43 protein-coding genes (1 of these 43 running past the window's edge) are annotated in these 57671 nt (G+C 45.8%); 38 read left to right on the top strand and 5 right to left on the bottom strand.

What is annotated here, in order from left to right; translation table 11 throughout:
• Together menA and GXO74_05975 are read right to left on the bottom strand one after the other, a co-directional pair.
• Positions 1-24 carry the 5' end (the start) of a 1,4-dihydroxy-2-naphthoate octaprenyltransferase gene (gene menA, locus GXO74_05980; GenBank protein NOZ61211.1) on the bottom strand. It extends 891 nt beyond the left edge of the window, so the window shows 24 of its 915 coding nt (coding positions 1-24); its start codon is at positions 22-24; the stop codon falls past the left edge of the window.
• Positions 25-123: 99 nt separating this feature from the next.
• The gene (locus GXO74_05975) at positions 124-336 is read right to left on the bottom strand and encodes a hypothetical protein (protein ID NOZ61210.1); all 213 of its coding nucleotides are present in this window, start codon (positions 334-336) and stop codon (positions 124-126) included.
• Between the two features lie 271 nt (positions 337-607).
• On the opposite strand from GXO74_05975, the gene GXO74_05970 reads away from it, so the two are divergent.
• A complete protein-coding gene (locus tag GXO74_05970) occupies positions 608-1540 on the top strand; it encodes a YitT family protein (GenBank protein ID NOZ61209.1) in 933 nt (310 codons plus the stop codon).
• 733 nt (positions 1541-2273) lie between these two features.
• Here GXO74_05970 and GXO74_05965 read toward each other — a convergent pair.
• Both GXO74_05965 and GXO74_05960 read right to left on the bottom strand, forming a co-directional pair.
• A complete protein-coding gene (locus GXO74_05965; GenBank protein ID NOZ61208.1) occupies positions 2274-5405 on the bottom strand; it encodes a PorV/PorQ family protein in 3132 nt (1043 codons plus the stop codon).
• Entirely contained in the window at positions 5378-9367 is a 3990-nt protein-coding gene (locus GXO74_05960; GenBank protein ID NOZ61207.1) for a DUF11 domain-containing protein, read from the bottom strand. Before GXO74_05960 ends, GXO74_05965 begins: the two co-directional genes overlap by 28 nt.
• 583 nt (positions 9368-9950) lie before the next feature.
• Between GXO74_05960 and GXO74_05955 the strand changes: the two genes are divergently transcribed.
• The 26 genes from GXO74_05955 to GXO74_05830 all read left to right on the top strand — a co-directional run bounded on the left by GXO74_05955 (position 9951) and on the right by GXO74_05830 (position 36158).
• Positions 9951-10751, top strand: a complete 801-nt coding sequence (locus GXO74_05955; GenBank protein NOZ61206.1) for a CYTH domain-containing protein — start codon at positions 9951-9953, stop codon at positions 10749-10751.
• 121 nt (positions 10752-10872) lie between these two features.
• A complete protein-coding gene (locus tag GXO74_05950) occupies positions 10873-11394 on the top strand; it encodes a DUF177 domain-containing protein (GenBank protein ID NOZ61205.1) in 522 nt (173 codons plus the stop codon).
• Between the two features lie 189 nt (positions 11395-11583).
• Positions 11584-11766, top strand: coding sequence for a 50S ribosomal protein L32 (gene rpmF, locus GXO74_05945; protein NOZ61204.1), 183 nt, complete (start codon positions 11584-11586; stop codon positions 11764-11766).
• Positions 11767-11789: 23 nt separating this feature from the next.
• Positions 11790-12791 (top strand): phosphate acyltransferase PlsX, encoded by a 1002-nt coding sequence (gene plsX, locus GXO74_05940; protein NOZ61203.1) that lies wholly within the window; start codon positions 11790-11792, stop codon positions 12789-12791.
• A gap of 93 nt (positions 12792-12884) precedes the next feature.
• Entirely contained in the window at positions 12885-13853 is a 969-nt protein-coding gene (locus tag GXO74_05935; GenBank protein ID NOZ61202.1) for a ketoacyl-ACP synthase III, read from the top strand.
• 156 nt (positions 13854-14009) lie between these two features.
• Positions 14010-15047 carry a hypothetical protein gene (locus GXO74_05930; protein NOZ61201.1) on the top strand — a complete coding sequence of 346 codons (1038 nt, stop codon included), beginning with the start codon at positions 14010-14012 and terminating at the stop codon, positions 15045-15047.
• Between the two features lie 60 nt (positions 15048-15107).
• Positions 15108-16031, top strand: coding sequence for an ACP S-malonyltransferase (fabD, locus tag GXO74_05925; GenBank protein NOZ61200.1), 924 nt, complete (start codon positions 15108-15110; stop codon positions 16029-16031).
• 29 nt (positions 16032-16060) lie between these two features.
• Entirely contained in the window at positions 16061-16795 is a 735-nt protein-coding gene (gene fabG, locus GXO74_05920) for a 3-oxoacyl-[acyl-carrier-protein] reductase (GenBank protein NOZ61199.1), read from the top strand.
• Between the two features lie 72 nt (positions 16796-16867).
• The gene (gene acpP, locus GXO74_05915) at positions 16868-17104 is read left to right on the top strand and encodes an acyl carrier protein (GenBank protein ID NOZ61198.1); all 237 of its coding nucleotides are present in this window, start codon (positions 16868-16870) and stop codon (positions 17102-17104) included.
• 344 nt (positions 17105-17448) lie between these two features.
• Positions 17449-18696 (top strand): beta-ketoacyl-ACP synthase II, encoded by a 1248-nt coding sequence (gene fabF, locus GXO74_05910; protein ID NOZ61197.1) that lies wholly within the window; start codon positions 17449-17451, stop codon positions 18694-18696.
• Positions 18697-18710: 14 nt separating this feature from the next.
• On the top strand, positions 18711-19472 hold the full coding sequence (rnc, locus tag GXO74_05905) for a ribonuclease III (protein NOZ61196.1): 762 nt from the start codon (positions 18711-18713) through the stop codon (positions 19470-19472).
• 220 nt (positions 19473-19692) lie between these two features.
• A complete protein-coding gene (gene ffh, locus GXO74_05900; GenBank protein NOZ61195.1) occupies positions 19693-21009 on the top strand; it encodes a signal recognition particle protein in 1317 nt (438 codons plus the stop codon).
• A gap of 31 nt (positions 21010-21040) precedes the next feature.
• Complete coding sequence (gene rpsP, locus GXO74_05895; GenBank protein NOZ61194.1) at positions 21041-21757, top strand: 30S ribosomal protein S16; 717 nt, start codon at positions 21041-21043, stop codon at positions 21755-21757.
• Between the two features lie 210 nt (positions 21758-21967).
• A complete protein-coding gene (locus GXO74_05890) occupies positions 21968-22198 on the top strand; it encodes a KH domain-containing protein (protein ID NOZ61193.1) in 231 nt (76 codons plus the stop codon).
• Between the two features lie 58 nt (positions 22199-22256).
• The gene (gene rimM, locus GXO74_05885) at positions 22257-22775 is read left to right on the top strand and encodes a 16S rRNA processing protein RimM (GenBank protein NOZ61192.1); all 519 of its coding nucleotides are present in this window, start codon (positions 22257-22259) and stop codon (positions 22773-22775) included.
• Positions 22776-22781: 6 nt separating this feature from the next.
• Positions 22782-23504 carry a tRNA (guanosine(37)-N1)-methyltransferase TrmD gene (gene trmD / locus GXO74_05880; protein NOZ61191.1) on the top strand — a complete coding sequence of 241 codons (723 nt, stop codon included), beginning with the start codon at positions 22782-22784 and terminating at the stop codon, positions 23502-23504.
• Between the two features lie 19 nt (positions 23505-23523).
• Positions 23524-23865, top strand: coding sequence for a 50S ribosomal protein L19 (gene rplS / locus GXO74_05875; protein ID NOZ61190.1), 342 nt, complete (start codon positions 23524-23526; stop codon positions 23863-23865).
• Between the two features lie 418 nt (positions 23866-24283).
• The gene (locus tag GXO74_05870; protein NOZ61189.1) at positions 24284-25564 is read left to right on the top strand and encodes a SpoIIE family protein phosphatase; all 1281 of its coding nucleotides are present in this window, start codon (positions 24284-24286) and stop codon (positions 25562-25564) included.
• Complete coding sequence (locus GXO74_05865) at positions 25561-25998, top strand: ATP-binding protein (protein ID NOZ61188.1); 438 nt, start codon at positions 25561-25563, stop codon at positions 25996-25998. The genes GXO74_05870 and GXO74_05865 overlap by 4 nt, the downstream gene beginning before the upstream one ends.
• 12 nt (positions 25999-26010) lie before the next feature.
• Entirely contained in the window at positions 26011-26352 is a 342-nt protein-coding gene (locus tag GXO74_05860) for an STAS domain-containing protein (GenBank protein NOZ61187.1), read from the top strand.
• A complete protein-coding gene (locus GXO74_05855; GenBank protein NOZ61186.1) occupies positions 26353-27177 on the top strand; it encodes an ABC transporter permease in 825 nt (274 codons plus the stop codon).
• A gap of 372 nt (positions 27178-27549) precedes the next feature.
• Complete coding sequence (locus GXO74_05850; protein NOZ61185.1) at positions 27550-28356, top strand: ABC transporter ATP-binding protein; 807 nt, start codon at positions 27550-27552, stop codon at positions 28354-28356.
• A 45-nt stretch (positions 28357-28401) separates the two neighbouring features.
• The gene (locus GXO74_05845; protein NOZ61184.1) at positions 28402-29301 is read left to right on the top strand and encodes an MCE family protein; all 900 of its coding nucleotides are present in this window, start codon (positions 28402-28404) and stop codon (positions 29299-29301) included.
• 180 nt (positions 29302-29481) lie between these two features.
• Positions 29482-30084, top strand: coding sequence for a hypothetical protein (locus GXO74_05840; protein ID NOZ61183.1), 603 nt, complete (start codon positions 29482-29484; stop codon positions 30082-30084).
• A gap of 13 nt (positions 30085-30097) precedes the next feature.
• Positions 30098-31852 (top strand): hypothetical protein, encoded by a 1755-nt coding sequence (locus GXO74_05835; protein NOZ61182.1) that lies wholly within the window; start codon positions 30098-30100, stop codon positions 31850-31852.
• Between the two features lie 292 nt (positions 31853-32144).
• Positions 32145-36158: a PAS domain S-box protein gene (locus GXO74_05830; protein ID NOZ61181.1), complete on the top strand. Its 4014-nt coding sequence runs from the start codon at positions 32145-32147 to the stop codon at positions 36156-36158.
• Between the two features lie 70 nt (positions 36159-36228).
• Here the strand turns inward: GXO74_05830 and GXO74_05825 are convergent, their stop codons facing one another.
• A complete protein-coding gene (locus GXO74_05825) occupies positions 36229-37512 on the bottom strand; it encodes a DUF3365 domain-containing protein (protein ID NOZ61180.1) in 1284 nt (427 codons plus the stop codon).
• 552 nt (positions 37513-38064) lie between these two features.
• On the opposite strand from GXO74_05825, the gene GXO74_05820 reads away from it, so the two are divergent.
• The 11 genes from GXO74_05820 to GXO74_05770 all read left to right on the top strand — a co-directional run.
• Complete coding sequence (locus GXO74_05820; GenBank protein ID NOZ61179.1) at positions 38065-40227, top strand: penicillin acylase family protein; 2163 nt, start codon at positions 38065-38067, stop codon at positions 40225-40227.
• A 168-nt stretch (positions 40228-40395) separates the two neighbouring features.
• Positions 40396-40839 carry a nucleotidyltransferase domain-containing protein gene (locus GXO74_05815; GenBank protein ID NOZ61178.1) on the top strand — a complete coding sequence of 148 codons (444 nt, stop codon included), beginning with the start codon at positions 40396-40398 and terminating at the stop codon, positions 40837-40839.
• Positions 40840-41114: 275 nt separating this feature from the next.
• Positions 41115-42170, top strand: coding sequence for a LacI family transcriptional regulator (locus GXO74_05810; protein ID NOZ61177.1), 1056 nt, complete (start codon positions 41115-41117; stop codon positions 42168-42170).
• A gap of 51 nt (positions 42171-42221) precedes the next feature.
• Positions 42222-45029: a TonB-dependent receptor gene (locus GXO74_05805; protein NOZ61176.1), complete on the top strand. Its 2808-nt coding sequence runs from the start codon at positions 42222-42224 to the stop codon at positions 45027-45029.
• 18 nt (positions 45030-45047) lie between these two features.
• The gene (locus tag GXO74_05800) at positions 45048-48578 is read left to right on the top strand and encodes a hypothetical protein (protein NOZ61175.1); all 3531 of its coding nucleotides are present in this window, start codon (positions 45048-45050) and stop codon (positions 48576-48578) included.
• A gap of 62 nt (positions 48579-48640) precedes the next feature.
• Positions 48641-49657, top strand: coding sequence for a PorV/PorQ family protein (locus GXO74_05795; protein NOZ61174.1), 1017 nt, complete (start codon positions 48641-48643; stop codon positions 49655-49657).
• 90 nt (positions 49658-49747) lie between these two features.
• Complete coding sequence (locus GXO74_05790; protein ID NOZ61173.1) at positions 49748-51598, top strand: alpha-amylase; 1851 nt, start codon at positions 49748-49750, stop codon at positions 51596-51598.
• Positions 51598-53304 (top strand): hypothetical protein, encoded by a 1707-nt coding sequence (locus GXO74_05785; protein ID NOZ61172.1) that lies wholly within the window; start codon positions 51598-51600, stop codon positions 53302-53304. Before GXO74_05790 ends, GXO74_05785 begins: the two co-directional genes overlap by 1 nt.
• Positions 53305-53324: 20 nt before the next feature.
• Positions 53325-53978 (top strand): hypothetical protein, encoded by a 654-nt coding sequence (locus GXO74_05780; GenBank protein NOZ61171.1) that lies wholly within the window; start codon positions 53325-53327, stop codon positions 53976-53978.
• A gap of 172 nt (positions 53979-54150) precedes the next feature.
• A complete protein-coding gene (locus GXO74_05775; protein ID NOZ61170.1) occupies positions 54151-56907 on the top strand; it encodes a TonB-dependent receptor in 2757 nt (918 codons plus the stop codon).
• A 24-nt stretch (positions 56908-56931) separates the two neighbouring features.
• Positions 56932-57671 (top strand): hypothetical protein (locus GXO74_05770; GenBank protein NOZ61169.1); only part of this gene is annotated, 740 nt, incomplete at its 3' end.

Raw genomic sequence — 57671 nt, 5'->3', positions numbered from 1 at the left:
CACCCATGTTTTTGGTTTACTCATATTTCTCCTCTCATTTCTCTTTTCGGTGATCAGTTTTTTGTTTATGTTCATTTGTCAAATTCTTTTGCAAAAGTTCAATTAAAATTTTCTTTCGTTACGCTAATTCTGCTTAATAAGCTCATCCATCTGTCTGTCTATCAGCCGACGAATCTGATCATTCAATTTAATTTCCAGACGCAGATGTTGCAGCTCCAATTCCAATTGTTTTTTGCTCAACATTTCTCCAAATTGAAAATCGGAAATTAGCAGATCGTCGTCATTGTTGTCCTTTTCATTTTTTTTCGTATTTTTTCGTCGTCGAAGTCGTGCCATCGTTGTAGCCCCAATAGTTGAAGAACGATAATTTAATATTTTATCAGAAAAAAGCAATTACTTTTTTGCGCTGTTTCCCAATTTTGCCAATGAGAGAATTGATTTTTTCATTTAAATTTTGTATATTGCCGGACAAAAGAACATTTGCTGAAAATTTTTCTTTGTTGATGAGAATATATCGGTTTTTTTTGCCCTTTGAGTCCTAGAGACTTCGAGGCTGAATAATTACAAATTTTGATGGCTCAATCCAAATTTTACTGCAAAGGAGAAAATGTTGAAAGCGTCGACAAAGATTTTGATTCGCGATTATTCTGCCATCACCATCGGCGCATTTATCATGTCGGTCGGCATTGGCGTCTTTCTCGTCGATGCAAAAGTCGTGCCCGGCGGCGTCAGTGGACTGGCGATGACAGTACACTATTTAACTGACTACAAAGTTCCCGTGGGGTTGATGATGTGGTTGTTCAACGTGCCGCTTTTTCTCTGGGGCATCAGGGAATTAGGCGGCAGATTCGGCGTGCGCACTCTGGTTGGTTTTTCGTTGAATTCTTTTTTTATCGATCTGTTGCGCGGCAGTATTCCTGGATTTCGTTTCATTCATCTCCAGAAAGCAGGCGCAATTCAGGATTTGTATCAGCATGATTTTATTCTGGTAGTGCTGTTCGGTGCGATTTTATTAGGAGTCGGTCTGGGTATTATTTTTAAATTTAGGGGCTCAACGGCAGGCTCAGATATTGTAGCGGCGATCATGCAAAAACGTTTAGGCTGGAAACCCGGGCAGGCGATTATGTTTATTGATTTTTTGGTAATTTCCGCCGCCGGAATTGTGCTGCAAGTCAAAGGATTGGCTGTTGTCAAACCAGCGCTTACACTTACACTATATGCATTCATTTTGCTGTTCATTTCCTCGAGATTGATCGATGTGATTATTGAGGGCATGGATTACGCAAAAGCAGCGATTATCATTTCCCCTGAATATGAGAAAATCGGGAAAATCATCATGGAAGACCTGAGCCGTGGCGCCACAGCCTTGAACGGAAGAGGGTTGTACACAAACGCGGAGCGTGAAGTAATTTTGACAGTAGTGACGCGAAAAGAAATTACTCAATTGGTGGATATCGTGAAATCGGTAGATCCCAAAGCGTTTGTGATTGTGAACAACGTGCATGAGGTGCTCGGAGAAGGGTTTCGGCGACGAATCTAAAAAATGAAAGGGCACAGAACGGGTGTTTTTCTGATAGCGACGGAACAAATGAGTTAACAAGCGCCATATTTGAACTACTGAATGAAAAACTTGAACAAAATAGTCATTAAAATGATGATGCCAAAGCCGAAATTCATGAAAGTAAATAACATGTTAAATCGTTTATTCATATCCTCGAAGCGTTTGTCCATATAATGGTACATGTCCTCAAAGCGTTTATCCACGGCTTCAAAGCGCTTATCGATTGCTTCAAAGCGTTTGTCTACAGCTTCGAAGCGCTTATCGATCAATTTAAAGCCTTCTTTCATGGTTTCGGCGAGCAAGCGAATTTCATTTTTTAATTCCAGTAGCTGCCGCTCGTAGCTTTCTTTGGGCACAATGTTTTGCGTCAGTAAGTTCACGTATTGGCGAAGAGATTGTTTATCTTTTACTTCAAATGCCCGCTCTAATTGTTGCTCTAAAAGTTCTGCTAAATCTTCCATGTGATCCTCACGTTATTTGATGAAAATTACATGACTGCTGCTACTGAATATAACATTTTTTTTCTTGATTGTCAACTAATTTGTTGATTTGAGCGAATGGCAATTTATCCCTATCGATTTTACGGTTTTCACCCCTGAGGGGCTTTGGGAATAGCTGAAAAACTGGGAGTTTTATGCTGATGCATTGTTTTGTAGCATTGTGCCTATTAAGGTTGCTAATTTGAAAATTTTGGGTACGGCTTGCGACAAAATTAATTCTCCCCGCTTTGCAATGCCAGTTGCTTTTTGCTTTTAGGAGTGTAAAATTCCATCTCAATACGGCGATTAATCTGCCGTCCTTCCGGCGTTGCGTTGTCGCCGATGAGTGTGATTTGATCGTTGCGGAGGATCAGGACGAAAGGTTCCAGCATCACTTGTTTCGGCATTTGCGGCAGCAGTTGGCGGATATGTTCGTAGCAGCCTGGTTCAAAATCTTCGCGATTATTCAGGAAATTGAGTGTGTCTATTGAATAAGAGAATGGATTGTTTGACCCTTTTCCAATAATACCGTTGATGTCAAGATGCTCGTAAATCAGTCGGTAAAGCTCGGGATTTTGGTATTTTCGCTTTTCCAATTCCGCCAAAAATTTAGCCTGAAAATTGGCAGCCCGTTTTCTGGAAAAAATATTATTGACTGTATTCGGCGGAATGCCACAGGCGTGCCCCACAAAACGAATGCGCGTATTTTTCATCCATTTCAATCGCAACTCGAGTTTGGCAAACAAATCATCCCAGGGAATAATCGGATAGGGGTGTTGATTGTTGAAATCTGCCAATCCTACGACTATGGGCATGTGCGTTTCGAAACCCGTCAAATAGGAGCGTTGCGGTCTTGTTTTGAACTGTCTTCCCAGACTGTCTTTCAAACTTGCAAAATAAGCAATCGGTTGATTCAGCCAATCGGTTTTTCCCTTTTCAGAGTGCGGCCAATCGATTGAATCGACGTCTGCTCTGTAGGGCAAAAAGTCTTTTTTTGCAGGAGAGCGGATGCTCAAATACCCGTCTTCAACGCCAACCTGTGACTTGATTGTGGAACCCCATTTCACCGGCAACGGAATCGCCGGCTCCTCAAAAGTTTTGAAAGGAATCGGCGCAAACAATGTGATGTCCGCTTCGTGCGTGTCCACGTTGTAGGCGGTGATTTTGACGAAGCGCCGTTCTTCGCGAACGTCCTTGTTCCAGGTCGGGCGCTGGTAATGAGTGCGATTCCAGAGACAGAGCGAATCCGGAATTTGCTCTTCGGAAATGCCAAATTGCAGCAGCAGATTTCTGACAGCGTACACTCGTTCGCGCGCTAACTCGAGCGGTTCGCCGGAAGTGTTGTCGCAGAACCCCTCCAATTCAAGGTACAAATCGTGTCGCTTTTTGAGCCGTTCGGCGATAATTTTAAGCGGCGGGTAGAGCCAGTTTTCCGTCGATTGGTAATAAGCCAGCGGCATGGAAGCGGAGTTCGCATCGAAAAAGACTCTCGGCAATAGCGGCAAATTGTGATCCGTTCGCGGCAGCAGATAGGCGTTCACGGTATCGGGCAAATCGAGGCGACCTTTGGGAATCGTGTAAAATTCTGTTTCAAAATGATTGTTCGCCAGATTTACCTCAAGTCCCATTTCTGTTTCCGATTTCAAAATTCTCGCTTCTGCCGAAAAGATAAATTTTCCTTTCTCCGGCGTCAACCAGGGAATGGAAATTTGCAGCGAATCGCCGCGGTTGAGACGATCGATTTTTTTTACTAAAAAAGTATCGAGCTGGGCGCGCGGCGAAATTGTGCTGACGACCAAATTGATATTTTCCGCGTCCAGATGGCCGACGTTGGCGAGGGTGACAGAAATAACGCCTTGGGTATCGCTTTCCGTGATCCACGGACTTGGTTTGAATTGCATTTCTTTAATTTTAATGTCAGGAAAAAGCACATAAAAATGGCGAACACCCTGTTCGGCAACGCGAAAATGATCGTCGCGATCGACGGCGAGCACGGTCCACCAGTAGTCTCCTGCCGGAAGATCGGTTTCGGAATGGGCAATTTGTTTGCCTTTTTCTGAAAAATTTCGCAAAGTATCGATACGGAAAAATTTGGCCGCATGAAAACGCAGTAGTGTTTTCATCTCTTTGATGCTTTCGTCCGAGTGTAGCTGCCAGCGGTAAAGGGCGGACAATTCTGCCGCATTTTCTTGTTTTTCCAGAAGGAAAAGGTAACTCACATCATCGTACAGATCCGGGTCTTTTGATTTTTCCCAGGCAAAAGTAATTTTGTTGACAGCAAAAGTGTCGTTGTGCGCCGGTGTGATCAGGCGAAATGCTTCGGGAGCGACGGGATACGCGGACGCACTGCCGCGGTAGGACGCGGAAAAGAATTCATTTTTTTCTAACCCGGCGAAATCAAACCGCAGCGCACTGTTTTCGCGAACGACCTGCCGCGCTAATTTCGAATTGTTGTCCAGCCTGAAGCTCATTCCCATGCTGAATTTGCTCAGAAAATGATCGTCGAAATGGTAGCCGGCTTGCAAAGAAAAACGATAGGCGAAACTCAATTCTCCGCCGATGTTGAAATAGCCGGATTCGTCTTTTGTCTTCTGATAATCCGAAGAAAGCTGCAACTGCAAACCGTCGTGGGAGCCGATCGCTACAGCGATTCCGAAACGCATGGTTTGCGGTAGCGGAGTGGCGGTATTTTTGAATCTCAGCGATTGACCCCAGTGGCTGAGAGAAATTCCCGCAGAAAGATGTGCGTACTCGAAAAGCGGGTTTCTGAGCTGAAAACGAGGAGAGCGCCACAAAATTCCGGCGTCGGCATTGAACGAAGACGCGCGGAACGTGTAAAGCTCGCTTTGCAGGTATTTTAAATTGACGCCGATGGCAAAATTGTCAGAGAGGAAACTCAGCGGCGTTCCCAGGCCAAAAGATGCCAGCATATCACTGGCCGAGGCCATGGCGCGATTTCGCAGCGTGGAGTCAAATTTTTTCACGCCCAAATAGCGAAGACCGAAGACAAGCTGAGTGCGCCGACTGAGCGGAGACTGGAATCGTTTCCCGGCGTTCAGAGAAAGGTGGTAAATGTCGGCAAACCAGCGGGTGTACGAGCCGCAAAAATGATATTCGCGATAGAATCCAATCGCCGCCGGGTTGGCGTAAAATGATTGAAAATCATCTATTCCGCCGCTCAGACTGGAACCCAGCGCCTGCTGCCGGGAGCCGGGCATCATGTTCAAAAACGTGGCTCCGGAGCGAATCTGGCTGTATCCGGCGACTGCGGCGACGAGCCACAGCGTCAGCCAGATGGCGATTGATGCAGATATTTTTGTCCCGCGCGGTTTCATTTTTACCTGACTATGATTATTTTTTTCCAACAATCCATTTCCTGAGTTCGTAAAGCGATGATGTACACGCCGCTTCCCACGGGTTGTCCGGAAGCTGTGCGGCCGTCCCAGGAAAAAGTATTTTCTCCCTGATGATAAAATTTTTCAGCAATGGTGGAAATGTGATAGCCGCGAATATCGTACAAATCGAGCTCAATGGTCTGGCTCTGGCTGAGATGAAAATGAATTTGCAAAGGCCGTCCCAGATCTGGCTGAAAGACATTCACATCAAAATAATAAGAATGATCGCAATCGATTTCTTTTGTCTCAATATTGGCGACAATCTCTGCTTCGTCTTCGTCGTCTGTTGTGCTGGTGTCGTCCGGCGAGTAGATTCCTGCCACGTTCATAATCGGCATGATCGTTTTGGGCAGCGTCAATTCCAGCGTTGCTTTGAAAGAAGCCACAAATTGCTGCCCCGGTTGCAGCGTGTCAATGAACCAGAACAATTTTTTTTGATGCACCGAGTCCGGCGCCGGTTGAAAATCCGAACCGGTAATCAGTTCCGGCAGCGAGTCAAACAGCGTCACGTGAAAAGCAACGCCCGGGCCATGGTTGAACACTTTGAGTTGATAAGTGAAGCTGTCGCCGGCTTGCACCGTATCGCGGTCTGCTGTTTTTTGAATTTCTAAATTGTAGTGCTCCGGTTTTTCCGGTTTCTCCTCAGCGATGACGATGCGGTGTCTTTTTGTGCGTTCGCCGACAAGATTGGTGTCGTTTTCTGCGCTCACAACGGCGACATTTTGCAGGGAAAAAGGCGTGGAATCCGGCGCGCGATCGATGGCGGCGTCGTACTGAATGAGAATCGTTCCGCCCCCGGCGAGCGAGTCAAAACTCCAGAAAAGAATTCTGCCCTTCGCGGAATCGGGCAGCGGATTGACGTTCGCGACTGAAATATTTTCCGGCAGCGTGTCCGAGACAGCGATGTGATAGGCGGCGCCGTCCCCGATGTTGGAGATTTGAATGGAATAAGTGAAAGATTCCCCAACTTTGACGGTGTCTTTGTCCGCTGATTTTGACAATTCAAGTTTTGGCGAGCCGAATGGTTTTTTTTCTCTTTCGTCCACCGGAATGACCCGCGCCCGCACACGGTAGCCGCGGATTTCTTCTTTGTCAGAGTCAAAAATTCCGGCGACATTGAAAACAGCACTGTCTGCTGTCGCGTACTGAGAATCTAATTTTGCCGTGACGACAAACATTTTCGTCTGCCCAACAGTGATTGAATCGATGAACCAGAAATACATTCGGCCGACGACAGAATCCGGCTGCGGCGCAAAAGCGAGCGGAATGATGGCGCTGGTCATGGAATCGACGAGGGTGATTTCCCGTGCCACGTCAGGTCCCAGATTGCGCAGGGAAATTTCGTAATCGAACTCCTCGTTAATTTTGACGCTGTCTTTGCTGACCTCTTTTTTTAGTTCGAGCTGATACTGTGCGGGTTCATTCGCAACAGCCACAGTCGTGGTAGCGTGGCCGGAATTGTTGCTCAGATCAGAGTCGTTCGACGCGTTCACAAAGGCGAAATTAGTCATTGGAAAAGCGGTGTCGTAATCGGCTGTCGCCAGACGTGTGAAGATCGAAATCCGGATTTTTTCACCGGCTGCCAGTGAATCAAATTGCCAGGTGAGCGGTGAATTTAACGAGTCGAGCTTCGGGCTTGTGCCCAGAACAGTGAGCATCGCCGGCAAAGTGTCGCTGACCGTAATTTGCCGCGCTGTCTCTCGTCCTAAATTTTCCACGGTGAGCAAGTAGCGCAATTGCTCGTCAAAACGAACGGTGTCTTTGTCCGCTGTTTTTGCCAATTGCAAATCGCAGTGAAAGACCGGCGGCGGCGTCCATTTTTTCTGCGCGAAAACGGAAAATGAATCCCGATTGTTAGCGAGATTGGTGTCATTCTCCGCAGCGACTGCGCCAACATTTTTCAGAGAAATGTTTTCAGTCAAATGGGAATCGACTTGCGCGATGAAAGAGATCGTTTTTTCTCCGCGCCCTGTTAGTGAATCAAAATGCCAGAAAAGCAAATTTTCTGCCGTTGAATCAGGATTTTCAGAGAAAATTTTTGGCGAAAGAAAATCCGGCAGCGAATCGACCAGCGTTACTCGCTGGGCGGTGTTTTTCGACAAATTCTGAATTTTGAGAAAATAGCGCAAGGTGTCGCCAGCGAAAAGGGAGTCTTTTGACGCGAGTTTTTCAATCAATAAATCGCAATTGAAAATTTTCTCTTTTGTCCTGTCCCAAAAAATGACCGCTGCGCTGTCGTAATTGTTGACGGAAAATGTGTCGAGCGGAACAGAGACGTTGGCATAATTGACGATTTGAAAGGTCGTGTCGGAAAAACTTTGTCGCGTGCGTGCCTGAAACGTGATTGCGATTTCAGCGTTGATTTCCAGGGAATCAAATTTCCAGAAAAGCAACGAGTTCGCCGCGGAATCCGGCGCAATGGAAAAATCGAGCGGCGCCAGCGTCGGCGGCAGACTGTCGGCGACGGTGATTTTTTTCGCTGTCGCGGGCCCCACATTGCTGATCGACAAGCGAAACGTCGCTGCGTCTCCTTGGCGAATAGTGTCCGCAGAAACTGTTTTGCTGAGGCTCACATCGCAAAATTTCGGCTGTGGCGGCGTGTTCCAATAAATAAAAGTGGAGCATTGCGCCTGATTGTTGGTTTTCAGTGTGTCGTTTGCCGCGTCGGCGCTGGCATGATTTTCAACGGTCGAGTCATGATCAGCGAGAGAGCTGTCAGCTTGCGCGTTTAGCGAAAAAACCGAACTGTCGCCAGCGGCAAGCGCTTCGGTGAACCAGAAAATTTTCTGCCCGGCGACAGAGTCCGGCGCGGGCGAAAACTCAGTTACGGAGATTTCCGCCGGCAGGGAATCGGTCACAATCACCCGAAACGCTGAATCTGGCCCCATGTTTTTGACAATGATGCGATAGCTGAACGGAGAAAATCCTGTCACAGAATCCGCGCTGACAGTTTTGTTGATTGTCAAATCGCAGCGCGGCGCAGGTGTGGGTTTTTTTCGCTTGATGGAAACAGTGTCCGTCGCCTGGTTGTTTGTCAAATCTGTGTCGCCGGGCGCGTCGACAGCGGAAAAATTGACTACTTGGGTGACCGTGTCCGGGATATCTTCCTGAACAACGGCGGTGTAGCTGATTCGTTGCGTCTCATTGGCACTCAAATTAGTAAAATTCCAGTGCACGACCCGGCCCTGGGCAGAATCCGGAGTCGGATTCGCAGCGATGAATTGCAGGAATTCAGGCATGGCGTCGCTGATGTGAATTGTGCCGGCCGTATCGGGACCAGAGTTCGCAATTTGCAGTTCAAATTCAATCTCCTCGCCTGGAAACACGGAATCGTAATTTGCCGATTTCTCGATTGAAATATCAAATTGGGGCGGCTTGTCGCCTTCGTAGGCAAATTGAAAATTGTAAATGTGCACGCTTTCCGGGCTTTGACCATGCATGGGCACATCGGGCGGGTTGAGGAATTGCGGGTATTGATATTGCAAAAAGTAGTAATGCTTCAGATGAATGGTGTAAATTCCCGGCGGGAAATAAAATTTTCCTGCATCGCGAGATGTCAGCGACGGTCGAAAAGAAGTGTCTGGCACAACCTTCTCGATTCCGGCGTTGGGCTCCAATTGCGGGACCAGGGAACTGTCCGACTGTCGAAATTGAACGTAAAAAGATTCGTTCCCCTGTCCTTCTGAATATTCGACGCCGGTGAAAATTCGGTAGAATCCCGGCTGGACGATGCGAATAGTCGCTGCGTCCATCTCTTTTTGGCAGCGATCCACGCAAACGCCAATACTGTCTGGGTTAGTTGGAAGCGTAAAAATATCGCCTGCTGCTTGCACCTGAATCGTTGTCACGTCGTTTTGCTGCGCCCAGGATGCAGTGGAAGCAAATAAAATGATGATGTAGACAAATAAAAATACTTTTTTGTTGACGGACAAAGTTGTTTCCCCGTAGCTCTAACTGTTTATTTCCAAGGTGAAAATTTAAAGTAATTGAAATTTTTATACTTATGGAAATAACAAAATTTGTGCCAAAAGAAAAATATATTTTTAACAATAGATAAAACAAATAATTATCCTATGTTTTAAAAAAATGGGCTTTTGAAACAATATTTAATTTTGTTATATCAGATTGGTAATTAAGTAGATAGCTATTTTATTTTGAAATACTTCGGAAAAGGAGTATTGATTTTTAGGGTAGATTTACAATTGAATTAAATTGTTATGTGTAAAGCATTTTTTAAGACCAAAATTAATAGAGAGTTGAATTGAAATATTACAATTGTTAAAAAAAATTGCATTTCAAAATGTTGTTCCCCGTCCGTTGCAATGTTCGAATGTGTGACAAATATGAAATTGGGGCTTTGCACGGTCGGAACAAATCTGTCGTTGATGCATTACATAAAGTTTATGAGACAAAATCGTCTGAAAAGTGTTTTTTTGCTTGGAAGAGAAAGCGCATTTTGAGCAGGATCACAATTCCGGACAAAAAAATTGAAAAGTAAGCGAAGAAGGCTTTTCTTTGGAAACATCAAATCAGGAAATTGAACTTCGGCTGGTCATTGTCGGCGACGATCAGCGCGGCGTTGCCAAGGAGATAAGCCAGCTCGAGCGCTGGGAAAATTATTCGTTCGCGGACGCGGGAACACGACGAATTCATGACGTCTATTTTGATACGGCAGATGGCGCTCTGGCAAAACAGAATTTTGGTATCAGAATCCGCGCCCTGGATAGCTCCGTTTTTATTACTATTAAAGGAGAGCCGGAATTACTGAAAAATGGCAGCGTGCGCCGTCTGGAAATGGAGCAGCCTTGGAGTGACTCGGCCGGGGAGATGGTGCGCCAATTTTTTCGCGAAAGAAAAATTGTTGCTCCTGTTGATGCCTTGAATTGGCAACAGCAAAATCCGGCGCGCCTTTTTGAACAGATGGGGCTGCAAGTCATTCACGAGCGTTTTAATGATCGTCGTTTGAAAAACATTGTCATCGTTGGCAATCCGAAAGCAATCCTGGTCGAGATGGCGATTGACGAGATGACTTTTCCGCTCGGCGGAAGAAAGTTAAAATTATTCGAAATTGAATTAGAACAAAAAGAAGCGGGGGGCGAGCGGGTTGTTGCAAAATTAAAAAAATATTTTTTGGAAAAATTTCACAATCGCATGTTACTCTGGGCTTACAGCAAGCTGGCGACCGGCATTGCACTGCAGAAATTCATCACCGACAGAGAATTTCAAAAAACAATCGACAGCAAAAATCAATTGCAGCGACGTTCGTATGAGTTGATTGAGCGACATTTTCAAAGTCTGGGCAGGGGAATAAATTGATTCGTCTGAGAGGGACGTTGGCATCAAAATTTCTTAAATTTGAAAAGCAGTAATTTTTGACTTGACAATTTAGGAAATTATTATTAAATTGAAGGAATTTTAAGAGCGTTTGGATTATTAGATGAAGATAGAGATTAATGCGTTAGAAGAGGGAATGAATGAGGTTCATTTTAAGACCTCGATGACGGAGCTCGGCTATGATGAAGATGAAGAAAAAATGGCTTTATTCCCTCATGCGATTTTTGTTGATACAGAAATATATAAAATTTCCGAACATTTTGACGTGAAGTCTCATGTGAAAACAAAGGCGCGCTACGTCTGTGATCGTTGTTTGGAAAAATTTGATCAAATATTGGAAAGTTCGTTTCGGTTTTATGTTGTGCGCAAATTACAAGAAAGCGCCACTGAAGAGAACGATGAATACCGCGTTCTTGATGCACATGAAAATACCATTGATATTACCGAAGATGTGATTGAAAATTTGTTGCTTGAAGTTCCAATGAAGCATGTTTGTAAAGAAAGTTGTCGCGGTTTGTGTCCGACATGCGGGGCGAATTTGAATCTTGGCCAGTGCAGTTGCGAAAGCAAAATTATTGATCCGCGCTGGGAAAAACTTCGTCAACTGTTTGTAAGTGACAAATAAATAAGAGATTATTAAAACGCTCATATCGGCTTTCTCTGTCTTTGCTCTTTGTCATTCCCGATATGAGCGATTTGGTTTTATGTTTATATCCTGTAATCAAAATCAAACAAATGCAAGGTTTAATTACCATTATTAAAGCCGTACCAGGCTTTCTGGATTGCAATTAAAAAATAAGAAGGAAGAACGATTATGGCATTACCTAAGAGAAGACACTCTCAATCAAGACGAGATAAACGACGCACGCATTGGAAATTAACGGCGATGAATGTCGTCGATTGTCCGAACTGCGCGCAGCCGAAATTACCGCATCGCGCTTGCCCCAATTGCGGCTATTATAACGGACGAATGGTCTTTGTGCCTAAAGAAGCATAGCTTAGCGAGGAAAACCAGAAAAGATGAAGATTGCAGTTGACGCTATGGGCGGTGATTTTGCTCCGCGCGCCGTTGTGACGGGCGCGATTTCAGCCGCCAGAACAGACAGAAATCTGGAGATCGTGCTTGTTGGGGATGAGGAGGCAGTAAAGCGTGAGTTGTCTCTTCATTTTCGCACGCAAGAGTTGCCCATTTCGATTCATCACGCGTCCCAGGTCATCGAAATGAAGGACTCGCCGGCTCATGCGCTTCGCAGAAAACGCGACAGTTCAATCAGCGTCGCTATGGAATTACACAAAAAAGGCGAAGTCGCTGCCGTTGTCAGCGCCGGCAACACGGGCGCTGTTTTGGGCGCAGCGCTCATGAAGTTAAAAAAAATTCGCGGCGTTTTGCGTCCGGCGATCGGTTCGATTTTACCCACTGGCAAGGGAAGGAATTTTCTCATCGATGTGGGGACGAATGTGGATTCCAAGCCGCAGCAACTCATGCAATTTGGCGTCATGGGGAGTATCTTTGTTAAAAAACTTTTTAGCGTTGAAAATCCGCGTGTCGGCCTGCTGAACATCGGCGAAGAATCCAGCAAAGGCTCGGATCATGTTCAGAAAACGTACCAACTATTTTTAGACGCGCCGTTTAACTTCATTGGCAATGTCGAAGGTCGGTCTATTTTAAGCGAGACGGTCGATGTGGTGGTATGCGACGGATTTGTCGGAAATATTATTCTGAAATTCGCCGAATCGATCAGTTCGGTTTATACGCGAAGCTTACGGGGGCGAATCGGAAAAAGGCTGCAATACAAATTTGGCGCGTATTTATTGCGGCCGGCTTTTCGGCGGTTAAAAAAAACATTCGATTATGCCGAATATGGCGGCGTGCCATTGCTTGGCGTTAATGGCGTGGTCATTATTGGGCACGGAGGCTCATCTCCCAAGGCGGTGACCAATGCAATTTTTGAGGCGGAAAAAATGGTCAACGAAAATGTCAATGGGGCGATCGAAGCGGAATTAGAAGCTATTAATAAATAGGCGAGTGAATAGCGGTTGAAATTAAAACGCTTTCTCGTCAAGCGAACCAACATTAAGGAGACGGAAGCGAAAGTGGATGAAAAACTTGGTGCAATGATTACCGGCATGGGTATGGCGGTACCCGAGAAAGTTCTTACAAATTTTGATCTTGAGAAAATGGTAGATACCACCGATGAATGGATTCGGACGCGCACCGGAATGGTCGAGAGGCACATTGCCGATGAAAATACGGCGACGTCGGATCTGTGCACAGAAGCGGCGGAAATGGCTCTTAAAGATGCCGGGCTATCGGCAAAAGATATTGACGTCATTATTATCGCCACAGTGACGCCGGATACGATATTTCCCTCGGCGGCTTGTTACGTGCAAAAAAATCTCGGTGCGACAAATGCGGCAGCGTTTGATATCAGCGCGGCATGTTCCGGTTTTTTGTACGGATTAACGGTTGCGGATAGCTTTATTCGCAGCGGACTGTACAAAAATATTTTAGTCATCGGAGCAGAGACGCTGAGTAAAATTACGGATTGGACGGATCGCTCGACGTGTGTCCTTTTCGGCGACGGCGCCGGAGCGGCAGTCGTCCAACCTTCAGACGGAACAAGAGGAATTATAAAGACATTTATCAGCAGCGATGGGCGGCTGACAGATTTATTGATTTTGCCTGGCGGCGGAAGTCGCATTCCGACGTCTCACGAATCAGTGGATCAACGTCTTCATTATATTAAAATGGAAGGCCAGGATGTTTTCAAATATGCAGTGAAAGCCATGGGCGACGCCGCAGTGAAGGTCCTGGAAGAAACCGGCGTTTCATCGAAAGATTTGGCTTTAATGATACCGCACCAGGCGAACGATCGCATCATTCAGGCGACAGCCCGGCGAATAAAATTGCCAATGGAGCAAGTGTACGTGAATATTCAAAAATATGGCAATACCTCAGCGGCGTCAATTCCCATTGCCTTGACCGAGGCCATTGAGGAAGGAAAGCTCAAACATGGCGATTATTGCTTGCTTGTCAGCTTCGGCGGCGGTTTTACTATCGGAGCAGTTTTGTTGAAATACTAATTTTTTGGGGAAAAAATTTGCTGCCAAGCCAGGGTGACTTTTCGGAGGGGACAGCCTGTTTAAATTCAGGTCTCATTGTTCGCTCTGAATCGGTGCGAATTTTTGACAAGGACAGGAAATTTATCAGCTTTTTAATTTATCAGGGAAATATTTTTCATGTCAAAGGGAGCTTCTGCACGGCAGATTTTGTTGATTGTTATTTTGATGATTTTGATCGGTGCGTGCGCTTCCGGGATAAAATTACAATTCACACGACCGGGGCAGATTGCTTTTGCCGGAATAAAACGGCTGGTCGTGGCGCCAGTGACTGGCATCAGACAAGCGTCGCAATTTGAGGAAAAATTAGTCGCAGAGTTGGAAAAGAGCGGCTTTTACACAATTCTGCGGGACGCTGATGTGCGAAAAGCCCTGCTCCGGCACGGCGTGACGTACGATGATATCGCTGCGGCTGACTCGCTGCGTTTGAGCGAAGTGGCTTCCTGGCTGCAGGCTGACGGAATTTTGTTCTGTGAATTGAAAGACCTTGATATTAATTATCTCGCGCTGGGTTCGGAAAAAGTTGAAAAATTAGTCTGGACCGGCGAGTACGAGCGCGATGAGTTTGGCGAGATTGTGATGGAACAGGATTCCACCGGCGCACAAGTGAAAAAGAAAAAATTGAAAGTCAAATTCATCGAACAAAAGTTCCAATTGCGCGACGCCAAAGCCGAAGCGGTATTTCGGCTGGTGGATTTTCAAGTCGGGCGAATTATCGGCTCCTGGGATAAAGAAGAACACTACATCGAAGATATTGTTGAAGGCGACCGATCACAGAAATTTCGCTCGGAAAACGACATCAAGCAAATGCTGATGGAAAAAGTTATCCGCGAGTTTGTGCAAGAAATAGGTCCGCGGATCGAATTTGTGAAACGTCAGCCGGAAGGCGGGATCGCGGAATTGGACAGCAGCATTGTTTTCGCCCGTCAAAACGATTGGACTCGAACGCTGAAAATTTTGAATCGCGCTGAGGAGAAATACCCGAACAATGCCAGCGTCTATTTCGATATCGGTTTGGCGCAAGAGGCGGTGGGCGATTACAAATTAGCGGAAATGTATTATTTGAAAGCCGGACTTCTGGCGCCGGAAAATAGAAAATATCGGAAAGCGGTCAAAAGAATCCGCAAGGTCTGGGCGGAAAAAGAAAAAATGAAATAAAAAAATTCTGTGTGAAGCGCACGCGTCGCGGCACTATTTTGTGGGAACGGAATTAAATTTATGGCAAAAAGGGCATTTTTATTTCCCGGTCAGGCTTCTCAATTTGTGGGCATGGCGAGAGATTTGTACGATGAATTTCCACAGGCCAGGGAAATTTTTCAACATGCGAACGAAATTCTCGGTTTTGATATTACAAAAATTTGTTTTGAAGGTCCCGAGGAAGAACTAAAACAGACCCGCATCACTCAACCGGCGATTTTTATCCACAGCTACATCGTGGTGAAAATCTTGGCGGAAAGAGGTTTGCAGCCGGACATGGCAGCGGGACATAGTCTCGGAGAGTATTCTGCGCTCGTAGCGGCAAAAGTCCTTCCATTTGAGGACGGTCTGCGCGCTGTCAAAAAACGCGGCGAGTTGATGCAGGTCGCTGGTGAAAATCAGCCAGGAACAATGGCGGCGATTGTCGGTTTGTCGGCGGAAGATGTGGAAGAAGTTTGTCTGGGAGCATCCGGGGCAGGCGTTGTGCAGCCGGCGAATTTCAATTCTCCGAGTCAAATTGTTATTTCCGGAAGCGTCGCCGGGGTGTCCAAAGCGATGGAACTGGCGAAGGAGAAAAAGGCGATGAAAGTTGTGCCGCTGGTCGTGAGCGGCGCGTTTCATTCACCGTTAATGGCGCCGGCGCAGGAAGAGTTGCAGAAATTTTTGGCGCAATTGCCTTTTGTTGACGCCGAAATCGACGTTTACGCAAATGTGAGCGCTAACGCCCATCGAAAGGCTGATGAAATTTTGCCTCTGCTGATTCAACAGCTTACTTCGCCAGTGAGATGGGCGGAAACTGTCGAGCGCATGGTCGCTGACGGCGCGGATTCCTTTTTTGAAGTGGGACCGGGAAAAGTGCTCACCGGCTTGATGAAACGAATAAATCGGCGGGCAAATATTAAAACAATGGGCACAGTTGGAGAGATAAACGCATTGCTGCCGTAGGCGGCAGTGCTTCAAATACGGGAGGAAAAATGGAGCAACAAGTTGCCGTGATAACCGGTTCGGCGCGCGGGATTGGCAAAGCGATTGCGGAGAAATTTGCCCAATCCGGCTACCAGATTGTCATTTGCGATATCAACGAGGAGCAGATTCAGTCCACCGTCAAGGAAATTGAAGGACTGGGTACAAAGGCCATTGGCGTTAAAGTAGATGTGACCAATGCCGCCGATGTGGACAATTTGTTTGCGGAAACGACAAAAGCGTTCGGCAGAATCGATGTGTTAGTAAACAACGCCGGCATCACCAAAGACACGCTGCTCATTCGAATGCGGGAAAACGATTGGGACGCAGTAATGACGGTGAACCTCAAAGGGATTTTTCTGTGCACCAAAGCTGCCGCAAAAATTATGATGAAACAGCGCAGCGGAAAAATCGTGAATATTTCTTCTGTCGTCGGCGTCATGGGAAATGTCGGCCAGTCGAATTATTCCGCGTCCAAAGGCGGAGTGATCGCATTCACAAAAAGCGTTGCCAAAGAGCTTGCTGCTCGCGGGATTACTGTCAATGCGGTGGCGCCGGGCTACATTGAAACGGAGATGACGAAGACACTGTCGGACGATGTAAAGGAAAATTATCTCAAAATTATTCCGTTGAAACGTCCGGGCATGCCGGAAGATGTAGCGAACGTGGTGGCGTTTTTGGCGTCTCCGGCAGCGGATTATGTGACCGGCCAGGTCATTCATATTGACGGCGGAATGGTAATGTAAATTCATATTTTTAGAAAAAAGCACCTGCTTTAATTAATTAAATTTTGGTGAGAAAAACCAGGAGGACAACACATGTCAGTAGAAGACAAAGTAAAAAATATCATCGTCGAGCAGCTTGGCGTTGAACCGAGCGAAGTAACAGATGAAGCTCATTTCATCGAAGATCTTGGCGCTGATTCTCTGGATACCGTTGAATTGGTCATGGCGTTAGAGGACGAATTCAAGGTTGAGATTCCCGATGAAGATGCCGAAAAAATCACGACGGTCGGCTCTGCCATCGAATATCTGAAAGAAAAGGGAGTTGAATAATACACGAGTTTCAATGGGTTGAGCGCTGCGTCGCTGTGTCAGAGCTTAACCCATTTCTTGTGTTTGCCGGGTTTATTAATTGCTTGATTCAAAAAATGCGCCGAAAAGAGATGCCGTTCAAAAGCGTTTCTCTTACAAATTTAAAAAAATGCCTGTTGATTCGCGCGCTGAAGGCTTGCCATTTTCAAAAGCGGTTTTTCGGCTCTTGATTTTGTCAGAGAAAATTTTGCATCAATCGTCGACGCTCGCCTTTCAATAGAGTCATGTTCGGGGCGGCGAATGTGGCAAATGTTTCCAATTTTCTATTTTAAAAATGATAGTAAAAAAAGTCCGAGGTGTTTTTTATGAGAAGAAAAGTCGTCGTTACCGGGTTAGGCGCGATCAGTCCTATCGGTAATACCGTGAACGAATACTGGGAAGCGTTGTTGCAAGGAAAAAGCGGTGTGGATTATATCACTCGTTTTGATGCGGAACAGTTCACCACAAAATTTGCCGCTGAAGTTAAAGATTTTGATCCTCTTCAATATATTGAGAAAAGAGAAGTGCGGCGAATGGATTTGTTTTCCCAATATGCTGTGGTTGCGGCCCAGCAGGCAGTCGACGACGCCGGGCTTCAACCGGAAAAAGAAGACCGCAATCGCATCGGCGTTGTGCTGGGCACCGGAATCGGAGGAATGCAGGTTTATCACAATGAAACGCTTAATCTTTTGAAGCACGGGCCTCGGAAAATCAGTCCGTTTTTTATCCCCATGTTGATTCCTGATATTGCGCCGGGATATGTGAGCATTCGTTTTGGTTTTAAAGGCCCCAATTTTTCCACGGTGTCTGCTTGCGCATCCAGCGCGCACAGCATTAATACAGCGTTGCGATTAATCCGTTACGGCGATGCTGATGTGATGGTGACCGGAGGAACGGAATCTACCATAACTTATCTTTGTATCGGCGGCTTTAATTCGATAAGAGCTTTGTCAACTCGAAATGACGCCCCGCAAAAGGCAAGCCGTCCGTTCGATTTGAACAGAGATGGATTTGTCGTCGGAGAAGGAGCGGGAATATTGATTTTGGAGTCTGAAGAGCACGCACTGAAACGCGGAGCGAAAATTTACGCAGAATTAGCCGGCGCGGGCGCGACAGCCGACGCTTATCATGTAACTGCGCCAGACCCTGAGGGAGCCGGAGCCGCGCAAGCGATGAAGATCGCGCTCGAAGATGCCGGGATTTCTCCGGATGAAGTCGATTATATCAACGCACACGGTACCTCGACGCGTTATAACGACATCATGGAAACCAAGGCGATCAAGATGGTTTTTGGCGAACATGCCAGGACTCTTCACATCAGTTCAACCAAGTCTATGGTCGGACATTTGCTTGGTGCTTCCGGAGGCGTTGAGATTATTGCCGCGATTCTTTCGGTTTTGAATGACATAATTCATCCAACGATTAATTACGAGACGCCGGATCCTGAGTGCGATTTAAATTATACCCCTAATGTGCCAGTTAAAAAACCCGTCAATGTGGCTATTTCAAATTCATTCGGTTTTGGCGGGCACAACGGAACCCTGGTTGTCAAAAAATATGAGGCATCACGGTAAAAACCAGAACGCTCATGTTGAACAAACTGAATACTTTCGTCGCCAAACTCTTTCATCCTCATTCTCAAGCGAGATCGTTGACGAAAAGAGATATTGAAAGAATTGAACTAAAACTAAATTACCATTTTTCGAACAAACAACTGATTTTTCAGGCGCTGAAACATCGTTCTTTTTTGGCGGTCACGAATGAGCCTCGGCTGCAATCCAATGAGCGGCTCGAACTGTTGGGGGACGCGGTGTTGGGAATGGTCGTCGTGGAGCATTTGTACCGACGATTTCCTGAAAAAGGTGAGGGCGAGCTGACGGCGATAAAATCTCTTGTAGTAAGCCGAAAAATATTGGCAAATGTTGCCCGACAGATCGGCTTGGGCGATGTCGTCTTGCTTAACGACGCTGAAGAAAAAGCCGGCGGAAGGAACAGACCTTCTATTTTGGCGGACACTTTCGAAGCGATTACCGGGGCGATTTATCTCGATGGCGGCTTAAAAACCGCGGTGGAGTTCATCAGCGACAAACTTTTGAGCCAAATCGATGATATTCTCTCAAAGGAGCAGTACAAAAATTTCAAAAGTATGCTGTTGGAATATGCGCAAAGTCGCGGCATGGGAGTGCCTCATTACGTGGTGAAAAAAGAGGAAGGGCCTGATCACAAGAAGATTTTTACCATAGACGTACTGATCAAAAACAGGGATCTGGGATCAGGAAAGGGGAATAGCAAAAAGAAAGCGGAGCAAATTGCCGCGAAAAACGCGCTCCGGCAATTGAAAATCCTTTGATGATAAAAAGCGTAAAAATATTCTAACGGCCGAAAATTTTTTTTGATTCGGTGCCGGGAAATGCAGTGGAATGTCCTGTGCGCAAAATTTACTTGCATATCTTAATATTTTTTATTATATTTAAAAGCTATCGACGAATTAAGCTTATTTGCCTAGTTGTCTGTTAATTTGAAAGATAAGGCTGCGGAGCAAATTTAATCGAGCAGGTTGAGTTGAAGTTATGTTTCAGGATTTGACGGAAAAATTAGAAAGCGTATTCAAGAAACTTCGCGGTCATGGTAAATTGTCCGAAAAGAACGTCAGTGATGCCCTCAAAGAAGTGCGTCGCGTTTTGCTCGAAGCGGATGTCAATTACAAAGTTGCCAAGACATTTATCGCCGCGGTGCAAGAGCGAGCGTTAGGCCAGAAGGTGCTGAAAAGCATTACCCCGGGGCAGCAAATCGTGAAAATTATTCACGACGAGTTGGTAAACTTGATGGGGAAATCTGACGTTCCTTTGAAAATTTCCGGACAGATTCCGTCGATCATCATGCTTTCCGGTTTGCAGGGATCAGGAAAAACCACGCTCGCCGGAAAGTTGGGTTTATTTTTGAGAAAAAAAGGTCGCAAGCCGGTTTTGGTCGCCGCTGATATTTATCGGCCGGCGGCGGTGCGCCAGTTGGAGATTGTCGGCGAAAAGATCGAAGCGCCGGTTATCTCTGACAGCAAAAAATCAGCCGTGGAAATTTGTTTGTCCGCGGTGGACTTTTGCCGCAAACACAGCCACGACGTGGCAATTTTTGACACTGCCGGGCGGCTGCACATCGACGACGCTATGATGAACGAACTGTTGGAGATAAAGAAAAAAACGAATCCGACAGAGATTCTGTTCGTCGCCGACGGCATGACGGGCCAGGATGCGGTGAATACCGCCAAGGAATTTCAAAATTGGCTCGATTTCGACGGGATTGTGTTGACGAAAATGGACGGCGATGCTCGTGGCGGCGCTGCTCTTTCCATGCGCATGGTGACGAATAAGCCCATTAAACTTATTTCCACGGGCGAGAAATTTGCTGCGTTGGAGACGTTTCATCCGGAACGGATGGCGTCGCGGATTTTGGGCATGGGCGATGTCGTTACTCTGGTGGAAAAAGCCCAGGATGCAGTTGACCGAGAGCAGGCGGCGAAATTAGAGAAAAAACTTCGCCGGCAGCAATTTACGTTGCAGGATTTTTACGATCAATTGCAGCAGATAAAAAAGATGGGCCCGCTGAGTCAGTTGATCGGCATGTTGCCCGGGGCGCAGGGAAAAATGATGAAAGGCCTCGATGTCGATGACCGCGCTTTGGTGAAAATTGAGGCGATCATCAATTCCATGACTCCGGACGAAAGACAGCGACCGCACATCATCGACGGCAGCCGGCGAAAAAGAATTTTCAGGGGCAGCGGTACCAGTATTCAGGATGTGAATCAATTGCTGAAGCAATTTAAAATGATGCAAAAAATGATGAAAAATATTAACAAGATCGGCTTCAAGGGTTTGCCGATTGGTTTTTAGTGAAAAATTTGAACGTGAGGAGGTAAAAGAATTGGCAGTAAAATTACGATTGACACGACGAGGAAAAAAGAAACAGCCTTTTTATAGAATCGTCGCTATCGATTCGCGTGCTAAACGCGACGGAAAATACATTGAAAAGATCGGTCATTACAATCCTTTGACCAATCCGGCTGAAGTGCTGATTGATGAGGAAAAGGTTTTTTATTGGCTGAAAAATGGCGCCATCCCCACGGATACGGTGAAAAATTTGCTGAGCGAACACGGCATCTGGATGAAATGGTCTTTGATGAAACAGGGTGCAGATGAGAAGAAAATTGAAGAAGAAGTGAAAAAGTGGGAAGTTTTACAATTAGAACGACAAAAACGTCTGGAAGCGATTGAGGCGCAAAAGAAAAGAGACAAAGAAGAAGCGAAAGCCGCTGAAGAAGAGGAAGCGGTAGCGGCAGAAGCTGGAGAAACTGAACAAGCGGCAGAAGCTGAAGAAATTGAGCCAGCAACTGAAGTTGTTGAAACCGAACAGGCGGCGGAAGCTGAAGAAACTGAACCGACAACTGAAACTGCTGAAATTGAACAGGCGGCAGAAGCAGCAGAAACCGAGCCGACGATAGAGGTAGCTGAGGTTGAAGCTGCGGCGGAAACTGCACCTGTTGAGGAGGCGGCAGAAGAACCAGCCGCTGAAGCAGCGGAGCCGGCTGCCGAAGAAACTGCTGATAGCGAAGAGAAAAAACAAGAATCAGCTTCGGAATAAAGTAGTCTATAAAAACGTGCGCTTCTCTTTTGGATAAATTTTGATCAAATATAGATTCGGTTGTTCTTTGAACGAGTTCGCAGAAAGATAAATCAAATAATCCGATCTCTACTATTACGAGCTAATTGAGGAGGGGATATTATGTTCGCGGAATCCAATGAGACGATGGAGCCTAAAGAACAACAATCTGAGAATGCGCAGGTTGGAGACATGAAAAGGTTCATTGAAACCATCGCCAAACATCTGGTCGACAAGCCCGAAGAGGTTAGCGTCACAGAGATCGATGGTGAGCGCACGATTGTGTATGAACTGCGGGTGGGATACGGAGATTTAGGAAAAGTGATCGGCAAACGCGGTCAGACAGCCAAATCGATCCGCATTTTACTGGCGGCTGCATCAGCAAAAAGAGGGAAACGCGCTGTTCTGGAAATTCTGGAATAACCATCGAGCAATTTTTGGCAAAAACGAATGAACGACCTCGGCAAAAATTCGGGTAATTATGAAACCTCGTCCGGAATTTGTTTCCATCGGGTACGTTAGCAGGGCGCATGGCATCAAAGGAGAAGTAGCTGTTTTTCCCATTACTGATGATCCGGAACAGTTTATGCGTCCGATGGAGTTTTTCCTTTCCGATGATCAGGATTCAAGAGAAAGAATCGTCATCGAGCGAGTGCGCGCCAGAAAAGGCAGCTTCATCGTCAAAATTCGTGGCATTAACGATCGAAATGCCGCAGAAGAAATTTGCCATCGCTATTTGCAGCGGCGGCTGAGTGATGATGAAAATCTGGCTCAAGACGAATATTTTATTTTTGATCTCATCGGTTTGACCGTCAAAACGATTGACGGAGTTGATCTCGGAATCATCGCGGATGTGCTCGTTCTTCCGGCGAATGATGTTTACGTTGTGCGGAAGAATTCCCGAGAAATTTTGATCCCGGTGATCAAGTCTGTGGTCAAGCGCGTTGATCTGGAAAATGAAGTTGTTTACATTGAACCGATGGAAGGTTTGTTGTCGTAAAAGTTAATGAAAATTCATATTATTACAGCTTTCCCTGATCTGATTCGCAGCCCGTTGAGCGAGAGCATTATCAAACGGGCGCAGGAAAAAGGGCTCGTTGAAATTTTTGTACACAATTTGCGTGATTACAGCGAGAATAAGCATCATAAAGTAGATGACTATCCCTACGGCGGCGCGCCGGGAATGGTGTTGAAACCGGAGCCGATTTTCAATTGTATCGAAGCTGTCTTACGCGATTTTGAAATTGAAAAACCGAATCTTATTTTTCTCACTCCACAGGGGAAAAAATACAATCAAAAAAAAGCAGTGGAACTATCGCTCAAAGAGCATTTGATTTTTCTTTGTGGACATTACAAAGGAGTGGACGAGCGGGTCCGCGAATATTGGCAGATGGATGAAATTTCCGTCGGCGATTACGTGCTCAGCGGAGGTGAGTTGCCGGCGCTGGTGGTCGTTGATTCAGTAGTGCGGCTCATTCCGGGGGTTATCAGCGACATAAATTCCGCGACGACAGATTCTTTTTTTAAAAATCGGCTCGATTGTCCCTATTACACCAGGCCTGAGGTGTACCGGGGAATGAAGGTGCCGGAAGTTTTACGGTCAGGTCATCACGCCGAAATTAAAAAATGGCAGGAACAAAAATCGTGGGAAAGAACACTGCAGCATCGGCGGGATTTGTTGGATTCGAAAAACGATCAAGAATTTACAGATGTGAATGACGAAAAGTAATTTTGAGGAGGCAAGATAGATGGACAAGGTGAAAATGGCGGTCGCCGACCAGCTTCGGACCGACGTTCCGGATTTTGGCCCCGGAGACACGGTGGCGGTACACGCCAAAGTGGTTGAAGGCGACAAAGAACGTATTCAGGTTTTTGAGGGTGTGGTAATCAAGCGGAAAGGCAAAGATATTGACGCAACTTTTACTGTACGCAAAATCTCTCAGGGGGTTGGCGTGGAAAGAATTTTTCCGCTGCATTCGCCGCGAATTGCAAAAATTGAAAAATTACGTTCCGGTAAAGTGAGACGCGCGAAATTGTACTACCTCCGCGGTTTGCGCGGAAAAGCAGCGCGGATTGAGGAAAAGCGTTAGTTCGTTTTCCCGTAAAAATTTTATCAAAATAGAACCGTTGTCGAAGCATTTCGATTGCGGTTTTTTTTTTGAGATAAAATTTCACCACGAAGGCACCAACCTCCCCCGAAAAATTATTTCATCAAAATTTCCTTGATGATTTTTTCAAAGCGAACATGTTTGCTGCGTGCCGCGATTTTAAAAAAGTAAATTCCGCTGCTCATTTGATCCCCTGCTTCGTTTTTACCGTCCCATTGCATTGAAGTAACAACCTGCCTATTTGGGCTATCATTGAAAAAATCCGGCTTTGGACAAAAATCGCCAATTGTTAAAAAAAAGTTACTTTAATTTTATGCTTGCTTTTATTATCCTTTTATTATATCTTTATATGATTTGCTTCTTTGTTCTTACTTGAATTTCAACTTGCAAGGTAACAAAAATGAACGAACTTGGACAGCTTCGGCAAAAAATAAAAGACCTCACCAGTTTAATCGACGTCACTTCAATTATCACATCCACACTTGACCTGGATGAGCTCATGGCGCTGGTCATGGAAAAAGCGCAAGAGGTGATGCACGCTGAGGCAAGCTCGATCATGTTGCTCAACGAAGACACTGGTTTGTTGGAATGTCAAATTGCTCTGGGCAAGGTTCAGGATAAAGTAAAAAATAAAATTCAATTGAAAATAGGGCAGGGCATTGCCGGCTGGGTCGCCCAAACAGGCGAGTCGATCATCGTTCCCGACGTTTCCAGCGATAGCCGTTTTTTTTCGGAGATTGATCAAAATACTGGTTTTGAGACGCGGTCGATTCTGGCGGCGCCGCTGAAAGTGAAAAACAAAGTGATCGGCGTGGCAGAAGTGATCAATCGTCTCGATGCGCATCCGTTCACCAAAGAAAATCTGGAAATTTTTGAGACTTTTTGTCGTCAGGTGGCGCTGGCGATCGAAAACGCGCGCATGCACCATTACGTGCTGGAACAGCAGCGTTTGCGACAGCAATTGGAGTCCGCTCACCGCATTCAGCAAAGTTTTATGCCGCAGTCGTTCCCGAAGGGCGATCAGGAACGATTTTTAATTTATGGTAAAAATATTCCGGCGACTGCTGTGGGCGGCGATTTGTTCGATTTTGTGCTTTTGGACGAAGACAAGCTGGCGATTGTGATCGGCGATGTTTCCGGGAAAGGGATTCCGGCGGCGTTATTCATGGCGCGGTTGATCAGCGATTTTCGTTATTACTGTCATCTCGCAGAATCGCCGGCAAATATGATGGAATTTTTGAACAAAGCGTTGTTGAAGAGAAGCCAACGGGGCATGTTTGTTTCGCTCGTTTCCATGGTATTGGACGCGAGAGCCGGAAAACTGACCATCTCTAATGCGGGCCACTTGCCTCCGCTGTGGTGGCGGGAAAAAGAAAAGCGAATAGAACGCATTGAGAATGATTCCGGCATCCCACTGGGAATTCTGGCGAACGCAAATTACGATAATGAAGTAGTGAACTTGCGGCCGGGAGACACAATTTTGCTCTACACCGACGGCGTCATTGAAGCCCACGATGCCATGAATAAAATGTACACGCTGGACAAACTTATCGACGGGATTCGCGCTCCGATTCCGAGTCCGCAAGATTTTATCGAACGGATTATCGACGATATCAAGAAATTTCAGGGGAAAGTCAATCAGCACGATGATATTACACTGTTAGCTTTGAGGTTGCAATGACCCAACAGCAGACGAGTGAAAAAGTGGAAACGATTGAAATCCGGATTCCTGCCAAGCCGCAGTTTCTGAAAATAATTCGCGCGGCAGTGGGGAGCATCTGTGAAATTAGCGGCATTTGTCTGGATGATTTGCACAACGTGATTTTGGCGGTGGACGAGGCGTGCAGCAATATCATCAAACACACTTACGGCGGTCCCAGTGATGAGCCGATTCGGGCGACGATTTTGATTTGCCAGGGGAAGATCGAAATCCGATTGCGCGATTTTGGCAAGAAAATTGATATTAAAAAAATCAAACCGAGAAAATTGGATGAAATCAGACCAGGAGGACTGGGCGTCCATTTCATCAATGCGGTGATGGATGAAGTGGAATATGACAATCAGTTCGAACAGGGAAATCAGGTGAAATTAGTCAAATATATTGAAGAGAAATAGAAGGGGAAGTTTGTGGAACTGGAAGTTTTTGAAAAGAAGAATGTGGCAATTTTGAAAATCGCGGGAGATGTTGATCTTTATTCTTCTCCTCAGGTGCGCAAGAAAATATTAGCTTTGATGAAAAAGAAAATTGAAAATCTTCTTGTCGATCTGGACGGCGTTTCCTACATGGACAGTTCCGGCGTCGCGACGCTGGTGGAAGCGCTGCAACTCATGAACAAACGACACGGGAAACTCAAACTTTTTAATTTGAAACCGGCAATTCGGGACGTTTTTGAACTCAGCCGTCTGGACAAAGTTTTTGATATTTGCGAAGATGAAAGCCAGGCGATGACAGCCGTCAGTGAGGAGTAAATGTCAGACAGAGAAACGAAACATTTTGTTACGCAAACATTTGGCTCAATCGGACGGCAATCTTTGATGTACATGGCCCACGTGGGGCGCATGGTTAAACTGACCAGAGATGCCCTGCGTTGGATATTTGTGGCTCCTTTTCGCGGCAAAGGCGGCATCCGCTGGCAGAGCACCGTGCAGCAGATGATTTACATCGGCTACAATTCCATTCCCATCGTGGCGACAATTTGCTTTTTCGTAGGCTTGATTATGGCGATGCAGGCGGCGTATCAATTGGAACGATTTGGCGCGTCCATTTATACAGCGGATTTAGTGGGCGTTTCCATGACCCGGGAACTGGGACCTTTGCTGACGGCAATCATTGTCGCCGGGCGGAGCGGCTCAGCTATCGCCGCGGAAATCGGCACCATGAAAGTCAACGAAGAAATCGACGCGCTGCGCACCATGGGCTTTAATCCGGTCTGGTTTTTAGTGGTTCCCAGATTTTTAGCGCTGTTGATTGTGCTGCCCTGTTTGTCGCTGATGGCAGATGTGCTGGGCATTCTCGGCGGTTTTTTTCTGGCGATTGTAAATTTGCACATTTCTTTCATCCGTTATTTCAACCAGACAGCGGATGCGTTAGTAATGAAAGATTTGCTCACCGGACTGGTGAAGACTTTCTTTTTCGCGACCATTATCTCACAAGTTGGCGCCTATCAGGGTTTCATCGTCAAAGGCGGCGCCGAAGGCGTGGGAAAATCTACAACAGCGTCGGTAGTGACGTCGATTTTTCTCATTATTGTCGCTGATCTGGTAATGACGATGATTTTTTATTCAACGTTGTAGTTTTTAAAAATTATCATATTTCTGTAACGATTTTTTTGCACGAAATTATTTTAGATTAAAGGGAAGCGAATCTTTTCTGGATATTTTTAGTTTCTAATTCGATTTTGATTTGAACATCCCCCCTTGTTCCCCCCTTCAAAGGGGGGAGTCAAAGAAGTTCCCCTCTGAAGGGGAGATTAAAGGAAGTTCCCAATTGAAGGGGTGATTCAAGAAAGTCCCACTTTGAAGCGAAGATCCAAGGAAGTCCCCCTTTGAAGGGGGATTTAGGGGGATGTCAGATGACCCGATAACAAAATATTGTTAAACAGAACAATCTGACTGGTAGTTCTAATCAGCAAAAAAAAATGATACTCTTGACTAATCAGGACCATCATGACTAATTCAAAACAACCCATCATTGACATACAGGATCTGGTTACCTACTACGGATCGCGGAAGGTTTTGGATGGCATTAATTTGCAAATTTTCCCGGGCGAGACGGTGACAATTTTGGGGCGTTCCGGCTGCGGAAAAAGCACGCTGCTGCGGCACATTATTGGCCTTTCCAAACCCACGGCCGGGACAATTTGGATCAAGGGACAGGATATTACGGCACTCAGCGAAGAAGAAATGCTGCCGATTCGCCGCAAAATCGGCATGTTATTTCAAGGCGGTGCTTTATTCAATTCCATGTCTGTGGGCGACAATGTGGCGCTGCCGTTGCGCGAGCACACAGAACTGGAAGATTCGACCATCAAGATTATGACGCGGATGAAACTGGATCAAGTCGGCCTGGCTGGTTTTGAGGATTTTTTGCCGTCGCAGTTGTCCGGGGGAATGAAAAAACGCGCCGCATTGGCGCGCGCTATTGCCATGGATCCAGACATCCTCTTTTGCGACGAGCCTTCTGCCGGACTGGATCCCATTGTTGCGGTGGGTATTGACAATTTAATTTTGAAATTAAAAAAAGCGTTCCACATGACCATCGTCATCGTGACGCATGAACTGGAATCAGTGTATCTGATCGCAGATCGCGTGGCGCTTTTGGACGACGGAAAAATTATTGCGTTGGGCACTGTGGATGAACTGAAGAATTCTGACAATCCCAAAGTGCAGCAGTTTTTTCAGCGTATTCCCGATCCGGAAAAAATTGACAAAGACAGTTATCTCAAATCGCTCATTGGCGAGACAGATGAATAAATAAAATAATTTTTTTTTGAATGAACTTCAACTGCACGGGGAACCATGGAATACAAAGCGAATGAAGTAAAGGCCGGTTGTTTTGTCGTTTTCAGCATTCTGCTGTTGGTTTTTTTCCTGATAGTCGTTTCGGGAATGGATTTGTTGAAAAAAACAAACACCTATTTGACGCACTTCAAATACACTAGCGGTCTGGAGGTTGGCTCGCTGGTGCGTTACGGCGGAATGGAAGTCGGCAAAATCAAAGAAATGCGTATCTCACCGGAAGACGACAGCTACATAGAATTTCTCATCGAGATTAATGCAGATGTGCCGGTGAAACAAGACTCCCGAGTTTTCATCACTTCCATTGGCATCATGGGGGAATATTACATCGAAATTTCCACTGGCAGCCCTGACGCCAAACGGGCAAAGCCGGGGAGTTTGCTGAATTGCAAGGAAGTCACGCCGCTGATGATGCTCACGGAAAATGTGGACAAACTGACCAATCAATTGTCCGAGACCATCGACGGCATCAACCAGTTGCTGGGCCAGGATAATCAGCAGGAATTTCACCAAATTCTGGCGAATTTCAATCAACTGCTCGATCAAAACCAGCAGTCCGTTTCCTCGATGATGGAAAATATGAATTTGGTGCTGGCGGATTTGCACAGCATGAGCAGCAAATTGGACAAAATGGTCGGCGACAATCAGGATGAAATTTCCACTTCCATTTCTCATCTGGAAGGAACGCTGAAAGAGTCGAAAAATGCAATCAAAGAATTCCAGTCCACACTGACCATGTTCAATGGAATGCTATCGTCGCAGAATGTGAATTATCAGGATATCATGGAAAATCTGAACCGCACCACGCAGAATCTGGATGAGTTCACTAAACTGATTAAAGAAAAACCCTGGAGTTTAATTCGAAAATCTGCGCCGGCGCCGCGGGAGTTTGAAAAGTAGATTTTCAAACTGGTCTTTTTCTTTGGAAGTAAAGCGACCGCTTTTAAAAAATACTCGTTCAAAACAAGGGGGTAAAAGTCTCACGGTCTAATTAATGGTTTTTCAATGAGTTAAGGCGTCAGCATTTTAAAAAGATACGCGTCCGACAGAAATGAAATAAACATGATTGGAGAATCACAAATGAGGAAATTTTCCGTTTATTTTTTGATATTATTGACATTGACGATTTTTTGGCAGTGCGCCAGTGTGCCCGATACCCATTTTTATTTCATGGAGTTTGAAAACCAGCAAACTTCGGCAAGCGCGACGCCCAAATACGATGTTTCTCTCGAAGTGACAAAATTTACTGCCAAACCATTTTATGCCGGAGATCGCATTGTTTATCGGGAGAATTTGTACGAAGGCAAACGTTATCACTACCAGCGCTGGGCCGCTTCTCCGGCGGAATTATTCACCGATAAATTAGTCGAGCAGTTGCGCGCTGCCAATTTGTTTCAGCAAGTGATAAATGGCTACAATTATAACAAATCAGATTATCGCTTGTCCGGTGAAATCGAAGCCATCGAAGAAGTGGATGAGGGCGCACAATGGTTTGGGCGCGTGAAAGTGGCATTTGCCCTTTCGGATGCGAACAGAAAGTTGCTCTGGCAAAAAACTTTCGACAAAAAAACGGTGGTGAACAAAAAAGCGCCGCTGGAAATCGTCAAAAGCATTAATGCCAGCGCGCAGGCTTGTGTGTATGAATTAATCAAAGAACTGGATCAGTTTTTTAGCCAAAAATAATTAAACTCAGTGAATGAAAGACAAATTCCGACAAAATTATTTTATCTTCTTTCTCATTTTCGTTGTTCTGTTCTCATTTTGCGGCAAAAAAAACGACTCCGGCATTTTGGCGCGCGTGGGCGACGAGACCATTGGTAGCGAAGATTTTATTCTAAATTTCGAGCTACAGGCAAAGCCCGGCGCGCGACCCAGAACGTACGATGATAGAAAAAGATTTTTGCAGCGCATGATTGAGAATCGGCTGCTGGCGCTGTACGGTCTGGAGAATGGCTACGCCAGCGATCCGCGAATTTCCCACCAATTGAAAGCCATTGAAAAAGATGCGCTCATCAAAGAACTCTACCGACAAAAAGTCGCGGATCAAGTGATGATTTCCGAATCTGAATTGCGCGATGGTTACCTCAAATCGAAAACAAAAATCCGCGCCCGGCATTTATTTGTGAAAACAAAGCAGCAGGCGGATTCGCTGTTGTCTCTGCTGAAAAAAGGCTATTCGTTTCAGCAGCTCAGTCACAATCTTTTCCGCGATACGACGCTGGCGAAAAATGGCGGCGATCTGGGCTATTTTTCTTTCGGCGACATGGACGAAAATTTTGAGAACGCAGCGTACAGACTGCGCGTGGGCGAGATTTCCCAGCCAGTGAAAACCCGCTGGGGCTTTCACATCATTAAAGTCGAAGACAAAGTGGTCTCGCCAATTTTACCGGAGAGTGAATTTCAAGCACAAAAACATCGCATCGCGCGCGTCATTCGCGAACGGAAAGAAACGGCGTTGGCGAACGAATATGTCAAAAATCTGATGAAAGACAAACATGTCATTGTCAAAGCCGATGCGGTGAATTTTCTCGTGCGGGCGGCGCGAAAAATCAAAAAACGGACTGACGCACTGCTGCCGAACAAATTTCCCGTATTGACGGACGAAGAAATTCAGTCGGTGCAGAAAGACGTGGAAAATCATTTGCACGACACGGTTGTCGAATTTGCCGGCGGCAGTTGGGACGTGGAAACTTTTTTTCAAAAAATAGCAGAATCGCTGCCGCAGGACAGGCCTGATCTGACTTCCCATCTGGACATCGCTGAAAAATTGGCGGTAATGGTGCGCAATGAATTTTTACTGAAAGAGGCGCTGGCTGCCGAGGTGGATCAAATTCCCGAAGTCCGACGACAAATTCGCAAGCAAAAAAACCGCTTGATTGCCAAACTTGTCAGAGCGGACATTGTGGACAATATTCAGCCTTCGCCGCAGGATTTTCAAAATTATTACCAATCCCATCGGGAAAAATATTCTTCGCCGGAAAAGCTTCACTTGCGCGAAATAGCGGTCTCGGATTCGGCATTGGCGCAGCGAATCTACGCGAAAATCTTAACCGGTGAAGATTTTGCCGCGCTGGCAAAAAAGTACTCGCTGCGCAAAAATACGGCGGAAAAAGGAGGAGACCTGGGACTTTGGGCGGCGCCGGATCATCCGCAAATTGCGGCGCGAGTAGGTAATTTGCAATTGGGACAGGTTACGGCGCCATTTTTCCTGAACGAGAATTATTTTTTACTGCAACTCATCGAACGAATTCCGCCGCAGCCGCTGTCATTCTCCGATGTGGAAGATTTGGTGAAAACCGACACCAAGAACGAGTTGATGCGAAAAGCCATTGCAAAAATTTGTGCGGAGACAGAGAAAAAATACCCGGTGAAAATTTTTGAGAATGAATTGAGAAAGTTCGGCAAACAGGAAGACGGCAATGTCGTGGAAATGATCAGGGTGGGAAGTTGACAAAGATGTGGCTGCAATCTTGTCGTGCGAATGATCGGTTAAAGCTAAATTTAAAACGCTAATTTCCTGATTTTACAAAGCGAACGCCTAAAATTCAAATCGGTAACGGAATCAAGTTGTCAAACTTTTATTATTTTTTCTCAATTCTCGACACAAAAATTTTCAACTGGTCGTTCACGGTTGTAATCTATTTTTATTTTCAAGTTAATGAAAAACCAAAGCGCGAAGTCGCGGCAGTGACGCGGAACATCCGCGTTTTGAAAATAAGTAAGTGGTCCTTTGGGGAATAAAAATGGCGCCGAAAATTCTCATTGCTGACAAAGATGCTAAAGCTTTGCTGGCGACAGCCGGCATGGTCAAATCCGGTGGGTTCGAGGTGCTCACAGCGAAGAGTGGACGAAAATGTTTGGAACTCGCCAAAGAAAATCAGCCTTATTTAATCTTACTGGACATGAATCTCTCCGATCTTGATCCGCTGGAAATTTGTCAGCGAATTAAAGCAGATGCCAGATTGGCAGGCAGTTTGGTAGTGCTGGTTGCTGACAAAAGAATTTCAGCAAAAAAACAAGCGCAGGGGCTATCGCGCGGCGCTGACGGCTACGCAGTGCGTCCTTTTGAGAAAAAAACATTTTTAACACAACTGGAAGCAATGCTTCAGTTGCAGAAGGTGAGAAAATCTCTCAAAAAAGGCAGCGATTGGCAACAGTCAAAATTGGAAGGGATCAGCGAAGCGGTCATTGTGGCGAAGAAGAGCGGCGAAATTGTTTTTTTTAATGCGGCGGCAGAAAAAGTGACCGGCTGGAAAAGAGAGGAGGCGCTGCGTCTAAATTACGCGAAAGTGTTCCGGGTCATTGATGAGAAGACAGGAGAATCAGCGCCGGAGCCGGTTTCTCGCGCTTTAACAGAAGGCGTCATCGTCAGCCTCGTGCAAAGCCCAATGCTCATTCGCAAAGACGGGACAAAAATCCCCATTTCAGCCAGCGCAGCGCCTTGCACAAAAAAACACGATAGGTGTGTGTTTGTTTTTCAGGACATCAGTGAAAAAATAAAGCGCGAACATGATTTAAATCGAGCGATTCATGATTGGGAGAGCATTTTTCACGCCATTGGTCATCCCACCATTATTCTGGAACCGGACCACAGAGTAAGCGCTGTGAACAATGCCGCTCTTCGTGCGACAGGTATGTCAACGGAAGAGATTATCGGAAAATATTGTTTTGAAATTTTTCATGAAAATGCGGCTGAACCGCCTGAAGGCTGTCCCCTGGAAAAATTGCTAAAATCGGGCAGAATGGAAGCCGTGGAAATGGAAATGGAAGCGCTCGATGCCTGGTTCATGGTTTCTTGCACGCCAGTGTTCGACAGCCAGGGACGATTGGATAAAATTATTCATATTGCCACTGACATCACAGATCGCAAAAAAACGGAACAGGCCTTGAACGAAAGCGAGAAAAAATTCCGCCTGCTTTTCAGCGCTGCGAATGAGGGCATTTTAATCCTGAATATGGCTGGCATAATTCAGGATGTTAATCAAAAATTTTTGCAGATGATCGGATTTTCTGAAAAGGAGATTCTGCATAAGCATCTTTTTCATCTGGCGCGGTTGGTTAAAATTGAAAGACCAAGATTAGCAACCGAAGTGAGAAAATTCTTTCAGGGAGAAAGTCGGCGTACTGAATGGAGCATCAGAAGACAGGATGGCACGAAAATTTTTATCTCGCTGCTTCCTTCGTTTATCACGGCAGGCGATGAAAAAATTGGCGTTTCCGTTGTCATTGAAGATATTACAGATCGCATTTTGACAAGAAAAGCATTAGAGCAGTCTGAACTGAGCTACCGCAGTATCTTTAATAATGCTTCCGATGCCATTTATGTTCAAGATGAGCAGGGAAGATTCCTTGACGTGAACGATGGCGCTGAAAAAATGTATGGCTATCCGCGGGAATATTTTATCGGTAAAACGCCGGAATTTCTGTCTGCGCCGGGGAAAAACGATCTGGCAAAGATTGCCGGTTTTGTCGAGAAAGCGTTTCAAGGCGAGCCGCAGCAGTTTGAGTTTTGGGGCCTTGATAAAAATGGACGGGTTTTTCCGAAGATTGTTCGCTTGAATAAGGGAAACTATTTTGGCAGAGATGTGGTGGTGGCATTTGCGATTGATATTTCCGCAAGGAAACAAGCAGAAGAAAAATTGCGTCAGGCTTCTTTCCAATGGCGTTCTACTTTTGATTCCATGAACGATGCCATCGCTCTGTTGGCTCTGGATGAGAAAATCATTCGCTGCAATAAATCCCTGGCAAAACTCGCCGGCAGAACGTTCACTGATATTATTGGCAAATCAGTCGCTGAAACAATTTTTTCAATTGATCAAACAGCTAAAGATTGCCCTTTGAAAAAAGCGAAAAAATCGAAGCAAAGAGAAACGAAACAGATTACTTTCGGGGACCGCTGGTACGAAATTATTGTTGATCCGGTAAAAGACGATGAAGGAAAGCTGATTGGTTTTGTTTACATTTTGAAAGACATCACTGAACAACGTTTGATTGGACAACAGTTGCGGGAAAATGAGAATAAATTTCGGCTGCTTTTTGAAGAAGCGAATGACGCTATTTTTCTGATGAAAGACAATGTTTTCGTTGATTGCAACCGCAAAACCCTGGAAATTTTTGGCTGCACACGCGAGCAGATTATTGGCAAAACGCCTTCTGATTTCTCCCCGCCGGAACAAGCAGACGGAAGAAACTCAAAAGAAGCAGCATTAGAAAAGATAAACCTGGCGCTGAAAGGCAAATCGCCTTCTTTTGAATGGCTCCATTGTAGATGCGACAAGACTGTTTTCAATGCCGAAGTTACTCTTGCCTTGATCGAATTGAAAGGAAAGAAACACATTCAGGCGATCGTGCGAGATGTTACGGAAAGAAAAGCCGCTGAAAAGGCGCTCAAAGAGAGCGAGGAAAAATATCGTCACTTGATTCAGGGCTCCAACGATGCCATTTATTTGCTGCACGACCGAAAGTTTGAAGTGATTAACGACAAATTTACTGAGATGTTCGGCGTGGCTCTGGAAGATGCGAATAGCCCTGACTTTGATTTTATGGATCTGGTGGCTCCCGAGAGCCGGCCCGTTGTGGAAGAAAGAATGAAGCGCTTTGTCGCAGGCGAACCACTTAGCCCCAAATATGAATTTACTGCCATTGCAAAAAATGGAGAAAAAATTGACCTGGAAGCTTCTGTCTCGTACATCAAGTACAAAGAAGGCGTTGCCACTCAGGGAATTCTGCGCGACATTACCGAACGTAAGCGTGCCGTGAAAGCGCTAATGGAAAGCGAAGAAAAATACCGCAAACTGGTAGAAGATTTGCCGGACGCAATTGTTATTCATTGTGAAGGCAAAATTGTTTTTGCCAATAAAGCAAGCGTTGACCTAATAGGTGCATCCACAATTGGTGAGTTGATTGGAAAGCCTGCAATTGAGTTTGTTCACCCTGATTTCCGCAGAGATGTTGTTAAGAGAATAGCTGAAGCGATGCAAACCGGAAAGGCTTTTCCTGTAATGGATGAGAAATTTTTGAGATTAGACGGTTCGGTGATCGATGTCGAAGTCAGAGGTTTTCCCGTTACTTTTGAAAATAAGCCTGCGATTCAGGTCCTTATCCGTGACATCACCGATAAAAAACGCGCGGAAGAACAAATCAAAAAAGACTTACGAGAAAAAGAGACATTGATTAAAGAAATCCACCATCGCGTGAAAAATAATCTCATGGTCGTCACCAGCCTGCTCGGCTTGCAGTCGCGCCGCATTTCTGACAAAGAAGCGATTGAGGCGTTCAAGGACAGCATTAATCGCGTCTATTCCATGGCAATGGTGCACCAGAAACTTTATCAGTCGAAAAGTCTTTCCGAGGTGGATTTCAAAGAATTTATCAGCACCATCGCGCGGCATGTCTATTTCAATTACGACATCAGCCGCCGTGTGAAACTGGAAATGGATCTGGAGCCGATTTTTCTGAACATTGAAAAGGCGGTGCCGCTGGGATTGCTGCTCAATGAGTTAATTACCAACGCCATGAAATATGCTTTTCCCGATGATCGGCGAGGAAAGATTTTTATTGCTTTCAAAGAAATCAAGGAAGGTCATTGTGAACTGACAGTCATGGACGACGGCGTTGGTCTGGCGCCGGAAATAGATTTTCAAACGAGCGATTCGCTGGGCATGGCATTAATCCGTCAACTGGCAGATCAGATCGAAGGCAAAATCAGGTTGTTGGACAAAAAGGGGACAGGTTTTCTTGTACGATTTGTGCTGTAGCTACAAATCGCCTGCAAAAGAGAATTTTTTTGCTGAAGCCAATGATTTTAAGACACGTTTATTTTCTATCCTATGAATTACTAAATTGCACTTGGAAAGTCGTACCGTTTTCACGGAAAATTGATAATTTTCCTTCAAGTTGATTGGCAAGCATAGTAACTAACTGTAATCCCATTGAATTTAATTCGGAAAGGTCAAAATTTTCCGGGAGGGATTTTCCGGAATTATGTACTGCCAGTAAGATTTCTCCCGTTTCACTTTGTTTTTTGAATTTTATTTGAATTTCTCCTTCGTCATTTGCATTTCTCCCATATTTGAAGGCATTTGTGAAAAGCTCGTTCAAAATGAGCCCGCAGTAAGTGGCACATTTGGAATTCACTTCGATGGGATCAATATCGGTGGAAACTTTTATTTTTTTGAAATCAATCTCAAAAAAATTATTCAAATTATCAATGACATTTTGCAAATATTTTTTCATGTCAACAAGTTCGACAGCGTTAGATCGGTAAAAAAACTCGTGCAATTTGGCAATTGTCTGTATTTGACTTTGGCTTTCATTGAATATCTTTTTTGTATTAGGATCAGAAATTCGCCTTGATTGAATGCTGAGTAGCGCGGAGACAATGGCCAAATTGTTTTTTACACGATGATGCATTTCCCGCATGAGTGTTTCTTTTTGTTTTAACGTGCGTCTTAAATCGGTTTCTATATTATCTCTTTTGATTCCGCTTTTTTTAAGCTGATTCGTTCCAAATATGATCCCACCGATACCAATAAGCCACAAAATTGCATACTCGCCAACCATTTGGAAAACTTGTTTCCGAGCAATGGCTTTTAGTGGATCGGTCGAAATGGCGATGCTAATACCGCCGCGTATATCGCCCACTTTATAACCTTGTGCAGCGTGACACTGTAGACAAGCTTGTTCTGTTTTCAGTGGACGCATTAGCCGAACATACTCGCCATCTCCAATTTTTTCTGTTGAAAACACTTCATCTTTACCCATTTCAAATTTTTTCAGTGCCTCTGTTTCCCAGGCATCAGCTTTGTTTGCCGGACGAATTGGTTTTAGGCTGGTTATGTGTGATATAATGCCAAAATGTTTTCTGGCAAGTTCGTGTACTTGACGCGTCATGTAAGCCGGATTTATTAGCGTCAAATGTCGTCCATCGGGCGTAACAATATCACGTTCCTTGATGTTTTTCAGATAGGGGTTCGGTGGGGTCATTTTGTTCACGGGCGCATAGACTCCCCCATTCTGTGCATTCCAGAGTCGATAAGCGATGTCGCGCTGAAAAGATCCGCGCGCTTCATTGCGAGCCATTTCGTAAATCGACTGATGAATTTGAATCATGTTCGCTATGATGAGCAATACAATGGTTAACAGCCAGAAAAAACAAAGAAACCATCGATACTTGTTTAATTCCTTGAAGGAAGTTCGCCGCTTTGACATTTTTTTCCTTTTTTGAAATGGGCGAAAAATTGGGACGACTTAAGGATAGAGAAGCAAAAATTCCAATTTCTCTCTCTATTATAAAAGATAATTTTGAAAAAGTCAATACAAAAGTAGTTCATTTTGAAAATTGTTTGTCCATTTTTATTGTCAAATCGAAATTGCAAAAATGAATAAATTGCTATTTAATGACTGTAGCAGACAAACAACAATAATCATGCCGCCTGCAAATTTTAAAATGGCTCATTGGATGCGTAAATAGAAAATAGCAATTATCCTTAAAAATAATAGGAAGAATTTTTTACCAGCAACGAATTTCTCCCTTGACTTTCTGCAAAAAATTTGTCTTATTAGAATAACCTGTTTGCTGAAGCAATTTTGATTAATTTAACTTTGAAGCAAAAGTGTACTCCACCTTCGAGGTGGCGCACACTTAAAAAACGGAGCGTCTCAATGAAAAAGAACTTCAAAATCTGGCGGGATAAAAATGGCATTCCGCACGTGGAAGCTGAAAATGAAAACGACATGTATCGAGGACAGGGTTACGTCCACGCAACTGATCGCGGCATGCAGCTATTGCTGATGCGGATTTTGGGACAGGGGCGCGTGTCTGAATTGCTCGATTCCAGCGAGGATTCCCTGAAAATAGACATCTTTTTCCGCAAAATGAACTGGGCGAACAACACAGCGCAGGAAATCGAAAAGTTAGACGACCGCATCAGGCAGTACGTAATTTCCTACTGCGACGGCGTCAATGCCGGTTTTGCTGAACGGGTTCCGTGGGAATTTAAATTGTTGGGCTACAAACCGGAAAAGTGGCAGCCGGAAGATTCTGTGCTGATTTCCCGCATGATCGGCTATTTGTCGCTGGCGCAATCACAGGCGGAAATGGAGAGGTTGTTCGTGGAAATGGTGCAGGCAGCAATTCCCGAAGAAAAACTCAATGAACTTTTTCCGGGAATTTTGGGCGGGCTGGACACGGAATTGCTCAAGAAAGTGACTTTGCCCGAACGAGTTGTCCCGCCAAATTTGCTCTGGGGAATTGGCGCGCCGCGGATGATGGCGTCGAACAATTGGGTGATTTCCGGGGAAAAAACTCGTTCAGGAAAACCTCTTGCGGCGAACGATCCCCATCTCGAAGTCAATCGCCTGCCCAATGTGTGGAGCGAAATTGTGCTCAAATCCGGCGACCGCTACATCATGGGCGGCGCGATGCCCGGTTTTCCGGGAGTTTTGGTCGGCAGAAATCCCGACCTTACCTGGGGCGTTACCTACACTTTCGCTGATGCGGTGGATTCCTGGGTCGAAAAATGCAAAGACGGCGAATATTTTCGCGAAGAAAAAAATCAGTGGCTGAAATTCCGGCAACGGAAAGAAATCATCAAAAGAAAAAAGAAAGAACCGCAGGAAATCATCTTTTTTGAAAATGAGCTCGGCACACTGGACGGCGATCCGTTTCAGGAGGGATTTTATTTGACGATCAAATGGGCGGCTGCAGATTCCGGGGCACTGGCGATTTCGGGCGTTCTCCGTATGTGGGACGCTAAAACGGTGGATGATGGAATGGCGACATTGGGACCTCTGGAAAGTAGCTGGAATTTTCTTTTCGCGGACGCACATGGTGAAATCGGCTATCAAATGACCGGAAGAATTCCCAAACGAAGAAAAGGAGTGAGTGGATTTGTGCCTTTGCCAGCGTGGAAGAAGGAAAATGCGTGGCAAGGTTTTTATTCTGCTGAAGAATTGCCGCGCGCGAAAAATTCCAGCGAAGGCTTTTTGGTGACGGCAAATAACAATTTAAATGAATTTGGCAAAGCGAAACCAATCAATATGCCCATGGGCGCCTACCGGGCAGATCGAATCAAAAGTTTGCTTGAAAAAAGTGACAATTTCTCCATTGAAGATGTTTTTCGTATGCACTACGATGTTTACTCGCTGCAAGCGGAATATTTCATGAAAATTTTAAAGCCGTTGTTGCCGGACACGGCGCAGGGGAAAATTCTGCGAGAGTGGGATTTGCAATATTCAGCCGATTCCGAGGGGGCGTATTTGTTTGAAAAATTTTATGCTGAACTATATCGCGAGGTTTTCGGCAAAGGAGGAATTGGTGAGCAGGTTGTGGATCATCTGAAAGGGGAGACAGGAATTTTTGTTGATTTTTACGAGAATTTTGACCGGGTTTTACTCTCGGAAAATTCGGCGTGGTTTGAAGGGAGAAGTAGGGAAGAAATTTTTCGCGCGGCAGCGGAACGGGCGCTCAAGACAAAACCGAAGAAATGGAAATCCGTACAAGAATTCACGCTGACAAATATTCTGTTCGGCGGAAAATTGCCGCGTTTTCTCGGCTTTGATCGCGGCCCTGTGGTGAGTATCGGCGGACGCGCCACGATTCACCAGGGGCAGATTTACCGCAGCGCTGGCAGGGACACGACCTTTTTGCCGTCGTTCCGTTTTGTCACCGATTTTGCCGCCGACGAAATTTTCACCAATCTCATCGGCGGTCCTTCTGACCGGCGATTTTCCAAATGGTATTGCTCAGATTTGAAAAATTGGCTTTCCGGGAAATACAAACGAGTTACGCCGGATTCAGGACCGCGAGGTGCGGATTTTATTTGAGAAATGAAAAATCGTAATGAGAAATGAGAACTTTTCCTTTTCTTTTGTTTTCAAAAAATACTTGATTTCGTAAAAATAATTTGTTAGCTTCTCTATAGCAAGCAAAATGATGTGCCAGAAATTGGGTGTACTAATTTTTCGATTAAATACAAATTTGATGATGTTGAAATGAAAAATCTTCCATTTTCAAAAATTGAACAGAAACTAAAAAAATATTTTGCCGGCAAAGATTACATTGCTTTTGCTTACCTTTTTGGTTCCATGGCGAGAGGGAAATTTACGCCATTGAGCGACATCGATATTGCAGTCTATATCGATCAGACGAAAATAGCGGAAGATTTGTTCAGGTTGAGGCTCAAAGAATTAGCTGCGTTGATGAATCTGTTGGGCGCGGAGCAGATCGATCTTGTCTTTTTGAATGAAACGCCGCTTGATCTCAATTATCGCGTCATTCGCGACGGGAAGTTAATTTTTGAACGAGACAAAAAAGCAAGGGCACATTTCTGGGAAATTACGGTTCGCGATTATCTGGATTGGAAGCCTTTTATCGAGAAAAGGAACCAAATCATCAGAGAAAAAATGAAAAAAGGAGATTATTTTAGCTCGTCATGAGGTATTTTCTGAAAATTGGATTAAAAGAATGGCACACGGAAACACGCGGATCAGGCGGATTTTCGCGGATATTAAATAAGTTGACTTGGCACAGATTACATGATAAAAGTTTTCCTGCCATCGAAAAAACATTTCCCCATCAAACTGATCTCTCCCAATTTTTCCCCTCCGTCAAATTTTTTTCAAAAATGTAAAAAAATCCTTGACATCTTTGTAAAAATTTTTATATTATAGACATCTTTGGAACCGCTTCCATAAAATGGGAATAAATTTTGATGAGAGTTACTATTTACGATGTTGCCAGAAAAGCCGGCGTGGGTATTGGTACTGTTTCCCGGGTGATCAACGACAGCCCTCAGATTTCGCCGAAGACCAGAGAAAAAGTGCTGCGGGTGATTAAGGAGTTAAAATATCAGCCGTCGGTCATGGCTCAGGGATTGGCACGCAGAAGGACGAACACCATAGCCTGTATTGTACCGTTTTTTACAGGCTATTTTTATTTTGAAATGCTGAATGGCGTGCAGCAGGCGCTCAGTCAGTACGGCTATGATTTGATTTTGTACAGTGTGGATCAAATTGAAAGAAAAGATCAATTTCTGAAAAAAGCGCTGCGCGAACGTCGCGTGGATGGCGTGCTGCTTTCGTCGATGGCAATCAACGATTCTCTGGCGGAAAAGTTTGTCCAGTCTAAATTGCCAATAATCCTTGTTGATGCTTACCATCCGCTGCTGGATTCCATTTGTGTAGAAAATAAAGAAGGTGCTTTTCAGGCAACTGAGCATCTAATAAAGTTAGGTCACAAAAAAATTGGTATGATCAATGGCAATTTGCGCAGCAATCCGGCAAAAACACGGCTCGAAGGTTTCATGCAGGCGCTTGGCGATAATAATTTGATTCCCGATAAAAGAGCGATTTTTCATGTGAATGACGATGCCGATCCTGAAATCTATCACAACGATGGTTTTAATAAGCAGGCAGGAATAGAAGGAGTGCGGCAGATTCTTTCTTTGGCCGAGGACAGACCGACGGCGATTTTTGCCGCTTCTGACATTCAGGCGGCTGGCGCAATGCAAGAGGTAAAACGTAATCGTTTGAGAATCCCCAAAGATATTGCAATCATCGGATTTGATGGAATCGAATTATCAGAATATCTTGGATTGACGACGATGAAACAGCCCATGCGTGAAATGGGGGAAATTGCTGTCGATCATCTCATCGGAAAAATCAACAACGGCGTGGAGCATAAAGGTGTGTTCCATAAATTGCTCCATCCCAAACTTATCATTCGAGATACTTGCGGTACAAGGCCGGAATTGAAACAAGCCGGTTAATTAGTGATTGTCCTTAAAAAAATATAAAATTTTCTTCGAAAGGGACAGGTCATGAAAATTGCAGGAAAGTTCTTTTTTATCGTTTGTTTTTTGTTTTTCACAACTGCGGCGATGGCGGGAATTACCGGGAAGATTACCGGCTATGTGAAAGATGCCGAGACCGGCGATCCGCTGCCTGGTGCCAATATTATTATGGAAGGCACGACAATGGGCGCGGCGAGCGATCTGGAAGGCTATTTTGTCATCATCAACATTCCTCCCGGGACGTACACTTTAAAGGCGAGTATGATCGGTTATCAGGCGCAGCGAATGGAAAAAGTGCGCGTGTCTATTGATTTGACGACGACAGTGAATTTTAGCCTTCGTACTCAAGTTGTGGATTTAGGGGGCGAGGTGACTGTGGTCGCTGAACGCGAAATTGTTCAGAAAGACATGACGTCATCCCTTTCCGCTGTAAGCGCTGACGAAATCAAAGGTCTGCCGGTACAGGAGATGGGCGATGTGCTGGAGTTGCAAGCCGGTCTGGTGAAAGACCCTGTGGGCGGACTCCACGTGCGTGGCGGTCGTTCCGGAGAAGTGGCATATTGGATCGACGGCATCGCTGCCACGGACGTTTATTCGGGAAATTTGGGCGTGCAAGTGGAAAATGCGTCCATTCAGGAATTGCAGGTCGTGAGCGGAACTTTTAATGCGGAATACGGTCAGGCAATGTCCGGTATCGTGAATATCGTTACCAAAGAAGGCGGCAAGGATTATCACGGTGAAATCCGGTATTACATGGGCGATTATGTGACCGACAGAACGAATATTTTCGACCATCTGGATTACATCAACCCATTGTCCGTTGCTAATTTGCAGGGGAATTTGAGCGGCCCGATTCCTTTTCTGAAATCAAAATTACATTTTTTCTCCATGATACGCTATTTTAAAAATGAAGGTTGGTTTTACGGCAGGAAACGATATCTCCCCACAGGCTATCGCTCTACTGACGAGTGGGTTTCTCTCAATCCATTTCGAAAAATTTCTTCTCAAATTAAAGTGAGTTACAACTTGACGTCAATGATGAAATTGACTTATGGCTTGTTCTGGAACGATAACAAATTTCGCAATTACGACCATTCGTTCAAATACAATCCCGAAGGCGACTACGAGCGATTTGAGACGGGCAGAACTCACATCGTCAGTCTCAATCACGTACTTTCACCGAGAACATTTTACGAACTAAAATTTACAGATTTTTACACTGACTACCAGCAATACGTTTTCAAAAATCCCTATCAAACCGTGCGTTACATTCCCAACCCGGCGGATACGAGCGGAAATACGTTTATCATCGATCCCAATAGCCCGCTCGGCTACGTGCATCCTGATTCTCTGCGCGATCCGGTTTCTTACAGCTTCAAACGCGCCGGCACGAAAATGGATCATTTTTTTCGCAGCACCGGCTATCGTATTGTGAAATTTGATCTGGTGAATCAATGGAATAAAGCGCACCAATTCAAAGCAGGGATAGAATTGCGGCGGCATGAGCTAAATCTGGAATGGTTCAATATCCAGCCGAAGCGTAAAGGAAATACGGAAATTGTACCTTTTCAGCCCTATGTTCCGGATGTAACGACGCCCTACCACGATAAATACACGCATCGCCCGCTGGAGTTTGCCGCGTATTTGCAGGATAAAATTGAACTCAAAGATATGATCGTGAACATTGGGGTTCGGTTTGACTATTTCGAGCCCGATGGCGTTGTTCTGGCTGATCCCAAAGATCCGAACATTTTTCAGCCGCAGCTTGCTGCGCACAAATATTATGATCCGGATCTGCCCGAGCCGCAACTTGACGATGCGTCTAATATTATTCCCCTCGCAGAACGGAGAAAATTTTGGTACAAAGACGCAACAGCAAAATACAAGGTCAGTCCGCGTCTGGGCATCGCTTATCCGATCACGTCGCGCGGCGTGATTCATTTTTCCTACGGTCATTTTTTCCAGATTCCGCTTTTTAATTATCTTTATTCCAGCCCCGATTTTAAAGTCACCGAAGCCGAGGGGTCGCGCATCATCGGAAACGCGGATTTGCGGCCGCAGAAGACCGTCATGTACGAAATTGGCTTGCAGCAGCAAATCGCTGATGACGTGGGAATTGATGTGACCATGTTTTACCGTGACGTGCGCGATTGGGTGGGAACCAGCCCGCTCATCGACACCTACGGCAGCGTCAAATATTCCCGTTTTGAAAATAAAGATTATTCCAACGTGCGCGGTTTCACGCTGTCGTTGAATAAGCGCTATTCTCATTATTTTTCCGCCAGCGTTGATTACTCATTTATGATTGCCGATGGCAGTCATTCCAATCCGGCGGATGCCTATTTTGCTGAAAATGCTCAGCGCGAGCCGCAGCGGCAGTTGATTCCCATGAGTTGGGATCGCCGGCACACACTGAACGGCTCTCTCGGCGTCGGCACGCAAAAATGGCGCGTTTCATTTCTCGGCAGATTTTGGAGCGGCATGCCTTACACGCCTCGTTTCCCCAAGGGCACTGTCACTGGCGGCGGCGTTTACAATGCGCTGCGCGATAATAGCGATCGTCTGCCCAATCAATATTCGTTTGATATGTATTTTAATTATGCCATTAAAATTTCCAATTTCAATGCCAATATTTTTGTCAATATTTACAATATTTTCGATACGCCCAATGCGACCTGGGTCTGGACAGACACCGGCTCGCCGGATTACACCCTGGACGCGCTGGGGATTTCAGGAGATCCGAAACGAGTGGGCTCTCTGGAAGAATTTTTCACACATCCCGAATGGTACACAGAGCCGAGACAGGTGCAACTCGGTTTGGCTTTTAATTTTTAATGAAAATAGAGGTAACGTATGCGATATGTGAAACGTTTTCTCACTGGCTTAATGGCGATCTGGGCATTCACGCCTTACCTCGCTTTTGCTCAAATTACTCCACACGGCGATCCTGGCGAAGTTCGCAGCGGACTTCATTCCGGGAATCAAATAAAAACAACTTTTTACAATACCGGATTTTTTGGCAGGAAAGTGGACAATCCCAACGACTTCGGCGGCGAGTGGCCTAAAAATTCGGGACACATTTACGTGGGTGATGCCTGTACAATCGTGGGCACGATCATCGATTCGCTCGGCGCAAACGGGCAGCCAATCGTAATCACGCCGGACGGTCCGCTGAAAGGAACCGGCAGCGCCAGACGCGGCGAGATTGGTCCCAACGGCGAGTGGTTCACCTGGATGCCGCTGCCTGGCTACGCCAATCCCGACAGCAATGACGTCGCCATGACCGACCTCAACGCCAGTCCGCAATATCGAGCGACCTGGCCTGCTTTTTGGCCTGACAAAATGGGCGATATGGTTGATCCCGGCTGGCGAAATGACGCCGAAGACGGCGATCCCAATGTGGCTGCTTGGAATGGCTATTTCGGAAAAAATGTGTTCAACGCGGATCAGGAGAGCTTTTACGTGATGGACGATTATCAGGACGCTGAATATCCGTTTTATCCCGACAGCACAGATACGACTCGTCGCGGTCTGGGGCTGAGAGCGACCGTGCGCGGATTTCAGTGGTCGAATGCATTGGTTGAAGATGCGCTTTTCTGGCTGTTTGACATTACAAATATCGGAACAACGAATTACACGAAAATGATTTTCGGCATGATGATCGGAAATATGCTCGGAAACACGCGTACCATGCAGGGCGATTTTAACGATGATTCTGCGGAATATGATTTGTTGGAAGATTTGGCAATCAGCTATGACTACGACGGAATTGGCAGTGGTGGTTGGGGACCCGTCGGCGTTCTTGGTTACGCATTTCTGGAAAGCCCGGGCAATCCCTACGATGGAATTGACAACGATGGCGACGGTTTGGCCTTTGCCGGTCCCACAATCTCCGAGGACATGTTTGCCCCGAGAAGTTATCAGGTCGGCGAACAGATCGTTTTGATTGATTATGAAACTTACGAACGAACTGTAACAACGATGCCGGCGGACGGTATTACTTATCGCCATAACGGAAAAACGTACACTGTTTTGCCGAATCAAACTGTTCGCGAAATTCCCGATGACAATATCGACAATAATTTGAACGGCATCATCGATGAAAATAACGGTGCAGTCATTGGCACGCCCCCGGACACAACGCATGTCTATTTGTACATTGGCCTGCCGTACAAAGACTACATTCTGGGCGCCGGTCTATCCAATCCGTTGATTGACGAACGCCGCGATGACGGCATCGACAACGACGGTGATTGGGACCCGCTGGCTGACGATGTTGGCCTGGACGGAAAAGCCAATACCGGCGATCCCGGCGAAGGAGACGGCGTTCCCACCAGCGGCAGGGGCACGGATCTTCCCGGAGAACCACACATCGACAAAACTGACATTGATGAGTCTGACATGATTGGCTTGACTTCTCTCTACATTTTTTATCCGTTCGATGCCATTCCGCTTTACGATGATAACAAAATCTGGAAATACATGCAGCCCGGCTATTTGAAGGCGGAAGTTATTGAAAATAAAGATGCCGATTTTCAATTTGGCTCTGGCTATTTCCCGCTGAAAGTCGGACAGACGGAACGATTTTCCATTGCCATGATTTTCGGTGATGGCCCGCGACACGACAAAAACAGCGATATTTATCGCAACAAAGAGTGGGTGAGCAAGGCGTATAATGAAAATTACAATTTCGCCAAAGCGCCCTACGCGCCGACTCTGACGGCTGTTCCCGGAGACGGAAAAGTGACGTTGTACTGGGATTCTATTGCTGAAGAGTCAGAAGATCCGATCACCGGAAAAGATTTTGAAGGCTATCGCATTTATCGTTCCACCGATACTCAGTTCAAAGATATGACGCAAATTACCGACGCTTTTGGCTCGGAAACTTTCATGGAGCCGATTGCGCAATTTGATTTAGTGAATGAATATCAGGGATTCACTTACACGCACAGAAATCCGGACAATTCCACGACTGACTATCAGGTGGTGCCGGTGAAAGGCGTGCAATTTTACCTGGGAAACAATTCCGGGCTCAAGCACAGCTTTGTGGACACGGATGTGAAGAATGGCTACACTTATTATTACGCCATTACTGCTTACGACCACGGCGATCCGAGTCCTGACAAGCAGATTCCTCCCACTGAATCTGCCATTCAGATTTCCATCGATGCGTCCGGGAATATTTCCAAAGGCAGGAATGTCGCCATTGTGCAGCCCGAATCGCCGTCGGCAGGATTTGTTGCGGCGGATATTGACACGATTGCGGCAGTGTCTGCGCTGAAACCTTCCGGATATTTCGCCTACGAAATTGTCGACCCGGCGATGGTGAAAGATAATCATCATTATCGCATTACTTTTGAAGATTCGGTTCGTTCGGGAAGCGTTGCCGAGGGCGATACGCTTTCTACGAAATGCTGGACTCTCGCCGACGTTACTTTTGAAAGCGAGGGAACAATCGATACATTAATCGAACGTTCGCGGAAGTTAAGTCCCCTGGACGAACAACCGATCATTGACGGCTTTCAATTGTCGACACACAACAGCAAATTCATTCAAATTGATCGCAGCAAAAGCCACTGGAGTCGGGACAGTTTGTACACCATGAGTTTCAAAGTTTTTAAGGTTGGATTTGTCACCGGTACAATGTATCCCTCCGATTACAAGATTATTTTCGGCGAAGTAGGTATGGACACGTCGAAATATCTTAAGGTTACGCGCGTTGAGTTAATGCCAAAGCCGGTGAATTTTCGCGTTTACAATATGTCAACTGCCCGATTCATTGATTTCGCTTTTTGGGAAGTCCATGGCGATGACGGAGTTTTTTCATCTGATTACAACGATCAGGATTTAATAATTTTACTGGAAAGAGACGAAAACGACTCGTTGATCGTCACCTGGGAATTCAAAACAGTTTACGACGCCCGGCTCAAGGCTCCGGCAGCCGGGGACACAGCTTACGTGATTTTGTCCAAACCATTCCTCTCTTCCATGACGCTGGAATTTACCACGCACAAGGAAAAAATTGACGATGAACAGGCAAAGTCAGATTTAGACAAAATTCGTGTTGTTCCCAATCCGTACATTGTGACCAATAGCTGGGAACCGTTAAATCCCTATTCCAGCGGTCATGGCCCCAGAGAGTTGCATTTCATTAATCTGCCGCCCAAATGTACGATTCGCATTTTTAACGTGCGCGGTCAGTTGATCAACACTATTGAGCACGATGCCTACATTGGCGCGGGCGATCCGCAAATCTGGAACGGGACTGAGATCTGGAACATGCTGACCAGAGATAATCTCGACATTTCCTACGGCGTTTATGTCTATCATATTGATGCCGGGAAATGGGGGCAGAAGATCGGAAAGTTTGCGGTGATCAAATAGTTTTCAAAAATTGAATTAAAAATCTCCAAAGTTTTGTAAATACATTACAAGGGAGAATATCCATGAAACTCAGATACGTGATGTTGACAATAATGGTCTTGATTCAGGCGGCGCTGGCGCAGGAACAAGTCACAAAAGTAGGCACGACGGCGGCGGGTTTTTTGAACATCGATGTCGGCGGCAGAGCAGTCGGCATGGGCGGTGCTTTTGTGTCCGTTGCCGACGACGCCACGGCCATGTACTGGAATCCGGCGGGCATGGCGCTGCTCAACAAAAACGAAGCTGTTTTTAGCTACAACAACTGGATTGCCGATATCAGCTTTAATTATGCCGGCGTGGTCATGCCGCTCAGTTTCGGAACGATCGGCGTCAACGCGACTTTTCTCAGCATGGGCGATATGGAGCGCACAACAATCGACTATCCCATGGGCAACGGAGAAAAATTTTCCGCAGGCAGCTATGCTTTCGGTCTGGCGTACGCTCGCGCGCTGACGGATCGCTTTCGCATCGGAGTTAATTTAAAATACATCCATGAGTACATTTACAATTCTTCTGCTACGGGCATCGCGTTCGATCTGGGAACGCTGTTTACCACCCAGTTCAATGGATTAAAGATCGGCATGTCCATTTCCAACTTTGGTACAAAAATGCGCATGAGTGGCAGAGATTTGCTCATTCAGTACGATGTCAATCCGCTCATTTCCGGGAATAACGAAAATATCAATGCGGAACTGAAGACGGAAAGTTACGATTTGCCGCTCATGTTTCGCGTCGGAGTGTCCATGGACGTGTTGAAAGGCCGCGGCAACAGCAATCTGATTTTTGCCGTCGATGCGCTGCACCCCAACGATGATGTGGAATATCTCAATTTTGGCGCAATTTACACTTTCAACGAAATATTTTCACTGAGCGGCGGCTACAAAACGCTTTTTGCCAAAGACTCCGAAGAGGGGGTGTCTCTTGGCGTGGGATTTTCCTATCCCCTGGTCCGCGGACTGAGCGTCAAAGTGAATTATGCGTTTCATCAGTTCGGGGTATTGAAAGATGTGCAGCAGTTTTCGGTTGGGTTGAAATTTTAAAAATAATTTTTTTTAACCACGAAATATTTAGGTGAGCTATTTTAGGTGTAGTCCACTTCTGAAGTGGACTACACCTTGAGGAATGGAGAAATGCATTTGAAAAAAGTTATTATTGGATTATTGATTTTGTCATTTTCATTTTGCAGTAAGAAAGAAATAAATTACGAGGTTCCGCAGTGGGCAAAAACTGTGGTCTGGTATCAGATTTTTCCGGAAAGATTCCGCAACGGCGATCCGTCCAACGATCCGTCCACGGCAGATATTCAGGGCGCCTGGCCTTTTGGCGACGATCGGGAAATTCGGATTGTTCCCTGGACTTCCGATTGGTACAAATTGCAGCCCTGGGAGCAGGACGGAAAGGGATTTTACTATCATGCTCAGCGTCGGCGCTACGGCGGCGATTTGCAGGGTGTCTTGAATAAATTGGATTATCTGCAAAATTTGGGCATCAATGCCATTTATTTCAATCCGCTGTTCGAAGCGCCGTCTTTGCACAAATACGATGCTGTGTGTTACCATCATATTGATGACAATTTTGGTCCTGAACCGGATGGCGACAAAAAAATTATGCGTCGCGAAATCCCCGATGATCCTTCTACGTGGGAATGGACGGCGGCGGATAAATTGTTTCTCAAATTAATTGATGAATGTCACAAACGCGGGATTAAAGTGATCATCGACGGCGTTTTTAATCATGTCGGGGTAAAATTTTTCGCGTTTGAGGATTTGAAAAAAAATCAGCAAAAATCAAAATACAAAAATTGGTTCACCGTCAAATCCTGGGATGATCCGAATACGCCGGAAGACGAGTTCGATTATGAGTGCTGGGCAAACGTGCGCAGCCTTCCGGAAATCCGCGAGGGCAAAAGCGGATTTGACCGCGGCGCCTGGCGCTACATGCGGGCGGCGATTCATCGCTGGATGGATCCGAACAATGACGGTGATCCCTCCGATGGGATCGACGGCTGGCGGCTTGATGTGGCGGAAAAAGTAACCAGACCTTCGTGGGTGAAATTTCGCAAATTCGTTCGTTCCGTTAATCCGCAGGCGTACCTCAGCGGAGAAGTTTGGTGGGAAAAATTCCCTGTGAAAATGTTCAATGCCGCGGGCTGGCTTCAGGGCGATATGTTTGACGCGGTAATGAATTACCGGTTTGCCAACGCAGTCACTAAATTTTTCATCAACAAAAATAAAAAAATAACCGCTTCGGCTTTTGATCAGGAATTGGAACAGATTCGGAAAGACTACCCGGCTGAGGTCAATTTTGTGCTGCAAAATCTCATGGATAGCCACGACACGGATCGACTCGGTTCGATGATTGTCAATCCGGACAGAATTTACGGGCACAATAATACTTTGCAGTCAAATAAAAATTACAATGTGCGCAAACCTCACGCCGATGAAATTAAAATTCAAAAACTAATCGTACTTTTTCAGATGACTTACATCGGCGCGCCGATGATTTTTTACGGCGACGAAGCCGGTATGTGGGGCGCCAGCGATCCGGATGAGCGGAAACCGATGCTCTGGCAGGACATGACTTACGAGGACGAAGTCAGTCACCCCTTTGGGCTGGAGCGGCCGCGCGATAAAAATGTGTTCAACGAAGATTTGTTTCGCTGGTATCAAGGGCTGATAAAAATTCGCCGACAACATTCGGCGTTGATGCTGGGAAATTACCGGACAATTTTGGCGGATGGCGACAGAGATATTTTTGTTTTTGAACGCGCTACAGAAACTGAAAAAATTGTGGTTGCCGTCAATAATGCCGAAAGAATCCAACACGTGCGATTGAATTTGCCGGGAAAGTACTGGATGGATTTAATTTCCGGCGATCAATTCATCGGAGTGGATGACCAATTGGAAATTTCTCTGGACAGCAAGTCCGGCGTGATTTTGATTCCGGGGATGGAAACGAGACTCGCGCAGGAGAACCATTGATGAAGAGTATTTCTTTTCCAAGGGCGAGCAAATTTTTTTTGATCAGCGAAATTTTACTGATCACTGCGTTTGTTTTTTGTTCAAAAAATAAAAAATCAGTCCCTTTGGCGCAAGTCAATAACGACGTAATCTCTGTGGCTGACTTTGGCAGACGGCTGAACTTTTTTTCGCGCATTACCGGCATCAAAGATAATCTCCAGACGCGCGAGGATTTGCTCAATCAAATGATCAACGAGCAGCTTCTGATTCAGGATTTCCACCGCCGGGGCTGGGACAGCGACGCTGATTTTCGGCGGATAGCAGAGAGCATTCGCGCGCAATATTATCTGGACACTTACCGCAAAAAGATGTTCTTTGACACGGTTTCCGTGAGCGAGAAGGAACTTGCCAAACAATTCCGCCTTTCCAAACAAAAAGTGGCTGCCCGGCATCTGTACGCGCGCACCCGTGAACAGGCGGAAGAATTGTACGCGCGTTTGCAAAACGGGGAAGATTTTTCTGAACTTGCTCATGCTACTTTTCAGGATGCGACGCTGGCGGAAAACGGCGGTTATCTCGGTTATTTCGGAAAAGGAGAAATGGATCCGGCATTTGAGAAGGCGGCTTTTTCCCTGAAAGTCGGCGAAATTTCCCGTCCGGTGAAAACCAGATACGGTTACAGCATTATCAAATTGGAAGACAGAATTTTCATTCCCATTGCCAGCGAATCTGATTTCATTGCGGCGAAACCTAAACTGGAAAAAGAAATTCGGCTGGAGAAAAATATTCAGTACGCACAAAAATTGGGAAAAAAATTGGCAGAAAATTTGAGGCCGGAATTCAACCAAAAGTTAGTGCAATTTATTTTTTCCAGAATGAAAGAATTTAACAAAAGGACGTCGCGAAATCTTGATTCGGAAGAGCGGTCGTTGTCGGTGGCTCTCGCAGATGTCGCCGAAGAAACTTTGGTAAATTTCAAAGGCGGGAAATGGACGGTGGCGGATTTTCTGGAGCAGGCAAAGCACACTTCTCCGCGGCAGCAACGGCGAATTGAAACGTCAGATGATTTGAAACAATTCGTTGTCGGGTTGCGCGTACGGCAGGAATTGTTAAAAGCGGCTGAAAAATCAGGAGTGAAAGAAGACAAAAAACTGCAGAAAGAAATTGCCCACGCCATTGACGGCGCTATTGTCGGCAGAATGCTGCGCGTGATTTCGGACACCGTGACTGTGCCCACAGAGGCTTTGAAAGAAGCTTACGAGAAGAATGCGGACGGCTATTTTTTTCAGGAGCAGGCGAATGTGCGGGAAATTCTCGTCGGCGAGGAGGGTGCGGCGCGAAGATTATTGCAAAAAGTCCGCAATGGCGAGTCTTTTGCGGGATTGTCTAAAAAATATTCGCTTCGCAAATGGGCGGCAGAGCGCGGCGGCGAACTCGGATTTTCTCCCCGGTCGCGATTTGGGTCTCTGGCAGATTCCATTTTCCAATTGAACCCCGGCGAGATTGCCGGACCCTTTCCGGTGGAAGGATTTTACGCCATCGTGCAAATGATTAAAAAAAAACCGGCGCGTCCAAAAACATTTGAAGAAGCAAAAGAGCAAATTGCCACTGAATTGCTCTGGAAATGGCGGCGAATTCGCCTGCATAATTTTGTTGAACAATTACACCAGCAAGCTAATATTCGGATTGACAAAGAAAAATTACGTTGGACAGTGTTTTCCGAGTGAGCGTTAGTGGAGCAAAATTGATGAGTGAAAATAATCGAAAAAGCTGGCAAAGGATTGGAGTGGAGATTTTTTCCATCGTTTTCGCGGTAATTCTGGCGCTGGTCGTGAATGAATGGCGGCAAAATTACAATCGGAACCGCGCTGTGTCGCGCGCTTTGGCATTGGTTCGCAGCGAAATAGTGCAAAATAAAGATGGAATGGAACACTCAATCGCCAACCAAATCGCTTATCGCGATTCACTCAAGGCAATTTTATTTTCAAAATCAAAAAGGCGACTGAAAAATCAATCGTTTGCCAAAATTTACTCTGATTTGCAGCGAGAAATTAATGAGGGCTTGCAAATTGCGCCGATGCTTTCCACGGCCTGGACTACTGCGAAAGAATTGGGGATTATTCGGGATATTGATTATTCTCTGGCGATGAAATTTTCAGAAATGGAGGAGCAAAACAAATTGCTCAACTCCCGATTCCAGTCTCTGACAAAAATTTTTTACGGTTCTGATTTTTTTAAAAATAGGGCCACGGAAGAAGTTGTCGGCCCGGTTTTCATTGTGCTGACTGATTTGATTTCCACTGAGCAGGGTTTGGTGGAAATTTACCAGGAAATTTTGGATAAATTAGACAAAAATACCGGAACGATCCCTACTGCTGCTATTGATTCTTTGAAAAATTGAAGTTGTTAGGTTTTGGGTTTCGAGTTGAGCAGGGAGCTATATTCGTTCTGAAGAAATAAAGGCGAATCTACTTGACACAATCGTTAGATTTTAAAAGCTGATCTTTGATTTAAAACTCTAAACATCAAAGTGAGAAAAGATTTTCGTCCATTACCATGGAGGAATAAACCTTATGATTTTAAAACGAAAGATGTTCCTGATTTTGGGAATACTACTATTGTCATTCCAATATCTTTTTGCCGGAACAACCGGGAAAATAACTGGTCGGGTTGTCGACGTCCAGACCGGAGATCCGCTTCCCGGTGTGAATGTGCTTATCGAAGGAACGACCATGGGCGCGGCAAGCAGTTTGGACGGTTACTACGTGATTTTGAATGTGCCGCCCGGAAGCTACACATTGTCCGCTTCCATGATTGGTTACCAAAAGTCAACATTTACCGGCGTGAAGGTTTCCATCGACTTGACAACGACGATAAATTTTAAGTTGAGCACTGAAATTCTCGATCTGGGGAAAGAAGTAGTAGTCACGGCAAAGAGGCCACTGGTGACCAAAGATCTGACTTCAGCGGAAGCTCACGTGGACGCCGATCAGATTGCGAATTTGCCGGTGCAGGAAGTGAGCGAAGTTTTAGCCTTGCAATCGGGCGTGACCGTTGACCGCTACGGCGGCATCCACATTCGCGGCGGCAGATCGTCGGAAGTGGCGTACTGGGTGGACGGCGTCTCGGTGACCGATGTTTACGACGGCGCAATTTCGGTGCAGGTGGAAAATGAATCGGTGCAGGAGTTGCAGGTGATCAGCGGAACGTTCAACGCCGAATACGGGCAGGCGATGTCGGGAATCGTAAATATCGTGACCAAAGAAGGCGGCAGCAAGTATCATGTTAATTTTTCCGGCCACAGCGGCGATTACGTCAGCGAGCACAATCAAATTTTTTACGATATTAAAAACAATAATCCGGTTGCGAATTACAATTTACAAACCAGCCTCGACGGGCCTGTTCCTTTTGCAGATAAATTGAACTTTTTCGTCACGGCGCGCTACTATTCCACTGATGGCTGGCTGTACGGACAGAATAAATATTTGCCATCAGGTAAACCTGGTGATGGCAAACCCGTGCCGATGAATTTTCGTCACAAATTATCCGGACAGGCGAAAGTGACGGCGCGGTTGGCGCCGACAATGAAACTCAGCATTGGCGCGTTGGGAAGCAAAATGAATTTTCGCGATTACAATCACGGCTTCAAATGGAATCCCACCGGCGATGTGGAAAAATTTGACGACGGCTACAATTTGTCCGCGCTCCTGACGCACACGCTCAGCCAACGATCTTTTTACACGATTAATATTTCCAACTATTACAAGCAGTTCAAAGAATATCTTTACAAAGACCCGCACGATGCGCGCTATGTCCATCCGGATTCTCTTTTTGCGCCCAGCTACGGATTTTTGAGTAAAGGGACAAATATGCATCATTTTCAGCGCAATACAAACACCTGGGTCGGAAAATTCGACTATACTATTCAGCTCAATGAAATGCATCAGTTGAAGGCTGGGTTGGAAGGCCGGTTGCACAAACTTTATCTCGATGATATCTGGCTCACGGCATTGAGGGATTCCATGGGCGTTGACGTCGTGCCGTTTCGGACGGCCATTCTGGGACCGGAGAATCCGGCGCACAACAATTACACCACCCGCCCGATTGAATTTTCCGCGTACGTGCAGGATAAAATTGAATATAGAAGCATGATTGTGAATCTGGGCTTGCGCTTTGACTATTTCAACTCCCGGGCGAAAATTCTATCGGATCCGACCGATCCGAATATTTTCAATCCGTTCAAACCGGCTAATATTTACCGCGATCCCACGCTGCCGGATTCATTGCGAAATCTGCCGGGGAATTTGAAGACAGTCGCTGAACGCGAAGCGTACTGGTGGCAAGACGCGACGCCGAAGTATCAGTTCAGCCCGCGGTTGGGAATTGCCTATCCGATCACTGATAAAGGAACGATTCATTTTTCGTACGGCCATTTTTTGCAAATTCCAAATTTCGTGTATCTTTACGCCAACCCCGGCTACAAAGTGCCGGAGAGCGCTAATATCCACGGACCGTACGGAAATCCTGATTTGAAACCGCAGCGAACTGTGATGTACGAAATCGGATTGCAGCAACAGTTGGCGGAGAATTTGAAAATTGATGTCACTAGTTTTTATCGTGACGTTCGAAACTGGGTCACGACGAGCGTGCCCATTGAAACGTACATTCCGGGCGTGTCTTATTCCAAATACATTAATAAAGATTACGCCAATGTCCGCGGTGTTACTCTTTCCATGACGCTCAGGCCCACAGCGGGCTACTCGGTGAATGTCGATTACACTTACCAGGTGGCGGAAGGCAGCAATTCCGACCCTAACGAGGAATTTTACGCCATGCAGTCTCTGGCGGAACCGACGAAAATGATCATTCCGCTGGACTGGGATCAAACGCATACGTTGAACGCCTCTTTTATTTATGCGACGCGATGGGGCGGCGTGACGCTGTTGGGCCGATACGGCTCCGGGTATCCGTACTCGCCGCAAATCAGCCGCTCGTCGCGGCAGGGACAGAATCTGTCCACAGGTTTGAGAAAAAATAGCCGCCGCAAACCAACGGTTTACACATTTGATTTGAAATTGCACAAGAATATTTCCTTTGGCAATGTGAAAGCAATTTTCTTTGTCAATGTTTACAATTTATTTGATAGATTGAATGAAGTTGACGTTTTTGGCGATACAGGTCGCGCGGGAAATACGCTGCAAGGGAAAAACGTTTCCCAGGATGATGCGGCTCGCGTGAATACGGTGGAAGAATACCTTGTTTACCCGCAATTTTATTCAGCGCCGCGGGAAATCCAAATCGGGTTGGAATTTGATTTGGCAAATTTGTAGAATAGAAAAGACAGGAGAAATAGAATGCGCAAATGGTTGGGAATTTTTCTGATATTCATGTTTCTGTTCGGCGCGACTGTTTTTGCGCAGCACGTGCCGAGCAAGGAACGCGGCGATAAAAGTTATCGTCGAACTACAGACATCGCGGGCAATCTGGTGCGAACCACGGTCTGGAATAATGGAACCACCGGTCGCACCAAACCCGGCGACGGCATCCCGTACGAGTGGCCGAAAAATACCGGAAAAAATTATCTGGCGCAAACGGGACTCATGATCGGCGCCGAGGTTCGCGACGAAGACGGTCAGATACGACACATCACTGCGGTACATTCCAGAACAAGCCCCGGCGGAAAATCGTGGCAAATGGAGCCGGTTCCACAATATGCAAATGCCAATTCTGACGATATTGCCATGACCACGCTGGCGGCGACGGAAGACGATCGCGCCACCTGGCCGCCGTTTTGGCCTGACAAATTAGCAGATGAAAACGATCCTGGCTGGCCCGGGTCCTGGAACGGCTATTTCGGAAAAAATCAATTCAACGCCGATTTGGAAATGTTTTACCGCATGTCTGACGACAGTTACGATCGCTACAATTACTATCCTGATACGACAGATTATTCCCGCCGCGGTCTGGGTTTGCTGGTAGATGTGCGCGTAATGCAGTGGTCGCAGATTTTAGTGAACGACGTTGTTTTTGTGCTTTATGATATTAAAAATGATGGCACGAAAGACCTGGACAAAGCAGCGGTAACGTTGTTTGT

This window comes from Calditrichota bacterium (genome assembly GCA_013152715.1).
In the GTDB taxonomy this organism is placed as follows: domain Bacteria; phylum Zhuqueibacterota; class Zhuqueibacteria; order Thermofontimicrobiales; family Thermofontimicrobiaceae; genus 4484-87.
This window is presented reverse-complemented; position numbering and strand designations above follow the sequence as displayed.

Coding starts and splice junctions, on each gene's coding strand:
- GXO74_05975 (NOZ61210.1), bottom strand. CDS start 336: ATGGCACGACTTCGACGACGAAAAAATACGAAAAAAAATGAAAAGGAC.
- GXO74_05970 (NOZ61209.1), top strand. CDS start 608: ATGTTGAAAGCGTCGACAAAGATTTTGATTCGCGATTATTCTGCCATC.
- GXO74_05950 (NOZ61205.1), top strand. CDS start 10,873: ATGAAGATAGAGATTAATGCGTTAGAAGAGGGAATGAATGAGGTTCAT.
- rpmF (NOZ61204.1), top strand. CDS start 11,584: ATGGCATTACCTAAGAGAAGACACTCTCAATCAAGACGAGATAAACGA.
- plsX (NOZ61203.1), top strand. CDS start 11,790: ATGAAGATTGCAGTTGACGCTATGGGCGGTGATTTTGCTCCGCGCGCC.
- GXO74_05935 (NOZ61202.1), top strand. CDS start 12,885: ATGATTACCGGCATGGGTATGGCGGTACCCGAGAAAGTTCTTACAAAT.
- GXO74_05930 (NOZ61201.1), top strand. CDS start 14,010: ATGTCAAAGGGAGCTTCTGCACGGCAGATTTTGTTGATTGTTATTTTG.
- fabD (NOZ61200.1), top strand. CDS start 15,108: ATGGCAAAAAGGGCATTTTTATTTCCCGGTCAGGCTTCTCAATTTGTG.
- fabG (NOZ61199.1), top strand. CDS start 16,061: ATGGAGCAACAAGTTGCCGTGATAACCGGTTCGGCGCGCGGGATTGGC.
- acpP (NOZ61198.1), top strand. CDS start 16,868: ATGTCAGTAGAAGACAAAGTAAAAAATATCATCGTCGAGCAGCTTGGC.
- fabF (NOZ61197.1), top strand. CDS start 17,449: ATGAGAAGAAAAGTCGTCGTTACCGGGTTAGGCGCGATCAGTCCTATC.
- rnc (NOZ61196.1), top strand. CDS start 18,711: ATGTTGAACAAACTGAATACTTTCGTCGCCAAACTCTTTCATCCTCAT.
- ffh (NOZ61195.1), top strand. CDS start 19,693: ATGTTTCAGGATTTGACGGAAAAATTAGAAAGCGTATTCAAGAAACTT.
- GXO74_05890 (NOZ61193.1), top strand. CDS start 21,968: ATGAAAAGGTTCATTGAAACCATCGCCAAACATCTGGTCGACAAGCCC.
- rimM (NOZ61192.1), top strand. CDS start 22,257: ATGAAACCTCGTCCGGAATTTGTTTCCATCGGGTACGTTAGCAGGGCG.
- trmD (NOZ61191.1), top strand. CDS start 22,782: ATGAAAATTCATATTATTACAGCTTTCCCTGATCTGATTCGCAGCCCG.
- rplS (NOZ61190.1), top strand. CDS start 23,524: ATGGACAAGGTGAAAATGGCGGTCGCCGACCAGCTTCGGACCGACGTT.
- GXO74_05870 (NOZ61189.1), top strand. CDS start 24,284: ATGAACGAACTTGGACAGCTTCGGCAAAAAATAAAAGACCTCACCAGT.
- GXO74_05865 (NOZ61188.1), top strand. CDS start 25,561: ATGACCCAACAGCAGACGAGTGAAAAAGTGGAAACGATTGAAATCCGG.
- GXO74_05855 (NOZ61186.1), top strand. CDS start 26,353: ATGTCAGACAGAGAAACGAAACATTTTGTTACGCAAACATTTGGCTCA.
- GXO74_05850 (NOZ61185.1), top strand. CDS start 27,550: ATGACTAATTCAAAACAACCCATCATTGACATACAGGATCTGGTTACC.
- GXO74_05845 (NOZ61184.1), top strand. CDS start 28,402: ATGGAATACAAAGCGAATGAAGTAAAGGCCGGTTGTTTTGTCGTTTTC.
- GXO74_05840 (NOZ61183.1), top strand. CDS start 29,482: ATGAGGAAATTTTCCGTTTATTTTTTGATATTATTGACATTGACGATT.
- GXO74_05835 (NOZ61182.1), top strand. CDS start 30,098: ATGAAAGACAAATTCCGACAAAATTATTTTATCTTCTTTCTCATTTTC.
- GXO74_05830 (NOZ61181.1), top strand. CDS start 32,145: ATGGCGCCGAAAATTCTCATTGCTGACAAAGATGCTAAAGCTTTGCTG.
- GXO74_05825 (NOZ61180.1), bottom strand. CDS start 37,512: ATGATTCAAATTCATCAGTCGATTTACGAAATGGCTCGCAATGAAGCG.
- GXO74_05820 (NOZ61179.1), top strand. CDS start 38,065: ATGAAAAAGAACTTCAAAATCTGGCGGGATAAAAATGGCATTCCGCAC.
- GXO74_05815 (NOZ61178.1), top strand. CDS start 40,396: ATGAAAAATCTTCCATTTTCAAAAATTGAACAGAAACTAAAAAAATAT.
- GXO74_05810 (NOZ61177.1), top strand. CDS start 41,115: ATGAGAGTTACTATTTACGATGTTGCCAGAAAAGCCGGCGTGGGTATT.
- GXO74_05805 (NOZ61176.1), top strand. CDS start 42,222: ATGAAAATTGCAGGAAAGTTCTTTTTTATCGTTTGTTTTTTGTTTTTC.
- GXO74_05800 (NOZ61175.1), top strand. CDS start 45,048: ATGCGATATGTGAAACGTTTTCTCACTGGCTTAATGGCGATCTGGGCA.
- GXO74_05795 (NOZ61174.1), top strand. CDS start 48,641: ATGAAACTCAGATACGTGATGTTGACAATAATGGTCTTGATTCAGGCG.
- GXO74_05790 (NOZ61173.1), top strand. CDS start 49,748: ATGCATTTGAAAAAAGTTATTATTGGATTATTGATTTTGTCATTTTCA.
- GXO74_05785 (NOZ61172.1), top strand. CDS start 51,598: ATGAAGAGTATTTCTTTTCCAAGGGCGAGCAAATTTTTTTTGATCAGC.
- GXO74_05780 (NOZ61171.1), top strand. CDS start 53,325: ATGAGTGAAAATAATCGAAAAAGCTGGCAAAGGATTGGAGTGGAGATT.
- GXO74_05775 (NOZ61170.1), top strand. CDS start 54,151: ATGATTTTAAAACGAAAGATGTTCCTGATTTTGGGAATACTACTATTG.